The organism is Hydrogenophaga sp. BPS33 (assembly GCF_009859475.1).
Lineage (GTDB): Bacteria > Pseudomonadota > Gammaproteobacteria > Burkholderiales > Burkholderiaceae_C > Hydrogenophaga.
In genome coordinates, this window is the sequence record NZ_CP044549.1 from 2,384,542 (window position 1) to 2,441,808 (window position 57,267).

A 57,267-nucleotide genomic window follows, 5' to 3' on the forward strand; every position below is an offset into this window, starting at 1 on the left:
GGAACAGCGCTTCTCCACCATCCTGGACGTGGCCCAGGCCATCGTGCGGCGCCAGCGCCACTTCTTCGAATACGGCGCGATGGCCATGAAACCGCTGGGCTTGCGCGAAATCGCCGACGAGGTGGGCATCCACGAATCGACCGTCTCGCGTGTGACGAACAACAAATACATGGCCACGCCCAGCGGCGTCTTCGAGCTCAAGCACTTCTTCTCGCGGGCCATGGTGAGCGCCAACGGCAAGGCCTGCTCGGGGACGGCCATTCGCGGGCTGGTGCAGGACATCATCGAGGCCGAGTCGCCCGAGCAGCCCTTGTCGGACGCCGAGATCACGCGGCAACTGGCGCGCCAGGGCCTGACGGTGGCGCGGCGCACGGTCACCAAGTACCGCCAGATGCTCAAGATCGATGCCGTGGACCGGCGGCGACGCCACGGCCCGGCGCAGACGGCTCACTGAGCGGTGAGATCACCCGGGCGGGACGCCTCGAAGTCGGTGTGCACCGCAGCGAGCACTCGCACGAGTTCTTCGGGGCTGACGGGTTTGAGAATGTGGTGGTCAAAGCCGGCCTGCCGCGCGGCTTCGCGGTCGGCGGCCTGACCCCAACCGGTGATGGCCACCAGACAGATGCCTTGCGTGGCCGGGTCGGCCCGCAACTGGCGGGCGACCTGATAGCCATCGAGCTTGGGCATGCCGATGTCCAGCAGGGCGATGTCGGGGAGGTGCTCGCGCGCATGGTGCACGGCCGCGTCGCCATCGTGTTCCACGGACACCCGGTGGCCGCTGGCGCTCAGGATGGCGGCGAAGCTCTCCGCCAGGTCGACGTTGTCGTCGGCCACCAGGATGCGCAGCGAGCGCGTGGTGGGCTGGGAGGCCGGAGCCGCGAGCGCGGTGGGAGCGGACGCGAAGCCGAAGCCGCGCGCGCGAGGCAGGCGCACCGTGAAGCACGAGCCCTGGTTCAGGCCCGCGCTCTGCATGGACAGCGTGCCCTGGTGCAACTGGATGATCTGACGCGACAAGGTCAACCCCACGCCCAGGCCGGCATTGCCGCGCTGCAGCGTCTTGTCTGCCTGCTCGAACATCTCGAAGATGCGCTCCTGCATGCCCGGCGCCACGCCGATGCCGGTGTCGGCCACCGCGATGGCGATCTCATCGGCGTCCGCTTTCAGCTGGATGTCGACACGCCCGCCTTGCGGCGTGTAGCGGCAGGCGTTGCTCAGCAGATTGGCGAACACCTGCGTCAGGCGCACGGTGTCGCCATTCACGTACAGCGGTTCAGCCGCCGGGTGCAGGCTCAGGTGCAGGCCTTGCTGTCGGGCCAGGTCCTGCGCACCCAACACGGCAGCGCTCAGCAGTTCGCCAATGTCCACCGTCTCCAGGTTGAGCGAGAGCTTGCCGGTGGCCACGCGCGAGGCATCCAGCAGATCGTTGATCAGCCGCACCATGTGCTTGAGCTGGCGCTCGAGCACGCCCAGGGCCTTGTCCCTCGCCTCGGGGCTGGCCGCTGGCATCTGCAGCAGGGCCACCGCACTCGTCATGGGCGAGAGCGGGTTGCGCAGCTCGTGGGCCAGCGTGGCCAGGAATTCGTCCTTGTGCCGGTCGGCCTGGCGCAACTCGTGTTCGACGCTTCGGCGCGTGACCATCTCGCGCTCCAGTTCGCTCGTGCGCGTCTCGCATTCGGACAGCATGCGGTTGAAGGCATCGACGAGAACGCCCACGTCCTTGTAGTGCGTGGCCGGCGCGCGAAGCGCCCAGTTGTGGCTGCCGATCACATCGCGTGCCACCTCGGTCATCCTCTCCAGCGGGGCGGTGATGCGGCGCTGCAGGTGCACGAACAGGTAGAACGCCGTGGCCAGGCTCACCGCGCTGACCGCGAGCACGATCCACGCGAAGTCCGCGACGCGGTCCCAGACCCCATGTTCCGCCTTCAGGTACAGCATGCCGAGCCGCCGTCCATCGCGCTCGATGCCTTGGGTCATCTCCAGCGTCGACCCGCTGAAGCTCGGCCCCCAGGCGCGCGCATCGGGCGCGATGCGCGCGGGCACCTGGCCGGATGGGCCGGTGAGGGAGGCCAGCAGCGCGCCATCGGCGCCATACACGGCCGCCGCCTGGATGCGGGGCTGTTGCCAAAGCGTGTCGAGATTTTCCCGCACTGCCTCGGCGTTTCCGGTCTCCATGGCGGCCGCCGTGGAGCGGGCGATCAAGTCGGCCTGGGCCCGCATGTCGGCCACGCCCGCCTCGCGGTACAGCGTGAATTCGTAGGTCAGCAGCGCGCCGGCGCTCAGCAGGACTGCCAGAAACGTGGTGAGCAGCGCCGCGAGCGTGAGCTGCTGGCGCAGCGAGGTGGGCTTCGCGGCGCGCTTGCGATGGGCTTCTACCTCCGGCATGGTGGGCATCCTCTGGCGTTCCAACAGGGCGTGCGGGCCCGCCCGCCGTCTCGGGCCCGGACAGTCCGGCACAATGTGCCTCACCCCCACACACTACCGCATGCCGCATGGTCGAAGCATCTTCAGGGTCGGAGTTCTCTCGCGAGGGCAGCTCATTGCAATGGCCGCAGGCCGCGGCAACCGGCGTGCCCTATGAGACCTTGTTCATGGCGTCGCCGCTGGCGGCGAGCCTGACCAGGCTGTGCGATGGCCGTCTGCTGGCCGTCAACGATGCGTGGCAGGTGCTCACCGGCCTGCGGCGCGAAGCCGTGCTGGGCCGCACCACCGTCGATATCGGGCATTGGCCCGATGCCGGGGCCCGTGCGCGCTACCTGAGCGAGGGGCCGCCCCCCAGTGAGTTGCAGTATCTGCGGCTGCGCGATGGCGTGGAGTACCGGGTGCGCCTGCACGCCACGGTGCTGTCCATGGCCGGTGATCCGGCGGTCCTCATCTACATGACCGATGCCACCACGGAGTTCGAGGCCGAAGCCGCTCAGGTGCGCAGCGAGCAGGCCTTGCGCGAGGCCAATCGGCGCCTGGAGCAACAGGTGGAGTTGCACGCGGCGATCGAAAAGCTGGCCCATGTCGGCCACTGGATCAACGCGCAGGAGGACGCCTATGTGGATTGGTCACCCGGGCTGCACGAGATCACCGGCGTGCCGCCGGGCGAGCGCCTGCGGCGCGCGGATGCGCTTGACCCCATCCATCCCGAGGACCTCCCGGTCTGGCGCGAGGCCCGTGCGGCGCTGGATGGCCGCGAGGTCGAGTTCCGCTGGCTGCGCCCCGATGGCCAGACACGGCGGCTGCGCACCCGCATCGGGCAGACCACGGTGGGAAACAATCGGCACACCGCCTTCGGTGTGGTGCAGGACATTACCGCCGAGCGCGAAGCCAGCGAGCGCCTGGCAGAGCAGTACAAACTGCTGCAGAACATTGCCGCGCGCGTGCCGGGCATGATGTACGAAGCACGGCTCAAGCCCGATGGCACGAGCGTGATCAGCTACGTGAACGAGGTCGCGCACACCATGCTGGAAGTGGCGCCCAAGGACCTGGAGCAGAACGCCAGCGTGCTGTTCGACCGCGTGCACCCCGACGACCGGGCCGAAGTGATCGCATCGCTGAACGCCTCGGCGCGGCAGTTGAGTGCCTGGCGCCAGACCTACCGCGTCTGCCTGCCCACGGCGGGTGTGCGCTGGCAGCAGGTGGAAGCCATGCCGCAGCGCGAGGCCGATGGATCGGTGGTCTGGCACGGCTTCTCCACCGACGTGACCGCCGGGCGCCTGGCCGCGCAGAAACTCGAGCGCCAGCACCGCATGCTGGAGGCCGTGCGGGCGGCACAGACCGACTACATCGAAGCCGACGACAAGCGCAAGGCGTTCGAAGGGCTGCTGCAAGGCTTCCTGTCGGTCACCGGCAGCGAATTCGGTTTTGTGGGCGAGGTGCTCTACGACGACAACGGAAAACCGTACCTGCGCACCAGCGCCGTCACCAACATCGCATGGGACGAGGCTTCGCGCCTCATGTACCAGAGCCAGGCCGCCTCGGGCATGGCCTTTCGCAATCTCGACACCCTGTTTGGCCATGCGATGTTGACCGGCCAACCGGTCATTACCAACGACCCCACGCGACACCCGCGCGCCGGTGGCCTGCCGAGTGGACACCCTCCCATGAACGCCTTTCTCGGCGTGCCGCTGGCCGTGGGCGAGCGGATGGTGGCGATGGTGGGCCTGGCCAACCAGCCCGGGGGCTACAGCGAAGAAGACATCGAGTTTCTGCAGCCACTGCTGGGTGCGGTGCGCCAGTTGGTCATGGCATGGCGCGGCCACCTGGAGCGCCGGCGCACGCGCGAGCAACTGCAGATCACCAGCGAACTGCTGACCGAAAAAAGTCTGGATCTGCAGGCCACGCTGGACAGCATCGACCAAGGCCTGTGCCGCGTGGACGACCAGAACCGCGTGACCGCCTACAACCGCCGCCTGCTAGAGATGCTGGATCTGCCAGAGGCTCTGCTGCAAGGACAACCCACCACCGACCAGGTGCTGCGCTTCCAGACCGAGCGTGGCGATTTCGGTCCGGGGCTGTCCTGGGTCGATCCGGTCGCGCACAGCCATGTATTGCACGGCGTGTCGCACGTGCAGTCCCCGGATAAGTACTGGCGCAAGACGCAGGATGGGCGCATTCTGGAGATGCGCACCCGTACGCTGCCCGATGGCGGCCTTGTGCGCACCTTCTCCGACGTGAGCTCCTACGTGCAGGCGCAGGATGCCTTGCGCGAAGAGCGCCAGCGCCTGGCCTGGGTGCTGGAGGCCACGCGGCCGGGCGTCTGGGAGAACAACCTGGTCGACAACGCGCTGACGGTGAACGACCGGTGGGTCGAAATGCTGGGCTACACCGCGGACGAACTCAGGCCCATGCGGGCCGAGACCTGGGAGGCACTCGTGCATCCGGACGATCTGCGCCGCGCCGACGACATTCGCGACCAGCATCTGAGTGGCGCGTTGCCTTACTACGAATGCGACATCCGCATGCGGCACAAGTCCGGGCGCTGGATCTGGGTCAACACGCGAGGCCGCGTGCACAAGCGCGACGTCGACGGGCGTGGCCTGTTCATGTCAGGCACGCACATCGATATCACCGATCGCGTGGCCGCGCAGGAGCAGGTGAGGGCGCTCAACGCGAACCTGGAGCAGCGGGTGATCGCGCGCACCGCCGAGCTGGAACGCTCGATGCGCGACATGGAGGCCATTTCCTATTCCATCGCCCACGACTTGCGCTCGCCGTTGCGTTCGGTGAACGGCTTCGCGGCCATCGTGCTGGAAGAAGAGGCCGATCGCCTGAGCCCCAACGGGCGCGACATGTTCGAGCGCATCGCGCGCTCCTCGCGCAACATGGGTCAGATGATCACCGACATGCTCGAACTGTTGCGGGTGGTGCGCGTGGACCTGGAGGCCGTGCCGGTCGACATGGTGGCGCTCGCGCATTCGGTGGCAGATGCCTTGTCCGCCCAGTCCACGCACGCGCGCATCCGCATCGACACGATGCCCTTTGCCTTGGGCGACGCGACCTTGTTGCGCCAGGTGCTGGCCAACCTGATGGACAACGCGCTCAAGTACTCCATGCACGTGGAGCAGCCCGAGCTGGAGGTGGGTTACGACGCCGAACAGCGCGTTTACTTCGTGCGCGACAACGGGATCGGCTTCGACATGGCCCACGCCGACAAATTGTTCGGCCTGTTCCAGCGCCTGCACGCCGGCAGCAGCGTGCCGGGCATGGGGGTGGGGCTGGCCATCGTGGCGCGCATCGTGGAGCGCCACGGCGGGCGGGTCTGGGCCGAATCCAAGCCGGGCGAGGGCGCTACGTTCTGGTTGCGCCTGCCACAGGCGTGATAGAGCACACCCCCCTGCGCCGCTGACGCGGCTTCCCCCCTCTGTTGCGCGCCTTAGGCGCTTCGAGGGGGGACGGCATCTTGGGCCGGCGCAGCCGTCCCTCGATGCCCCTGGATGGAGGCACGCTCGCCGGAGAGGGCGTGGTATTTCGGGCCGGCGCAGCGCCCCTCGATGCCTCTGGATAGAGGCACGCGCGCCGGGTCAGGTTGTGGCGTCGTTGCTGGGTGCCGTCGTGTCGTCGGCGACGGGGGTGTCTTGCGGTGCGTCGGCCGGGGGCGTGCCACGGGCCCGTGCCTGGCGCACGGCTGCCTTGTCGCCTGCGCTGGCGAATTTGCTGTACTTGCCCGTCAGCCCCACGAGCTGGCCGTAGATCTTCGGGTTGGCGGCCAGGCATTCCTTCTGCTCCAGGAAGTCGGACTCGCCGGTGAAGTTGCCGATCAGGCCGCCCGCTTCGGTGACCAGCAGCGCGCCGGCAGCCACGTCCCAGGGCGAGAGGCCCATTTCGAAGAAACCGTCGGTGAAACCGGCGGCCACGTACGCGAGATCCAACGCGGCCGAGCCAGGGCGGCGCACACCGGCCACGCGCGGCATCACGTCGCCCAGCATCTGCATGTAGGTCTGGAACGCGTCGCCCGGGCGGAACGGGAAGCCGGTGGAGACCAGGCAGTCGCGCAGCGTGGTGCGCTTGGCCACGCGGATGCGGCGGTCGTTCAGGTAGGCGCCGCGTCCGCGCGTGGCGCAGAAGAGGTCGTTGCGAGAAGGGTCGTAGACGACGGCCTGCTCGATCCGGTTGCCCACCATGAGCGCGATGCTCACGCAGTAGACCGGGAAGCCGTGAATGAAGTTGGTGGTGCCGTCCAGCGGGTCGATGATCCAGGTGTGGTCAGCACCCCCGTGTTTGCCCGCTTGCCGGCCCGATTCCTCGGCCCAGATGGCGTGGTCGGGATAGGCCGTGAGCAGGGTGTCGATGATCGCCGCCTCGGCGGCCTGATCGACCTCGGTCACGAAATCGTTGGTCTGCTTGACCGAGACCCGGACCGACTCCACGTCCAGCGCAGCGCGGTTGATGATGGTTCCAGCGGTACGTGCGGCCTTGATGGCCACGTTGAGCATGGGGTGGAGTGTGGACGACATGAATTGTGAACCTCGGCGCGCTCCGGGGCGGTGCGCGCGACAGTGGATGAGCAGGGGATGCGAAACCCGGCAATGCGGGCGGCGACAATAGGCGGGATTTTACCGTCCCCACTTTTCTTTCTCGCATGCGCACCCGTTTTGTCCTGATCCAGACCAGCCACGCCGGCAATGTGGGCGGCGTCGCCCGTGCCATGAAAGTCATGGGCTTCGACGATCTGGTGCTGGTGCAGCCGCGCTGGGCCAACGTGCTGCGCCGCGAGGAGACCATCCAGCGCGCCAGTGGCGCCAACGACGTGCTGGCCCGGGCGCGCATCGTCGACACGCTCGACGAGGCGCTCGACGGCATAAGCCACCTCTGCGCCACCGCCATGACCCCGCGCGACTTCGGCCCGCCCACGCGTGCGCCGCGCGAGCACTTCGCCAGCCTGTTCGGCGGCCAGGAGCCGCCACCCACGGGTGTGGCCTTTCTGTTCGGCTCCGAGCGCTTCGGCATGCGCAACGAAGACGTGTACCGCTGCCACGTCGCGCTGAGCATCCCGACCGCGCCCAGCTTCGGCTCGCTCAATCTGGCGGCGGCGGTGCAACTGATCGCCTACGACTGGCGCCAGGCCTTGGGCGGCTTCGGCGTCGCGGCCTCGGTCGCCGAGAGGCCGCAGGCCGACGCGAAGGCCTTGTCCGGCATGCTCGAACACCTTGAGCGTGCGTTGGTCGCGGTGGATTTCCTGGATCCCGACGCGCCCAAGAAGCTCATGCCACGGCTCAACCAGCTTTTCAACCGCGCCGCGCCCAGCGACGAGGAAATCCACATTCTTCGAGGTGTTGCCAAGGCGATGCTGCAAACGGCCGACAAGGCAAGACGCTAGACTGCCCGCCTATGTTCGACCGCATCCGCTCCGACATCCAGTGCATCCTGGACCGCGATCCCGCCGCGCGCAGCACCTGGGAGGTCGTCACCTGCTATCCCGGCCTGCACGCCGTGTGGCTGCACCGGCCGGCCCATTGGTGCTGGACGCATGGCTTCAAGTGGCTGGGCCGTTTCATCTCGCACGTCTCGCGCTGGTTCACCGGCATCGAGATCCACCCGGGCGCCACGCTGGGCGAACGCGTGTTCTTCGACCACGCCATGGGTGTGGTGGTGGGTGAAACCGCCGAGATCGGTGACGGCTGCACCATCTACCAGGGCGTGACGCTGGGCGGTACCTCGCTCTACAAGGGCACCAAACGCCACCCCACGCTGGGCAAGGACGTGGTCGTGAGCGCGGGCGCCAAGGTCCTGGGCGGGTTCCTGGTGGGCGATGGCGCCAAGATCGGCAGCAACGCGGTGGTGATCAAGCCGGTGCCGGCGGGCGCGACCGCGGTGGGCATACCGGCGCGCATCATTCCCAGCAAGCAGGGCGAGAGTGCCGATGTGGCCGAGCAAGGCCAGAAGTTCAACGCTTATGGAGTGACCCAGGACGACGACCCACTGTCACAGGCCATGCGCGGCCTGATCGACAACGCCGCCGGACAGGAGCACCAGATCGCCTTGCTCTGGCAGGCGATCGAGACGCTGGCCGAAACCAAGAAGCAGGGCGACTGCGTGCCAGAGGACGCGGCGCGCAAAGAGTGCTTCGAGAAAGAGAAGCTCAACCAGCTGGTGGGGAAATAGGCCCCCGCGCGCGGGCTTTCAGTGGTGGTGGCCGTGTGCGCCGTGCGCGTGGCCGTGGGCGATTTCCTCGGCCGAGGCGGCCTTTACATCGGTCACGTTCAAGGTAAAGGTGATGTCCTGACCTGCCAGCGGGTGGTTGCCATCGAGCATCACGGTGTCGCCCTTGATCTTGGTCACGGTGAAGACCTGGTGGCGGCCCTGGTCGTCGTGGCCTTCGAGCTGTCCGCCCACCTTCACGCCGGGCGGAAAGTCCTTCTTCGAGATGGTGGTCACCAGGCTCTCGTCGCGTTCGCCAAAGGCCAATGAAGGTTGCAGCTTCACCGTGGTGTTGAAGCCCTTCTCTTGCCCCTCCAGCGCCAGCTCGACGCCGGGCAGGGTATTGCCATAGCCGCCGTGCAGGTAGGCGCGCGGGGTCTTGCCATCTTCCAGCACCTTGCCTTTGGCGTCGACGGCGCGGAAGGTGAGGGTGACGATGGTGTCTTTGGTGATCTTCATGTCGGGTCGCGTGAACAGGGTTAAACAGGGCGCACGGCGGACTTGGGGCGGAAGGCCTTGCAGACCGCGTCGTGCGTTTGGAGATACGGGCCGCCGATCAGGTCGATGCAATACGGCACGGCGGCAAAGATGCCGTTGACACGCTGCGTGCCATCGGCGTTCTTGAGTCCTTCGAGCGTTTCGGCAATCGCCTTGGGTTGGCCCGGCAGGTTGATGATGAGGCTCTTGTCGCGCACCACCGCCACCTGCCGGGACAGGATGGCGGTGGGCACGAAGGCCAGGCCGATCTGGCGCATCTGCTCGCCAAAGCCCGGCATTTCCTTGTGGGCCACGGCCAGCGTGGCCTCGGGGGTCACGTCGCGCAAGGCCGGGCCGGTGCCGCCGGTGGTGAGCACCAGCGAGCAGCCGGCGTCCACCAGTTCGATCAGCGTCGCGCTGATGTGCTCGGTCTCATCGGGGATCAGGCGCGGCTCGAAGCGGATCGGGTTCTGCAATGCGCGCGTGAGCCAGTCCTGCAGAGCGGGCAGGCCCTTGTCTTCGTACACGCCACTGCTGGCGCGGTCGCTGATCGACACGATGCCGATGCGCACCGGTTCTGCGGGTTGGGTCGTGGGTTCGCTCATGGCTGCTCGTCGTCCTCGGACGCGCCGTCGCCGGCCGTGTCCGCGTCCTGATTCAGCGCGGCCTTGACGGTCTGGAAAATCTCGCGGTAGGCCTTGCCGTGGCGCACGGCCTCGCCGGGGCGTTCCTTGACGGCCTGCGCATCCTTGCGCGCCTGGCGGATCAGGGCGCGCAGGTGCTGCACGTCGCTCTGTGGGTCCATCTGCATCCAGGCGGTCAGCGCGTCGTCTTCGTTGATCAGGCGGTCGCGCCATTGCTCGGCCATGTGCAGCGAGAGCGTGTCCTTGGCCGATCCCTTGCTCTGCTCTTCCAGCGCCGCTTCCACCGCCGCGACGGTGTCTTCGTCGAGCTTGCGCATGAGCTTGCCGATGAACTGCATCTGGCGGCGGCGGCCCTCGAAATTGGTGATGCGCCTGGCATCGGCAACGGCTTCGAGCAGCTTTTCCGACAGGTCGAGCTTGTCCAGCAGGTCCGCGCGCAGCGTGAGCAGACTCTCGCCCAGCGATTGCAGCCGGTCGCTTTCCTTCTTCAGGTCGGTCTTGCTCATTTCGGCGGAGCCCTTGAGCTCGCGTTTGAGTTCCTGGTCCAGCTCGCTGCCCAGGGCGACGAACTGGCCTCGGACGAAATAGCCTTTGGTGGGTTTGCGGGACATGAAGAATATTGAATGGGCTTGCGCGCGGGAGCGCAAGCCATGAAGAGCGGCAAGTATCATAGCCGTCGACATGAAAACTCCCTCCCAAGCCCCCGTGGCAAACCCCAACGCCCCCCTCTCCGGCTTCCAATACGCGCGCAGCCAGTTCGAAGAACTGGTCGATCTGGCGCTCTCCCATGCGAAGCAGCTGGGGGCGGTGGACGCGGCCGCTGAAGTGTCCGAAGGGGCCGGCTTGAGCGTCTCGGTGCGCAAGGGCGAGCTGGAAAACGTCGAGCGCAACCGCGACAAGTCCCTGGGCGTCACCGTGTACCTGGGGCAAAAGCGCGGCAACGCCTCCACCTCCGATTTCTCCGCCGCTGCCGTGCGCCAGACGGTGCAGGCCGCATACGACATTGCCCGCTTCACGGCGCAAGACCCTGTGGCCGGTTTGCCCGATGTGGGCGACGTGGCCGATACCTATCCCGATCTTGACCTGTTCCACCCCTGGTCGATCGACTCCGAGGAAGCCGCGCGCATCGCACTGGCCTGCGAGGCCGCCGCGTTGGCGACCAGCCGCAAGATCAGCAACAGCGAAGGCGCGGGCGTGTCGGCGCAGCAATCGCATTTCTTCACCGCGCACCTGCGCGGTGGCGAGCGCGGCAAGCCGGGCATCTTCAGCGGTGGCTACGCCAGTTCGCGCCACAGCCTGTCTGTGGCGCCCATTGCCGGCAAGGGCGCGAACATGCAGCGCGACTACTGGTACAGCTCCATGCGCTCGCCGAACGAACTGGCCACGCCCGAAGCCGTGGGCCGCTACGCGGCTGAGCGCACGCTGGCGCGCCTGAATGGCCGCAAGATCGCGACCACCGAATGCCCGGTGCTGTTCGAGTCACCCCTGGCCGCGGGTCTGCTGGGCAGTTACGTGCAGGCCACGAGCGGTGGTGCGCTCTACCGCAACACCACCTTCCTGCACGACAGCCTGGGCAAGCGCGTGATGGCCAAGCACCTGGACATTTTGGAAGACCCGCACCTGCGCAATGGCAAAGGCAGTTCGCCCTTCGACGACGAAGGCGTGCGCACCGCGAAGCGCAAGGTGCTGTCGGCAGGGCGTGTGCAGGGCTACTTTCTGTCCACCTACTCCGCGCGCAAGCTCGGCATGCGCACCACGGGCAATGCGGGTGGCTCGCACAACCTCACGCTCACCAGCCGGCTCACGCAGCCGGGCGACGACCTGCGCGCCATGCTCAAGAAGCTGGGCCGTGGCCTGTTCGTCACCGAGCTCATGGGCCAGGGCGTGAACTACGTGACCGGCGACTATTCGCGCGGTGCGTCGGGCTATTGGGTCGAGAACGGCGAGATCGCCTACCCGGTGCACGAGATCACCATCGCCGGCAACCTCAAGGACATGCTGCTGGGCATCGAGGCGGTGGGGGCCGATGCCTACAACTACGGCGCGAAAACCACCGGGTCCATCCTGGTCAACCGCATGAAGGTGGCCGGCAGCTGAACCGCTGCCGGTTCGCGGGAGGATTCAGCGCTTGCGCTGGACCTCCAGATTGCGGCGCGCGTCCTCGGGGTAGGCGAAGGTGATGAGGCCTTTTTGCACCTTGCCCATCACCAGCATGTTGTCGGTGACCGCATCCTTGTCGTCCACCGTGAACGGCCGCTCATAGGTCGCCACGACACCGTAGTAGGTGCGTGGGATGTTCTCCAGGGCGGCCTTCATCGCGGGTCCGCTGAACTTGCCGTCGCGGATGCCGAACATCGCATAGATCAGCAGGTACACCGTGTCATACCCTTGCGCGGCGGCCATGGGCACAGCCATCTTCTGGTTGAACTTGCGCGTGTAGCCCGAGATGAACGCGGCACGGCGTTCGTTGCTGGGTTCGGCGATGAAGGTTTGCGCCATGAGCGCGCCCTCGGCGGCCTGCGGGGCACCCGTGAGGAAAAAGGGGAAGGACAGGGGCCACCCGCCGACCAGGGGTACGTCCCAGTTCATCGCGCGCCGGCCATTGGCGATGGTCGCGTTCTCCGGGCCCACGGTGTAGGTGAAGATCACGTTGGCACCCGCGGCCTTGGCGGCGGCCAATTCGCTCGAGAGGTCTTTCACGCCCAGCGGAAACCGCCCGACGTAGGCCGGCTTGACGCCTTTCTGGTCCAAGGCGGCCAACACGTCCTTCATGCCGGCTTCGCCGTAGCCCGTGGTATCGGCAAAGATCGCCACCCGGTTCCAGCCGCGCTTGAGGATGTCATTGACCACGAAGGGTGCCTGGATCGCATCGCGCGGTGCGTTGCGGAAGACGTAGCTTTCTGCAGCCGGGTATTGGGCGGTGACGGGGGTGCCTGCGGAACACGGCACCAGCAAGGGCGATTGCGCCTTTTGGAACACGGGGATCGACTTCAAGGCGACGCCGGTGTTGCAAAAGCCCAGCGTGGCGATCACGCCGTCCTTCATCAGGGCCTGCGATTCCTGCAGGCCGACATCGGGATTGCCTTTGTCGTCTCTCACGACCAGTTCGATGTGTCGCCCCAGGTAACCCCCCACGCGGTTGATCTCGTCGACGGCCAGGCGCATGCCATTGAGCATGGGCAGGCCGAAATCCGACGAGGGGCCGCTGAAGGGGCCGATCGCGCCCACTTTGATGGGCGGGGCGCTGGCGGTCTGGGCCTGCGCGACCATGGGCAGCACCATGGCCAGTGCCAATCCGCCAAACGTGCGGTGCACAAGGGAAGGGGAAGTTCTGATCGAGATCATGCAAAAGGCTCCTGGGGTCTGAAGATCGTCTCAGACTAGAACCTTTGCATGCACTTTTGGGTATCCGTCCAACAGCCTGGGTGTTGGGGTTGGAGCCGGGTCCAATGGCTTGGATCAGCCCGCCAGCGCAGCCTTCACCGCAGCCGAAACCTGGGCCATGTCGGCCTTGCCCGCCAGACGGGCTTTCACGGCGCCCATGACCTTGCCCATGTCGCCAGGCCCCTTGGCACCCAGTTCGGCGACGATGGCCTTGACCTCGGTGGCCACTTCCTCGGCACTGAGGCGTGCGGGCAGATAGGCCTGCAGCACGACCATTTCGGCCTTTTCCTTGTCCACCAGGTCTTGCCGATCGGCCTTGGAGAAGGCCTCGATGCTGTCCTTGCGCTGCTTGACCAGCTTGTCGACGATGGCCACGACCATGGCATCGTCCAGTTCCACGCGCTCGTCCACTTCCTTTTGCTTCATGGCGGCGGTCAGCAGGCGGATGGTGCCCAGGCGCTCGCTGTCCTTGGCGCGCATGGCGGTTTTCATGTCTTCGGTGATCTGTTCTTTCAGGCTCATGGGAGGCTCCTCGCAGTGGTGAATCGGCAATAAAAAAAGCCCGCTTGAGCGTCCTCCAGCGGGCTTGTTCGCGACCGGGCAGGCCCGGTGGCTCGTGCTCAGTACAGCTTCTTGGGCAACTGCATCGAGCGCACACGCTTGTAGTGGCGCTTGACGGCAGCGGCTTTCTTGCGCTTGCGCTCGGCGGTCGGCTTTTCGTAGAACTCGCGAGCGCGCAGGTCGGTCAGCAGGCCGAGCTTTTCAATGGTGCGCTTGAAACGGCGCAGAGCGACGTCAAAGGGTTCGTTGTCTTTTACACGGATGGTCGTCATTGGCGAAAGATATCCAGATTGCGCAGAGAGAGGACGTTCGGGAAGATCGGGCCCGCGCGACATCACTGCAAAAGTCCCGTCATTAACTAGTATTGGCCGACGGGGTTTGCCAGCAAAGCCGGGGATTATAGCTCCCCCCGCCGCGCTGCGCGCGTCCCCCTCAGGGGGCGCTCCCTGGGACCGGCGGAGCCGGATCCTCGGTAGCCCTGGATCTGCGTCGCGCGCTCCGGAGATGGGCTGGGGAGAAGCGGTGGGGCCGGAACTCTGGATGGTGTCTCGCGCTCTGGGGGCGTGCGCGGCGCTATCGGGGTTTGGGGCGTCGCAGCGACTACAGCGCGTGCGCGCAGGCATGGGCGCTGGCCCAGGCCCATTGGAAGTTGTAGCCGCCCAGCCAGCCGGTCACGTCGACCACTTCGCCGATGAAGTACAGGCCGGCCTGCTTCGATTCCAGGGTCTGGGAGGACAGGTCGCGCGTGTCCACGCCGCCCAGCGTGACCTCGGCCTTGCGGTAGCCCTCGGAGCCGGTGGGCGTGAGCTCCCAGCGTGTGAGGCGCCCGGCCAGCCGCGCCAGGGCCTTGTCCGAGGTGTCGGCCACCGGGCGCTGCCAGTCGCTGTCCTGTTGCACCCAGGCTTCGGCCAGGCGACTGGGCACGAGCGTGGCCAGTTCGTTGGCCAGCAGCTTGCGCGAACTCGCCTTGGCGCGCGCCAGGGCGGCGGGCAGGTCGGTGTCGGGGGCCAGGTTCAGGCCGATCGGCGTGCCCTCGCGCCAGTAGCTGGAGATCTGCAGCACGGCCGGGCCGGACAGGCCGCGGTGGGTGAACAGCAGGTCTTCGTGGAAAGCCATGCGCCCTTTCTTTTCTCCGGTTTCGATGGACACCGGCAGCGACAGGCCGGAGAGCGAGGCGTAGGGTGCCCAGGCGCCACCGTCGAAGGTGAGCGGCACCAGGCCGGGTCGCCGCTCCACCAGCCGAAGCCCGAACTGGGTGGCGATGCGGTAGCCGAAGTCGCTTGCGCCGATCTTGGGGATGGACAGGCCGCCGGTGGCGACCACCACGGTGCGGCTTTGCACGGTGCCCTGGTCGGTGTCGAGTTCGTAGGCGCCATCGCCGTTCTGGCGCACCGCTTTCACGCCGCAGGGTTGCCGGCGTTGCACGCCGCCTGCATCGCATTCGCGCAGCAGCATCTGGATCAGGTCGTCGGCCGAGTGGTCGCAGAACAGCTGGCCCTTGTGCTTCTCATGGAATGCGATGCCGTGCCGCTGCACCAGGGCGATGAAGTCGGTGGGCGTGTAGCGCGAGAGCGCCGAGCGGCAGAAGTGCGGGTTGGCGCTCAGGAAGTGCTTGTGGGGTGCGTGCGGGTCGAGGTCGCGGTTGGTGAAATTGGCACGGCCACCGCCCGAGATGCGGATCTTCTCGGCGACCTTGTCGCTGTGGTCGAGCACCAGCACGCGCAGGCCGCGCTGACCCGCGATACCGGCGCAGAAAAGACCGGCCGCGCCGGCGCCGATGACGACGGCATCAAAGTGTTGCATGGTGTGCTGCGGTCTCAGCCTTTCCAGGTGAACGGGAACGCCTCCTGCTTCAGGAAGCCATTGGGCACGTAGTCGCCCAGCACGCCATAGCGTTCGGGCCACAGCTTGGGGCTGTTGACGGCAGTGCCGAAGAGGTGGTCCAGGAAGGCGTAGTGCGCGGCGTAGTTCTTGTCCAGCGCTTCCTGGTCCTGGCTGTGGTGCCAGTGGTGGAAATTGGGCGTGACGATGAGGTAGCGCAGCGGGCCCAGGCGCACGCTCACGTTGGCGTGGTTGAACACGGCCTGGAAGCCAACCACGATGATGTAGGCGTCGATCACTTCCTTGGAGAAGCCCAGCAGGAAGATCGGGCCGAGCACCAGCGTGCGCGTGATGACGGTTTCCAGGATGTGCTGGCGCGAGCCGGCCATCCAGTCCATGTGCTTGGTGCTGTGGTGCACGGCATGCAAACGCCACAGCAGGGGCACCTCGTGGTACGCGCGGTGGGTCCAGTATTGGGCCAGGTCGGCCACGAGAATGATCAGTGGCAGCGCGACCCAGAAGGGCAGCGTCGCGATCCAGCCGCGCACGCCGTCCACCGGCACCCAGCCAAACAAGTTGTGCACCAGCAGGTTGGTGGCCAGCAGCATGAAGCCGATCACCATGTGGTTGACGATGAAATGGTGGAAGTCGGTCTGCCACTCCGGCCGGAACACGGGCTGGTCCTTGCGCAAGGCGAACAGCTTCTCGATGAAGATGAAAATCAGCGCCGAGCCCAGCAGATCCAGGATGAACCAGTCCAGGCCGACGTAGGGGGTGTGGTCCGGGAAGTTGGGATCGACTTCGACCTGGTGCCCGCCGAGCAGGGCGCTGAGCACGACCAGTGCGAAGGCGAACGCCGAGAGCCAGCGCGCCCGGTTGAACAGCACGTTCACCAGGCTCAGACCACCGGCGATGGCCAGGGCCGCGAGCAGCAGCTGGCGCATCAGTGCCACGTCGTACTGCTTGCGCAGCTCGGGTGTGGTGAGGTACTGCGGAAAGTGGAAGGCCATCACGCCCAGGAAACACAGGATGGCCAGTGTGAGGGCGATCACGCCCGTGATCAGGCCCCCGCCGGGGCGCAGGGCGCCGTGGCTTTCGGTGAAGTGATTGAGTTTTTTGAGCATGCTTCGTCCCTCTCGTGCGCGGTGCGCGCGCGATGGGAGTGTAGCGATGTGCTCAGGCGGCGCGTGCTTGCGCTGTTGTGTGGGACACGGCAGCGGCCACACCGCTGATCACGTCGCCCACGACGATCACCGAGGGGCTGGCCAGCCCTTCGCGCGCCACCGTGGCGCCGAGTTCACCGAGCGTAGTGACGGCATGGCGTTGTTCGGGCAGGCTGGCGCGCTGCACCACGGCCACCGGCGTGGCCGCCGGCAGCCCTGTCAGCAGTTCGCGCTGGATGCGCTGCACACCGCTCACCCCCATGTAGATCACCAGCGTGAGTTTCGCGTCGCGCGCGGTGGCCGCCAGGGCTTGCCAGTCGGTGCCCTCGCAGCCGGGTTTGGCATGGCCGGTGACGAATACCACGCCGTGCGCATGTTCGCGGTGCGTGAGCGGCACGCCCAGCGAGGTGACCGCTGCCAGGCCCGAGGTGATGCCGTTGACCACCTGCACGCGGACGCCTTCGGCTTGCAAGTGCTCCACTTCTTCGCCACCCCGACCGAAGATGAAGGGGTCGCCGCCCTTGAGGCGCACCACCACTTCGCCTTCGCGCGCGGCCATCACCATGAGCTTTTCGATGAAGGCCTGCGGTGTGCTCTTGCAGCCGCCGCGCTTGCCCACGTGCACGATGCGCGCGCGGGCCGATGCGTGGGCAAGCACGTCTTCGCCGACGAGGTCGTCCACCAGCAGCACGGTGGCCGCGCCAATGGCTTTCACCGCCTTGATCGTGAGCAGATCCGGATCGCCGGGACCGGCGCCCACCAGGGTCACGGTGCCGGGCTGGAATTCAGATGGCGAGGGCGGGCGGGTTGGCGTGTTCATGGTGTTGTGCGGCTCGCAAGATGTGTTCCACCTGCAGCGCGATCGGGGTGGGGATGGGTTGCTCGCCGTCGAGCACGGCGCGGATGTAGGCCGCGGTGGCGGTGGCGTCCACGGCCGGCAAGGCGGGCAGCTTGGCCAGAGGCCCTTCCTGCTGCGCCTGCACTTCGGTGCGCGCGCCGTGGCGGAAGACTTCCATGCGCGGCGTGCGGCGCGCGTCGGCCACGGGTTCGCCTTCGGTGCCGCGCAGCAGCAAGGCGTGCGCGCCGGTGAGCGACCAGGTCGCGGCCATGGAGGTGGCGTATTCGGGGTGCGTGTAGCTGCCGACGATGAAGGCCGCGCCCGCGCACGGGTTCATGAGTTTCACCAGGCTGTGCGCCGGGTTGCGCAGGCCGACCGCGCGGCGCACGTCGAGCAGGCGTTTGAGGCCGGGGCTGAGCACCTCGGTGGGCACGAAGGCCAGTTCGCCCGCGCGCAGGCTGCTGGGGATTTCGTGCGAGATCGGTACGCCGAGTTCGGTGAACACGCTGGAGGCGAACACGCGCTTGTCCTCCGTGGCCGTGCCATGCACCAGCACCGCCGCGCCGCGCTGGGCGAGCAGCAGCGCCAGCAGCGGTGTGAGCACGGGCAGTTTGCGTGCCCCGTTGTAGCTGGGCAGCACCACGGTGGTCAGGCCGTTGTCGGGCAGTTTGCGCAGGCGCGCGTGCGCCGCGTCGAGGAAGCCGGCCATTTCTTCGGGCGTCTCGCCCTTGATGCGCATGGCCAGGCAGAAGCCGCCGACTTCCAGGTCGGTCACGGTGCCGTCGAGCACCTGGCCGAGCAGGTCGGAGGCCTGTTCGCGCGTGAGCGAACGGGCGCCGTCCTTGCCGCGGCCGATTTCCTTGATGTATTGGCTGATCCCCATGGCGCGCGATTGTCCGGGAAGTTTGATGACTTGACGTTATATGCACATGGTGTGCTCAGACCGCCTGCGGCGCGGGCGCGGTCTCGCGCACCAGCCGCTTGAGTTCGGGCACGCAGGAGCCGCAGTTCGTGCCGCACTTCAGGCCGGCCTGCAGCCTGGCCAGGCGCTGTGCGCCATCGCCGCCACAGGTTTTCAGCTCGGCGCGGATCGCGTCTTCGCCGACGTTGAAACAGGTGCACACCTGCCGTCCTTTGGCGGCGATGGCCACGGGGGCCTTGGCGCCAGGCATGAGCAGCAGGCGGCCGTAGGCCGCGGCGGGCAGTTCGTCTTGCAGCAGGGGCTTGATCCAGACCTCGGCGCGCGTGTCGCCGGCGAGCACGAAAGCCTCCAGCCGGGTGGATTCGCCCTGGCGCACCAGGCGCGCGGTGCGGCGCTGACCCAGGCGCTTGTCGGCGTAGCGCAGCGCGTCGGGGGTGGCCAGGCCCAGCAGTGCTTCGATGCGCTCGACCACATCGACCTCGGGCGCATCGTGTGCGGCGGCACGGAACAGCACGCCGTGGCGCTCGCGGCCCGGGGCTTCGGCCAGGGGCACGCCGTTGGAGAACGGCACGCAGGCCGCGAACGGAAATTGCGCCATCAGCGCGCGCAGGCCTTCCCGTGCGGCGAGGGCCTTCGTCTCGGGCAGCCAGCCCACCGCCAGCAGCGTCCAGGGCAGTTCGGCCTTGAGCACCTTCACCGCCGCGTGCTTGAGCTCGGGTTGTTTCGAGGTCGGGCAATAGGCCGAGGTGGTGAGCGCGTTCACGCCCGCCAGCGGCTCGCCGGCGCTGCTCAGGCCGCTCAGGTATTCCGCGCCCCAATGCATGGCGATGAAAGCCTGCGACAGGCCGACCTCGGCCGAGGCCTGCGCCGGCACCAGGATGGAGCCGCGTTTGCTGGTGACGTGGACCAGGTCGCCGTCTTTCAGGCCGCGGCGCTCCATGTCCTGCGGGTGCAGTTGCACCGCCGGTTCGGCGACATGGCCGAACAGGCGGCCGAGCGTGCCGGTGCGCGTCATGCCGTGCCATTGGTCGCGCAGGCGGCCGGTGGTGAGCGAGAACGGGTAGCGCGATTCGCGCGGCTCGGCCAGGGGCACGTAGGGCAGGGCGGCGAAGCGGGCCTTGCCGTCGGGCGTGGGGAAGATCCCGTCTTCGTACAGGCGCGCCTTGCCTTGCATCTCGCTGGCCTTGAGCGGCCATTGCTGCGGGCCTTGCTGTTGCAGCATGGCGTAGTCCAGGCCGGTGATGTCGAGGTCGCGTCCGCGCGTGGATTCGCGGTGTTCGTTCCAGATGGATTCGGCGTCGAGGTAGGGAAACAGCGTGGGCTGGCCAGGGCGCAGCCGCGCCTGGAGCCGCTGCGCGACATCGACCACGATGGCCCAGTCGTGCCGCGCCTGGCCGGGCGCGGGCACGGCCGGGCGCACGCGGCTGATGCGGCGCTCGCTGTTGGTGACGGTGCCGTCCTTCTCGCCCCAGGTGGTGGCGGGCAGCAGCAGATCGGCGTAGCCGCAGGTGGCGGCGCTGGCGTAGGCTTCCTGCACCACGACGAACTCGGCGCGCTGCAGCGCGCGGCGCACCGTGTTCTGGTCGGGCATGGACTGGGCCGGGTTGGTGCAGGCGATCCACAGCGCCTTGATCTCGCCATCGGCCGCGGCCTGGAACATCTCCACCGCGCTCTTGCCCGGTGTCTCGGGCACGGAAGGCACACCCCAGAGCGCGGCGACTTCGGCGCGGTGCTGCGGGTTGGCCAGGTCGCGGTGCGCACTCAGCAGGTTGGACAAACCGCCGACCTCGCGCCCGCCCATGGCGTTGGGCTGGCCGGTGAGGCTGAAGGGGCCGGCGCCGGGCTTGCCGATCTGGCCGGTGGCCAGGTGCAGGTTGATCAGCGTGGCGTTCTTCGCGGTGCCGCTGCTGCTCTGGTTCAGGCCCTGGCAGTAGAGGCTGAGGGTCGCGGGCGATTGCGCGAACCACTGTGCGGCGGTGAACAGGTCTTCTTTTTTCAAACCGCAGACCTGTGCCACGCGTTCGGGCGTGCAGTCGCGCACCAGGGCCTTGAGCGCGTCGAAGCCGGTGGTGTGCGCGGCGATGTACGCGGGGTCGACCCAGCCCTCCCACAGCATGATGTGCAGCAGGCCGTGGAACAACATCACGTCGCTGCCCGGTTGCAGCGGCAGGTAGAGGTCGGCGAAGCCTGCGGTATCGGTGCGCCTCGGGTCGGCCACGATCACCTTCATGGCCGGGTTGTTCTGCCGCGCTTCTTCGATGCGGCGGAACAGCACCGGGTGCGCGAAGGCCGCGTTGCTGCCGACGAAGAACAGGCACTGCGCGTGGTTCACGTCGTCGTAGCAGGTGGGCGGTGCGTCCGCGCCCAGCGTGAGCTTGTAGCCGGCCACCGCGCTGCTCATGCACAGGCGTGAGTTGGTGTCGATGTTGTTGGTGCCGATCAGGCCCTTGGCCAGTTTGTTGAAAACGTAGTAGTCCTCGGTGAGCAGCTGGCCGCTGATGTAGAAGCCAACCGCATCGGGGCCGTGTTCGGCGATGACGGACGCGAAGCGCTCGGTGGCGAGGTCCAGCGCGGCGTCCCAATTCATCGGCTGCGCAGGCGCGCCGCGTTGCAGGCGTTGCATGGGCTGCAGCAAGCGCGTCTGCTGGGCGAGGGCGGGCGTGGCGGTGAGGTGCAGCGTCTGGCCCTTGGTGCAGAGCTTGCCGAAGTTGGCCGGGTGTTGCGGGTCGCCGCGCACGGCGGTGATCTGGCTGCCCACGCTGTCGATCAGCACGCCGCAGCCCACGCCACAGTAGGGGCAGGTGGAGCGGGTGGTGACTTGTCTTCCTCCCTCTCCCGCTTGCGGGAGAGGGTTGGGGTGAGGGTTTTCGCCGGAGAAGAACATCACGGGGCGGCCCTCACCCTAGCCCTCTCCCGCGAGCGGGAGAGGGGACAAGGCACGGCGCGCCGGCCCGGCTACCGGGCGCGTCAGGTCGGTGGCGTGCGTGGTCAGTTCTCCCGCATCCAGGTGCACCATGCCATCCTCCACCTTCACCGCAAAGCGCGGCGTGCAGCCTTCGTCGGGCTCTTTCGCGCAGCCGCTGTCCAGGCCGATGGTCCAGTTGTGCATCGGGCATGCCACGCTGGTGCCGAAGACGATGCCCTGGCTCAGCGGGCCGCCTTTGTGCGGGCAGCGGTCGAGCAGGGCGAACACCTCGTTGTTGCCGTTGCGAAACACCGCCACGTCCAGCCCTCGTTCGCGCTGCACGCAGCGCGAGCCGAGCACGGGAATGTCGTCCACGCGGGCAATCGGGATCCAGGTCGTGCTCATTGTTGTTCCTTCGGCTTCGCCTGCGGTGCGAGCTTGCTTGGGGCGGCCCGGCGCTGCGCTCATGCCGCGCTCCCTTCCAGTGCCACGGCTTTGATCGGAATGAACTGCCGGGTGTCCACCGCCGCCTTCTGGTGTTCGAACCACGGGTCGGGCTCGCCGTCGAGCGCGAACTGCAACTGCGCCCACAGCGCCTTGCGGCCTTCGTGGTCGTCCAGGATTTTTTTCTTCACGTAGTCCAGGCCCACGCGGTTCACGTAGTGCACGGTGCGCTCCAGGTACCAGCCTTCGAGGCGGTAGAGCTGCATGAAAGCGCCGGTGTACTCCATCACTTCCTCGGCGGTCTTGAGCTTGGTGAAGAAGTGCGCCACCTCGGTCTTGATGCCGCCGTTGCCGGCAATCACCATCTCCCAGCCGCTGTCCACGCCGATGATGCCCACGTCCTTGATGCCGGCTTCCGCGCAGTTGCGCGGGCAACCGCTGACCGCGAACTTCACCTTGTGCGGCGCGTACATGCGCCACATCGCGCGCTCCAGGTCCTTGCCCATCTGCGTGCTGTCCTGCGTGCCCATGCGGCACCACTCGCTGCCCACGCAGGTCTTCACCGTGCGCAAGGCCTTGGCATAGGCGTGGCCACTGGGCATGCCGATGTCGTTCCACACCGCCTGCAGGTCTTCCTTCTTCACGCCCAGCAGGTCGATGCGCTGCCCGCCCGTCACCTTCACGGTCGGGATCTTGTACTTGTCCACCGCGTCGGCGATGCGGCGCAGCTCGTCGGCCGTGGTCTCGCCGCCCCACATGCGCGGGATCACGCTGTAGGTGCCGTCCTTCTGGATGTTGGCGTGCGCGCGCTCGTTGATGAAGCGGCTCTGCGGGTCGTCTTTCGCTTCTTTGGGCCAGGTGCTGATGAGGTAGTAGTTCACCGCCGGGCGGCAGGTGGCGCAGCCGTTGGGCGTGCGCCAGCCCAGGCCTTCGAACACCGCGCCGATGCTCAGCAGCTTGTTCTCCCGGATGGCATCGCGCACCGCCTGGTGGCCGTGGTCGGTGCAAGCGCACATGGCCTTGAGCTTCGGGGTGGCCGAATAGTCGCCGCCCGCGGTGAACATCAGGATCTGCTCGACCAGACCGGTGCACGAACCGCACGACGCGCTGGCCTTGGTGTGCTTGCGCACCTCGTCGAGCGTGAACAGACCTTTGTCCTTGATGGCCTTGCAGATGCTGCCCTTGGTGACGCCGTTGCAGCCGCACACCTCGTCGCTGTCGGCCATGGCCGCGGCCTTGCTGTGGCCTTCATGGCCCACGTCGCCGATGTTGGATTCACCGAACATCAGCTTGTCACGGATGTCGCTCAGGCTGCGACCTTCGCGCAGCAGCTTGAAGTACCAGCTGCCATCGACCGTATCGCCGTACAGGCAGGCCCCCACCAGCTTGTCGTCCTGGATCACCAGTTTCTTGTACACACCGCCCGCCGGGTCGCTCATCACGATCTCTTCGGTGTGCTCGCCGCCCATGAAGTTGCCGGCGCTGAAGAGATCGATGCCGGTGACCTTGAGCTTGGTCGAGGTGAGCGAGCCCACGTAGCGACCGATGCCGAACTCGGCCAGGTGCGTGGCCAGCACCTTGCCCTGTTCGAACAGCGGCGCCACCAGGCCGTAGGCGATGCCGCGGTGCGCCGCGCATTCGCCCACCGCATAAATGCGCGGGTCGGTCACGGTCTGCATCGTGTCGCTCACCACGATGCCCTTGTTCACGTGCAGGTGCATCGACTCGGCCAGCGCGGTGTTGGGGCGGATGCCCACGGCCATCACCACCAGGTCGGCGGGCACCTCGGTGCCGTCCTTGAAGCGGATCGCCCGGACCCGGCCTTTGGACGGGGCCCCTTCCCCATCCTCGCGCCCCGCCTCGTTGCCCACGAGCTCCTGCGTCTGCGCGCCGATCAGGAACTGCATGCCGCGTTGTTGCAGCGATTGCTGCAGCAGCTTGCCGGCCACGTCGTCGAGCTGGCGCTCCATGAGCCAGGGCGCGACGTGCACCACGCTCACCGTCATGCCGCGCTTCATCAGGCCGTTGGCCGCTTCCAGGCCGAGCAGGCCGCCACCGATGACCACCGCGTGCTTGTACTGCGTGGCCGCGTCGATCATGGCCTGCGTGTCGGCGATGTCGCGGTAGGCCAGCACGCCTTGCAGGTCCTTGCCCGGGATCGGCAGCATGAAAGGGTTGGAGCCGGTGGCCATGATGAGGCGGTCGTACGGCGCTTCGATCACGCCGCCGTTGCCGTCGCTGGCGCGCACCACGCGCTGGATGCGGTCCACCTCGGTCACGGTCTTGCCCGCGTGCAGGGTGATGCCGTTGTCTGTGTACCAAGCCCAGTCGTTGAGCACGATCTCCTCCAGCGTCTGCTCGCCCGCGAGCACCGGCGAGAGCAGGATGCGGTTGTAGTTGGGGTGGGGCTCCGCGCCGAACACCGTGATGTCGTAGAGATCGGGCGCGATCTTGAGCAGCTCTTCGAGCGTGCGCACACCGGCCATGCCGTTGCCCACCATCACCAGTCTTGACTTCTTCATCGTGGCTACTCCATCCAGTTTGTGATTCGCTTGATCTGATCGGACGCACACACCGCGCAGGGTCCCGGGGCGCACGCAGGCGCTCGTGGCGGGGCATGGAAACGGCGAGGGTGTGCAGGGGTGCCGGCCAGGGGCCGGGCAGTGGCGCGCCGCACGGCGGGCCCTTCAATCGCTGCGCACGTCGTTGTGCACAGCTCCCACGACGCTGCGGTCGGGGTCAGACGCTTCGTCACGTCTGCATGTGCCAATGCAAAACGTGTGCCATATCATCGAGACCCCCGCGAAGCTTGTGGTGTGGTGAGGCGTTCGCGTGGCACGTCCTGTGCTGCGGACAAGGCCTCGAAACGCCTCTCTTCCTCTCTCAAGTTCTTGATTCCTATGACATCCGCGCTGGTATTTCGCAGTGGCGCTGCGGCCGTGCTGCCGCTCGCGCAAGACCTCCAGGCCATCGGCATCGAGGTGCTCGCGCAGGAGGACGGCTGCAGCAAACTGGTGCAAGCGGCCGTGCGCCATGCACCAGATGTGGTGATTGGCGAGGTGTCCACGCCCGGCGATGGCTTGTTCAAGGCGACCCAGGCCCTGGCCGACACGGCGCCCTGTCCGGTGATCGTGTTCACCGCCGACATCGACGCAGGCCGCATCGAGCAAGCCGTGGGCGCAGGCATCCACGCCTACGTGGTCCAGGGCTATGGCGCGCAGCGCTTGCGCCCGCTCATCCATCTGGCGCAGGCGCGCTTTCGGCAAGAGCAGGCCCTGCAGGCGCAACTGCGCGACGTGTCCCAACGCTTCGAGGAACGCAAGTCGGTCGAGCGCGCCAAGGGCATCCTCATGCGCGCGCGGCAGCTCACCGACGACGAAGCCTTTCAGGTGTTGCGGACCGCCTCCATGCACAGCAACCAGCGGCTGGGGCAGGTGTCCGAGCACATCATCCAGTCGGCCCATTTCGCTGAAGGCGTGAACCGGGCCGGGCAGTTGCGCATGCTGTCGCAACGCGTGGTCAAGCTCTACCTGCTGCGCCTGGCCGAGGTGCAGGCCCGCACGCAGGACGCCTTGCTCGACGCTTCGATCCAGCGTGTCGACGCCAACATTGCCCAGCTCGACAAGACTTTGTCGGCCGCCACCTTTGGTGACCTGCTGGCCCAGGTGGTGGCCACCTGGCAGCGCCTCAAACCCGCGCTCAAGGGCAAGCCCGCGGCGGGGCAACTGGCCACGGTGGACGCGCTGGCCGAACGCCTGCTGCAGGAGGCCGAGCGCCTCACCTCGGGCCTGGAGAGCGCGGGTGCCGCGCCGCCGCTGAAAGTGCTCAACGTTGCTGGGCGCCAGCGCATGCTGTCGCAGCGCTTCGCCAAGGGCGCGCTGATGGCGCTGCTGGAGCCCGCCACACCCACCGGTGAAGCCGCCATGACGCTGGCGCAGCGCGAGTTCGAAGCCGGTCTGGCGCTGCTCCAGGGCCTGCCCTTGTCCACGCCTGAGATCCGCCAGACGCTCGACGCCGCGGCGCGCGAATGGGCGTTGCTGGTCGCTGGTGCCACGCACTTGCAGCGGCCCGCCGGGCGCGACCGGCTGCTGCGGCTGGAAGGCCTGGCCAGTGCCAGCGAGAACCTGCTCGAAGGGTTTGAGCAACTCTCGGCGCATTACGAGCGCAGCATGCAAATGCTGATGGGGTGATCGAGGGCCTGCACCAAGTTGGGCCCTTTTCTTGCTTGGGTTGGTGCATGGCTTTTGACATCGACATCGGCTTCGCCTGTCAGGCGGGGCGCAAGGACCACAACGAAGATTTCTGCGCGGCCATGCTGCCGCCCGGCGGGCAGGAAGACATGGGCTCGATCGTGGCCGTCGCCGATGGCGTGAGCACCGGCGGCATGGGGCGCGAGGCGGCGCAGACCACCGTCACCAGTCTGGTGCGCGACTACCACAGCACGCCCGAAACCTGGGACACCACCGTGGCGCTGGACCGCATCATTGGCGCGCAGAACGCGTGGCTGAGCGGGCTCAACCGCAGCCGCCAGCCGGCCATGGGCCTGACCACGCTCACCGCACTGGTGCTGCGCGGCCAGTCCTACACGCTGGCGCACGTGGGCGATTCGCGCTGCTACCTGCTGCGCGAAGGCCAGACGCTGCGGCTTACGCATGACCACGTGGTCCCCCACCCCGACATGCAGCACCAGCTGCTGCGCGCCGTGGGCCTGGAAGACCACCTCGTGGTCGACTACGTGCAAGGCGACTTGCAGGTGGGCGACACCTTCGTGTTGCTGACCGACGGTGTGCACGGCAAGTTGCTCGATCGCCATCTGGCGGTGTGCGCCGATTCCGCCGTGGCTGCGCAAGACGCCTGCGAGCGATTGGCCAGCGCCGCTCTGGCCGCTGGCAGCGACGACAACCTCACCGCCATGGTGGTGCGTGTGCGCGGCCTGCTGGCCCCCAATCTGGAAGACGCCAGCCGCGCGGCCGAGGTGCTGCCGATGGCGCCGCGCCTCAAGGTGGGCGAGCAGATCGACGGTTTCGTGGTGACCGCACCGGTGGCCGACAACGGCATCAACCTGCTCTACCAGGTGCGCGACCCGGCCACGCAGACGCTCTACGCGCTCAAGACGCTGCACCCCGCGCGCGCGCACGACCCGGGCGAGCGCGCCATGCTGGCGCACGAAGCCTGGTTGTCGCGGCGCATGCAGTCCTCGCGCGCGGCCGACAACCTCGTGGGCCTGCACCACAGCCTGCCCAATGGCCAGACGCGCAGCGCGTATTACCTGCTGTACGACTGGCACGGGGGCGAGACCCTGCAGCAACTGCTGGACCGCTCGCAACGCTTGGCGCCTGGCCAGGCGGTGCAGATTGCCATGCAGGCCTTGCGGGTGCTCGGCCGCATGCACCGCCAGGGCGTGATCCACCGTGACATCAAGCCCGCCAACCTGCACCAGGGCGACGATGGCGTGCTGCGCGTGCTCGACCTCGGCGTGGCCCTGAGCGGGCGCGAGCCCGAGAGCATGCGCCGCCTGCATGCCGGCACGCCGAGCTATGTGAACCCCGAGCAGTGGGGCTACAACAGCCGCGCGCCCTCGGGCAGCGCCGACGCCCACGCCCAGGCCTTGCCCGACGCCGGCAGCGACCTGTTCGCGCTGGGCGTCACGCTCTACCAGTTGCTCACCGGCCGCCTGCCGTACGGCGAGGTGCTGCCTTACCAGGTGGGGCGCTATTACCGCGACCCGACACCACCGAGCCGGCACAACCCCGAGGTGCCGATCTGGCTCGACCACGTGGTGCAGAAGGCGGTGGCGCGGGAGCGGTCGCAGCGCTTCGAAACCGCCGAGGAGTTTCTGCTGGCGCTGGAGCGCGGTGCATCGCGCCCGCTGACGGTGCCGCCGGCATCGGCGCTGTTGCAGCGCGACCCGACGATGGTGTGGAAGCTGTTGCTGGGGATCAGCGTGTTGTTCAATCTGTTGTTGATCTACTGGCTGTTGTTCCTGCCCACGTAAAGGTCACACGGCGCGTGCACGCCCCCCTTTTTAGTTACGGCACGCTGCGCTTAACTTTGCTGCGCAAAGTTAGCCTCCACTGAAAGTGAGGCACAACGCTGCGCGTTGCAACGGCTGCGCCGTTCACGCGCTGCGCGCGCGGCCTCCCTTTTCCGCCCAGGTCCGTGTCCAGCGCAACTGCATGAACCGCATCATCCCCAGCGCGCACAAAGCGAGCACTGCGAACAGCGCGAAACCCCAGAAGTAGGTGCCGGTGTATTGCCGCGACAGGCCCATCGCATTGGGCACCAGGCCACCGCCAAGGGCGCCGATCTCGCCGATCATGGAGCCCGCCACGGCCGTGGTGAGCGGCCAGCGCAAAGGCACCAGCTGGAACAGCGCGCCATTGCCCGCGCCCAGCGCGGCGAAGCACAGCATCATCAGCAAGGTGGTGACCACCAGTGAACCACCGGCCAGGCCGCAAGCCAGGAGCGTGACCGAGACGATCACGAGCACGGCCGTCAAGGTGTTGATGCCGCCCCAGTGGTCCGAAATCCAGCCACCGAAGATGCGCAGCGCCGCGCCCATGAAGGCCGCCAGCATGGTGAGCTGGCCGGCCTGCACCTTGCTCACGCCGAACTGGTCGTAGTAGTAGCTCGGCAAGAAGGTGGTGAGGCCGATGAAGCCGCCGAAGGTGATGGCGTAGATGGCGCTGAAGGCCCAGCCGTCTTTCTCGAACAGACAGGCCGCGTGCTCGCGCAAGCCAGCGTGCTTGTCCACGTCGTCGGGTTCGCGCGCGAACACGACCATGACCAGCACCGGCACCAGTAGACCGATGGCCGCCATGCCGTACACCGACTGCCAGCCATAGGCCTGCGCCAGCTGCGGTGCGAACAACGCCGACAGCGAAGTGCCGACATTGCCGGCGCCCACCAGACCCATGGCCAGCCCTTTGTAGCGCGCTGGAAAAGAACCCGAGCCGAGCGACAGCGCCACACCGAAACTCGCGCCTGCAATGCCCAGCAGCACGCCCATGGCCAGCAAGTCGTTGAACGTGTCGACGAAGAAGTAGCCGAACAGCAGCGCGATGGCGATGCCGCTCATTTCCACCAGTGTGGCGTTCTTGCGGCCAATGTATTGCGCGAGCACGCCGAGCGGAAAACGCATGAGCGCGCCAGCGAAGATCGGCACCGACAGCATGAGACCGAGCTGCGCCGGGCTCAGGCTGAGCGCGTCCTTGATGAAGGGCGCCATCGCGCCATTGGTCACCCACACGCCGCAGCAGTAGGTGAAGTAGATGAAGGACGCCAGCAGCGTGGGACTGTGACCGGCTTTCAGGAACGAACGGAATCCCGCCATGAGATGGACCTTGGAGAGTGGGGTGTGGGATGGGGCGCTCGCACGAACGCACCGATCCGGGCGGCCGGTGGGTGAGAGCGTGCACGGGCTGCCCCAGAAAAGGGCAGGTGCGCATGTGCGGCAAGGCCATCGTCAGCCTTGCCATCCCATTCGACGCAATATCCATGCCCAAACCGGATGTGCCGGCGGGCGTGTCCTTCGGGAGCCTGTGGGCAGAGAACGTGTGGCTCAGGCCTTCATCGCCACCGGTGTGTCGTGCGCCGAAGCGGGGGACGCTGCGCGGCTCGGCGCGATCAGCTCGATCTTGCGCTGCTTCTCGTAGAGGAAGGTCAGGATCTCCTGGCGGCAGTGGTTGTACGCCGGGTCTTCGGCCAAGGCGATGCGGTTGCGCGGCCGGGCCAGCGGCACGTCCAGGATCTGTCCGATCGTGGCCGCGGGCCCATTGGTCATCATCACCACGCGGTCCGACAGCAGCACCGCTTCGTCCACGTCGTGCGTGATCATCAACACCGTGTTGCCGAGTTCGCCCTGGATGCGGATCACCTCGTCCTGCAGGTGGGCGCGGGTGAGCGCGTCCAGCGCGCCAAAGGGCTCGTCCAGCAACAGCACCTTGGGCTCCATGGCCAAGGCGCGTGCGATGCCCACGCGCTGCTTCATGCCGCCGGAGATCTCCGAAGGCAGGCGGTGCAGCGCGTGCGACATGTTGACCATGTTCAGGTTGTGCAGGATCCACTCCTTGCGCTGCGCTGGCGTCTTGCTCTGGCGGAAGATCTTGTCCACCGCGAGTTCGACGTTCTGGTACACGGTGAGCCAGGGCAGCAGCGAATGGTTCTGGAACACCACCGCGCGGTCGGGTCCGGGTGCGTTGACTTCGCGCCCGTCGACGATGACGCCGCCGGTGGTGGCGCGCAGCAGGCCGGCCACGATGTTGAGCACCGTGGACTTGCCACAGCCCGAGTGACCGATGAGCGAGATGAATTCGCCGCGCCGGACCTGCAGGTCGATGTCCTTGAGCACCGGGTTGATGGCGCCGTTGTTGCCTTTGAAGGTCATGTCGACCTGGGAGATGCTGAGGTAACCGTGGGTCATGATGGGCTCCTGATGCGAAGGATGTTCAAGTGGCGGTGGTGCCTCGCGTGACCGCGCGGCCGATCCAGGCGACCACGCGGTCCAGCAGGAAGCCGATGAGGCCGACGTAGACGAGCGCCAGGATGATGTCGCTGATGCGCGAGGAGTTCCACGCGTCCCAGATGAAGAAGCCGATGCCCACGCCCCCGATCAGCATCTCTGCGGCGATGATGGCCAGCCAGGACAGCCCCACGCCGATGCGCAGGCCCGAGAAGATGAATGGCGCGGCTGCCGGCAGCATGATCTTCACGAAGTACTCGACCCCGTTGAGCTGGACCACCCGTGCAACGTTGCGGTAGTCCTCGGGTATGTTGCGGATGCCGATGGAGGTGTTGATGATGATCGGCCAGATCGAGGTGATGAAGATGACGAAGATGGCCGAGGGGTTGCCGTCCTGGAAGCCAGCCAGCGAGATCGGTAGCCAGGCCAGCGGCGGCACGGTGCGCAGCACCTGGAAGAGGGGGTCGAGGCCGCGCAACGCCCATGTGGACTGACCCACCAGCACCCCCAGGCTCACCCCCACGATCACCGCCAGCGAATAGCCGTACGCCACCCGCTGCAGACTGGCCAACAGTTGCCAGGCCACGCCAACGTCGTTGCCGCCGTTGTCGTAGAACGGATGCACGATCAATTCCCAGGTGTCCTTGACCACCTGGGTGGGCGGGGGAAGCGCGGCGCCGGGACGCGAGCCGACCAGCTCCCAGATCAGCAGCAGCACGCCGATGATCACCAGGGGCGGCAGCACATGCGAGCTGAAGACGTGAAGGGTGGACTTCAGCCACTGGGGGAACGAGGGCGGCGTCGATGCGCTCGCCTGCCGGATCGGTGTGATGGTCTCGGTGCTGCTGTTCATGCGGAACTCCGTCGGGGGGGCGTTTGGACGTGCGGACTGCGCTCAGGCGGCCTTGATGTACTTGATGGGCAGGCTGTCGAGGTACTTCTTCGGGTTGGCCGGGTCGAACACCTTGCCGTCGAAGAATTTCTCCACGCCGCGCGAGGTGGACGTGGGAATGTCCTTGGCGGCCACGCCCAGCTCCTTGGCGGCGGCGCGCCACAGGTCTTCGCGATTGACCTTGGCGATGAGGGCCTTGGTGTCCAGGGTCGTGGGCAGATAGCCCCAGCGCTGGTTCTCGGTCAGGAACCACAGGTCGTGGCTCTGGAACGGGTAGCTCGCCTGGTCCTTCCAGAAGCGCATCTGGAATTTGCTGTTGGCTTCGATGCGGCCGGTGCCGTAGTCGAAGTCGCCCTTGACGCGGTCGATCACGTCGGCCACGGGTGCGTTGATCCAGCGACGGCGCGAGCAGATCTCGGCCACCTCGGCGCGGTTGGCCGGGTCTTCGCACCACATCTGCGCTTCCATCACGGCCTTGAGCAGTGCCTTGGTGGCATTGGGGTTGGCCTGTACCCAGTCGGCGCGCATCGCGAACGCCTTCTCCGGGTGGTTCATCCACAGCTCGCTGGTGGTGATGGCCGTGTAGCCGATCTTCTGGTTGATCAGCTGGCGGTTCCAGGGCTCGCATACACAGAAGGTGTCCATGCTGCCGACCTTCATGTTGGCCACCATTTGCGCGGGAGGCACCACGATGGTGGTGATGTCCTTGTTCGGGTCGATGCCGCCAGCGGACATCCAGTAGCGGATCCACAGGTCGTGCGTGCCACCGGGGAAGGTCATGGCCGCATTCACCGGCTTGCCGGTCTTCACGCGCTTGGCGATCAGCGCCTTGCCGAACGCCTTGGTGTCGGCGCCCACCTTGAGATCGGCGTATTCCGAGCCTACGGAGATGCCCTGGCCGCCCAGGTTCAGGCGGGCCAGGATGTTCATCGGCACCGGCACGTTGTTGGCCGTTACCGCGCCGGTGGTGATGAGGTAGGGCATGGGCGTGAGGATGTGGCCGCCGTCGATGCCGCCCCTGGCCGACCCCAGCACCAGGTTGTCGCGCGTGGTACCCCAGGAGGATTGTTTGAGCACCTCGACCTCGGTCATGCCGTGCTTCTTGAAGAGCCCCTTTTCATCGGCGACGAACAGGGGTGCGGCGTCGGTCAAAGCGATGAAGCCGAGCTTGGCCGCCTTGGTTTCCAGCGCCGTCGAGGCCTGCACGCGGGTGCTCCACAGGCTGCCGGTCAGGGCGGCGGCGCCCAGCGCTGACGATTTCTGGAGCAAGGCGCGGCGGGACGTGTTGGCGTTGGCGGAAGCGTTTTTCATGGCAAGACTCCTATGGGGCGAGAAAGGACGAAACACAAAGACAGACAGAGCGCGAGTGCCGGACCCCAAAACAAAAACGGCGCCCATCGCATTCCGGGCCGAAACCAGGAGCGCAATGGACGCCGTTGTCCGTGTCTGGGGAGACGGCAGGCCCGACCGCCATTGGTCGGGCTTGCATGCCCATCCTTAAGCAGTTCGCGTGCCAGCCCGGCTCATGAAAACGCCGGCACTGGCAAGTGGTTGATTCCAAAAGAAAACACGTGCGCGGCCTGCGCGAAAGCCTGTGCTGCGGCGCGCATCCGGGAGCGGTTCAAACTGGTGCACGCGCAGGTGTCGGGCACACAATTTGTGCGGCGCAACATGGGTTGCTGGCCGGCGGGTTCATCGAGGGGGGAGAACTTCGGCCATGGAGAGCACCGCCTCGGCCACGTCGATCAGGCGCCGGTTCTGGTTCATGGCCATCTGGCGCATGGTCTTGTGCGCCGCTTCTTCGCTGAGCTGTCGGTGTGCCATCAAAAGTCCTTTGGCGCGTTCGATCACTTTGCGCTCGTTCAGGCGGGCGCGCACGGTATCGAGCTCCTCGCTCATGTTCTGCAGACGGCGTGCCTGCTCTTGCACCAACTCCAGGATCGAGCGCTCCAGTTGCAACCCGTATCCCTGGGGATTGGCGACATAGGCCGCCGGCGCGTTCGGGCCGAGTGCGGGCGCGTCCTCGAAGAAGGACATGGCGCCGGCGCCTGTGGCCGCTGGATGCAGCGACTCGTAGGACGACAGCTCATCCCGGGCCAGGGCGACCTTGTCCTCGCATGCGCGCAACAGATCCAACGCCAGGCGGTCCTCGACCGCCTTCATGCGATCGATGCGCTGGCTGCAGCAATCGAACCAGGCTTGGCTGAGCTGCGGGTCCAGCACCGCGCCGTGCGCCACGGTGCACAGCACGCGCCGCAGGCGCTCGAGCTCCGCCAGGGTGGCACTGTCCTGGCTGGCCTGCCAAAGATCGAAGTTGCGGGGCTGCGCGAATGCTCCGAACACCTCCAGGCATCGCTCCTGCGACTCGACCAGATGCAGCAGGCGATGTTGCTCGGCGTTGTCGGCCCGGCCCGAGGCAAAGAGCGCAGACCCCGCAGCGCGCTCCTGTCCCGCGAACTCCTTGCCCTGCATGAAGTTGAATCGCGCCACCAGCAGGCGCGAAATCTCGGGATCGCTTGCGCTGTCGGCGGCTTCGAAGACGACGGCGAGCAAACCCGAGATCAGGCGCACATAGGCGTCGGTTGACTGGCGTGTGGTCCATTGCAGCGACGCTACCCGTTCGCGCAAGCCGTCCAGCGCATCGAGGCCATGCAGCACATAGGCGATGCGGCTGAACAGGCGCGCGCCGTGGCCCACGCTTGCCGATGCCGTGTCGAGGTTGTCGAAACAGGCCCGCAGCTCCTTTTCCACTTCCCGGCATTCCTCGATTTGCTTCTGATGGGACGGCTGGAATTGGTGGCCATGGGAGCCGATCAGCAGGTTGGAGAGCCCGCGCTCTCGCTGCAGGCCGTGGATGAGACGACCGGTGACATTCACCAGCGCGCTGGTGAGTGCAAGCTGCTGCAACTCGTCGATTTCGCAACGCTTGGCGGCCAGGAGAAAGCTCAGTCCAGACTTCATGGTGGAGGGACAAGTGGCAAGTCCCCGTGGCGAGAGCAACAAGCATGCCGCCCGTACACTTCCCGCATGCTGATATTGGGAATCGAGTCGTCCTGCGACGAAACTGGCGTCGCCCTGGTCGACGCCAGCGGCAGCGCCACGCCGCGCCTGCTGGGGCATGCGTTGCACAGCCAGATCGAGATGCACCAGGCCTACGGCGGTGTGGTGCCCGAACTGGCCAGCCGCGACCACATTCGCCGCGTGCTGCCCTTGACCGATGCGGTGCTGGCGCAAGCCGGCCTGCCCCTCTCGGCGATCGACGCCGTGGCCTACACCCGTGGCCCGGGCCTGGCGGGGGCGCTGCTGGTCGGCTCTGGCGTGGCTTGCGCGCTGGGCTTCGCGCTCGGCAAGCCGGTGGTTGGCGTGCACCACCTCGAAGGCCATCTGCTCTCGCCCTTTCTGAGCGCCGACCCGCCCGAGTTCCCTTTCGTGGCCCTGCTGGTATCGGGCGGCCACAGCCAGCTCATGCAGGTGGACGGCGTGGGCCGCTACGAATTGCTGGGTGAGACCATCGACGACGCGGCCGGGGAAGCCTTCGACAAGTCGGCCAAGCTGCTCGGCCTGCCGTATCCCGGCGGCCCCGCGCTCTCGCGCCTGGCGCAGCAGGGTGATCCGCAGGCCTACAAGTTTCCGCGTCCGCTGCTGCACAGCGGCGATCTGGACTTTTCCTTTGCCGGCCTGAAGACCGCGGTGCTGACCCAGGTGAAGCGCCTGGCCCACGCCCAGCTCGACGGCCCGGCCACGCCACACCTGGCCGACCCGCTGAGCGCGCAGCAGAAAGCGGACGTGGCCGCCAGCGTGCAGGCCGCCATCGTCGAGTTGCTGGTGAAGAAGTCCATGGCGGCGCTGCGCCAGACCGGCCTGCGCCGGCTGGTGGTGGCCGGTGGCGTGGGCGCCAACGCCTTGCTGCGCGAGCAGCTGGGCGCTGCCTGCGCACACAAGGGCGTTCGGGTGCACTACCCGGAGCTGCATCTGTGCACCGACAACGGCGCCATGATCGCCCTGGCCGGCGGCATGCGGGTGCAAGCGGGGTTGGCCGACATCGCCTCCCCCGACGGCGAGGGCTACCGCTTTGACGTCAAGCCGCGCTGGCCATTGGCCGACCTGGGGGCATCACCCACTCCGAAATGACCCGCTGTGCGGTCGGCGGTGTTCCATAATTATGAATTAGACTGTCGCGCCGTGTCGCGGATGAGACATTGGTGGCGGGCCGCGACCCTGTGCTGGCCCGTGCTGTATCGACTCCTGGAGACCTCTTTTTTCATGAAATCCCTGTTCGATTCTCTGATGTCCCCGCGCCGCCGCCGGGTGTTGGCCGCGGCCCTGCTGGGCTCCCTGGGCGTTGCCGCCTGGGCCCAGGCGCCCACCGGCGCCCCCATCCGCATCGGCATGATCGAAGGCCTGTCCGGGCCGATCGCCAACACGGGCGACGCCGTCTTTCGCAACCTCGTCTGGGCCACCGAACGCGTGAACGCGCGCGGCGGCGTCAAGCTGCCCGGTGGCAACCGTCCGCTGGTGATCGAGCGTTTCGACAGCAAGGGCCAGAGCGACGAAGCCCTGTCGGCCCTGCGCTCGGCGATCGACAAAGGCATCACCATCGTCGCCCAGGGCAATTCGTCGGCCGCGGCCAGCGCGCTGATCGACGCCATCAACAAGCACAACGAACGCGACACCGCGCGCCAGGTGCTGTTCCTCAACTACTCGGCGGTCGATCCGGTGCTCACCAACGAGAAGTGCAGCTTCTGGCATTTCCGCTTCGACGCCCACGCCGACATGCGCATGAAGGCCCTCATGAGCGTGCTGCGCGACGACAAGGACGTGAAGAGCATCTACCTGATCGGGCAGGACTACAGCTTTGGCCAGGCCGTGCTGCGCGAGGCGCGCAACCAACTCACCACGTTGCGGCCCGATGTGAAGATCGTCGGCGACGAGCTGCACCCCATGGCCCGGGTGAAGGACTTCATGCCCTATGCCGCCAAGATCAAGGCCAGCGGCGCGCAGGCCGTGCTCACCGGCAACTGGGGCAACGACCTCACGTTGCTGGTGAAGGCCGCACGCGACAGCGGCTATGACGGCAGCTTCTATACCTTCTATGGCAATGCGCTGGGCGCGCCCGCCGCCATGGGCGATGCCGGCATCGGCAAGGTGATCGCCGTGGCCGACTGGTTCCCCAACGTGCCCACGCCCGAGTCCGAGGTCTTCTACAAATCGTTCCGCGAGCGCTTCCCTAGCCCCAGCGACGACTACGTGCACATGCGCATGCAACTGCTGATCGAAGCGCTGGCCCAGGCCATCGAGCGCGCGGGTGCGGCCGGCCCGGTCAACGCGGCGACCATCGCGGCCCAGCTGGAAAAGGCCGACGTCACCCTGGCCGGCCAACGTGCCCGCATGCGCAGTGCCGACCACCAGTTCCAGCAATCGCTGGCCGTGGCGGTGATGGACCGGCAAGGCGCATCGGGTGTGAAATTCGACGTGGAAGGCTCTGGGTATGGCTTTCGCGTGATCCGCAACCTGAACCCGCAGCAGGCCGAGTTGCCGCACAGCTGTACCATGCAGCGACCTTGAAATCGCGGGAGCGGATGGCAATGAGAACGGTGGTCGAACAACTGCAAGCCTCGCGCATCCGCGAAGTGGCCAACGAAGGCCTGGGGCGCGACGATGTGCTGAAGTTCTGGTTCGGCGAAAGCGACGAAGCCACCCCGGGCTTCATCCGCGAGGCGGCCATGGCTTCGTTGCAGGCGGGCGAAACCTTCTACGCGCACAACCTGGGCCTGCCCGCGTTGCGCGAGGCCATAGCCGCCTACACCGAAGGCCTGCACCCCGCGCATCCCGCGACCCACTGGCTGGGCCGCATCGCGGTGACCTCCGGTGGCGTCAACGGCCTCATGCTGGCCTCGCAGGCGCTGGTCGAGGCGGGCGACGACGTCGTGGTGGTCACGCCGGTCTGGCCCAACCTGGCGGCGCAGCCGGCGATTCTGGGCGCGCACGTCAGGCGCGTTGCGCTGCGCGTGCAGGCCGAAGGTCCACGCGCCGGCGCCTGGCAACTCGACATGGACGCCTTGCGCCGGGTCGTGACGCCGACCACGCGTCTGCTGATCGTCAATGCGCCCAACAACCCCACGGGCTGGACCTTGAGCGCGGCCGAACAGCGCGACATCCTCGCGCATTGCCGCCGCACCGGCACCTGGATCCTGGCCGACGAAGTCTATGAGCGCCTGTACTTTGCCGGCGACACCGCCAACGGTGCCGCGCCCAGCTTCCTGGACCTTTGTGAGCCGGACGACCGTGTCATCGTCGCCCACAGTTTTTCCAAAAGCTTCCTCATGACCGGCTGGCGCCTGGGATGGCTGGTGCTGCCGCCGGCGTTGATCGACGCCATCGCCAAGCTGATCGAATACAACACCTCGTGCGCGCCGGTGTTCGTGCAGCGCGCGGCCACCGTGGCGCTGCAGCGGGGCGATGAGGTCACGCCCGCGCTGGTGAGCCACCTGCGGCAGTGCCGCGACACGCTGGTGCCTTTGCTGCGCCAGTTGCCGGGTGTGTCCCTTGCCGAACCTCTTGGTGGCATGTACGCCTTTTTCCGCCTCCAGGGCCAAGACGACTGCCTGGCGCTGGCCAAGCGCCTGGTGCGCGAAGCCGGCCTGGGCCTGGCGCCGGGCAGCGCCTTCGGCCCCGAGGCGGCTGGCTGGCTGCGCTGGTGCTTTGCCAGCCGGGACACGGCGCGGCTGGTGCAGGGGGTGGAGCGCCTGAGCGGGTGGCTGCAGGCCCGGACGGCGGGCGGCCAAACGCGTCTATAATCGTCGGTTGCTGTCTTTTTAGACGGCAGTTCACGCCCGCTGCGGCAGGAAGCTCTTCCAATCGCTGCGACGGGACGCACGTAACGCCAGGCCACTGGCCAAGGAAAACCCATGATTGCTCAATCTGTCAAAGCCGAAGTGATTTCGGCCAACGCCCGCGCCGCCAACGACACCGGCAGCCCCGAGGTGCAAGTCGCCATCCTGACGGCTCGCATCAACGAACTCACCCCCCACTTCAAGACCCACGCCAAGGACCACCATGGCCGCCGCGGTCTGTTGCGCATGGTGAGCCGCCGCCGCAAGCTGCTCGACTACCTCAAGTCCAAGGACGCCGAGCGTTACCTCGCCCTGATCCAGAAACTGGGCCTGCGCAAGTAATTGGCACGGCTGTGACACACGAAACGCCTGAGTTGGTTCGCTGGCTCGGGCGTTTTTTGCTTTTTCGCAGCCCTATTTGATTCCGGAGCCCCGATTACAGAGCGAAGCTGTGTCATTCCAGATAGGTTGTGTGCCCACAGTCTTTCTGGAATGGCATCGTGTTCTGGGTTGAGTCTCCGGGTTTTGTGCAGCCCTGCTGCATGCTGAGCCACCCGCTTCGGGCGGGGGCGTTTAAAGGAGAAAAACCATGAGCCTGTTCAACAAAGCCACCAAGACCTTCCAATGGGGTCCTCATACCGTCACCATGGAAACGGGCGAAATCGCACGCCAGTCCAGCGGCGCCGTGTTGGTCAACATCGATGACACCGTGGTGCTGGCCACCGTGGTCGCCAAGTCCGAAGCCAAGGCGGGTCAAGACTTCTTCCCGCTGACCGTCGACTACACCGAGAAGACGTACGCTGCCGGCAAGATCCCCGGCAGTTTCTTCAAGCGCGAAGGCCGCCCGAGCGAACTCGAAACGCTGACCAGCCGCCTGATCGACCGCCCGATCCGACCCCTGTTCCCCGAAGGCTTCTTCAATGAAGTGCAGGTGATCGTGCACGTGGTGAGCCTGAACCCCGAAGTGCAGGCCGACATCGCCGCGCTGATCGCCACGTCCGCCGCGCTCGCGGTGAGCGGCATTCCCTTCAACGGCCCCATCGGCGCCGCGCGCGTGGGCTATGTCAACGGCGAGTACGTGCTCAACCCGGGCCAGACCCAGTTGAAGAACAGCCAGATGGACCTGGTCGTGGCCGGTACCGAAGCCGCTGTGCTGATGGTCGAGTCCGAAGCCGACCAACTGTCCGAAGAAGTGATGCTGGGTGCCGTGGTCTATGGCCACGACATGGGCAAGATCGCCATTGCCGCCATCAACGACCTCGTGCGCGAAGCCGGCAAGCCGGCTTGGAACTGGCAGCCGCCGGCCAAGAACGAGCCCTTGATCGCCAAGGTCGACGCACTGGCCAAGGCCAAGCTCGAAGCTGCCTACCAGATTCGCAACAAGCAGGCCCGCACCCAGGCTTGCCGCACCGCCTACGCCGATGTGATGGCCGGCCTGAAGGCCGATGGCGTGGAGTTCGACAGCGTGGCCGTCGAAGGCCTGCTGTTCGAGATCGAAGCGAAGATCGTGCGCGGTCAGATCCTGGCGGGCGAACCCCGCATCGACGGCCGCGACACGCGCACCGTGCGCGCCATCGAAATCCGCAACGGCCTGCTGCCGCGCACCCACGGCTCCGCCCTGTTCACGCGTGGCGAAACCCAGGCGCTGGTGGTGGCCACGCTCGGCACCGACCGCGACGCGCAGCGCATCGACGCGCTGGCCGGCGAGTTCGAAGACCGCTTCATGCTCCACTACAACATGCCTCCCTTCGCCACCGGTGAAGCCGGTCGCTTCGGCACGCCCAAGCGCCGCGAAATCGGCCACGGCCGCCTGGCCAAGCGCGCGCTGATCGCTGCGTTGCCGAGCAAGGAAGACTTCCCCTACACCATGCGCGTGGTGTCGGAAATCACCGAGTCCAACGGCTCCTCGTCGATGGCCTCCGTGTGCGGCGGCTGCCTGGCGCTGATGGACGCGGGCGTGCCCATGAAGGCGCACGTGGCCGGCATTGCCATGGGCCTGATCAAGGACGGCAACCGCTTCGCCGTGCTGACCGACATCCTGGGCGATGAAGATCACCTCGGCGACATGGACTTCAAGGTGGCCGGTACCGCCAACGGCATCTCCGCGCTGCAGATGGACATCAAGATCCAGGGCATCACGAAGGAAATCATGCAGGTCGCACTGGCGCAGGCCAAGGAAGCGCGCATGCACATCCTGGGCAAGATGCAGGACGCCATGGGCGAGGCCAAGACCGAAGTGTCCAACTTCGCGCCCAAGCTCTTCACCATGAAGATCAACCCCGAGAAGATCCGCGACGTGATCGGCAAGGGCGGCTCCGTCATCCGCGCGTTGACCGAAGAAACCGGCACGCAGATCAATATCGACGAAGACGGCACCATCACCATCGCGTCGACCGACTCGGCCAAGGCCGACGAAGCCAAGCGCCGCATTGAGCAGATCACCGCCGAAGTGGAAGTGGGCAAGGTCTACGAAGGCCCGGTCACCAAGATCCTGGACTTCGGCGCGCTGATCAACCTGCTCCCCGGCAAGGACGGCCTGCTGCACATCAGCCAGATCGCCCACGAGCGTGTCGAGAAAGTCACCGACTATTTGACCGAAGGCCAGGTCGTTCGCGTGAAGGTCCTCGAGACGGATGAAAAGGGTCGCGTCAAGCTGTCCATGAAGGCGCTGGCCGAACGCGCACCGGCCGAGCAGCCGCAGCAGCAACCCCAGGCCTGATGCCACCGGTGGTGCGGGTGATGCAAGCCATTGAAATCAGCGTTTTCGGTGCGCCCGAGGTCCTGCGCCTGGTCGAGCGGCCGACGCCGGTTGCCGGTGCGGGCGAGGTGCTGATCCGCGTGAGCGCATCGGGCGTGAACCGCCCCGACGTGCTGCAACGCAAAGGCCACTACCCCGTGCCGCCGGGCGCGTCCGACCTTCCCGGTCTCGAGCTGGCAGGTGTGATCGAGTCGGGCGACGCCGCGGCCATGGCCGCCGCAGGGTTGAAGGTGGGCGATCGCGTGTGCGCGCTGGTGGCGGGGGGTGGCTACGCGCAGTGGTGCGTGGCGCCTGCGGCGCAATGCCTGCCCGTGCCCGATGGGCTGGACGACATCGCAGCCGCCTCGTTGCCCGAGACCTTCTTCACCGTCTGGAGCAACGTGTTCGACCGTGGCCGTTTGCAGGCGGGTGAGACCTTGTTGGTGCAAGGCGGCACGAGCGGCATCGGCGTGACCGCGATTCAGATGGCCAAGGCCCTGGGTGCGCGCGTGATCGCCACCGCCGGCAGCGACGACAAGTGCGCCGCGTGCCTCAAGCTCGGTGCCGACCACGCCATCAATTACAAGACCCAGGACTTTGTCGCCGAAGTGGCCCGGCTCACGGACCAGAAGGGCGTCGACGTCATTCTGGATATGGTGGCCGGCTCCTACGCGGCGCGCGAGATCGAGTGCCTGGCCGAAGATGGCCGTCTGGTGATCATTGCGGTGCAAGGCGGGGTCAAGGCCGAATTCAATGCCGGCCTGGTGCTGCGGCGCCGGTTGACCATCACCGGTTCGACCTTGCGGCCGCGTCCCGTGGCGTTCAAGGGCGCGATTGCCGCGTCGCTGCGTGCCCAGGTTTGGCCGCTGCTGGCCGATGGCCGTATCAAGCCGGTGATCCACCAGGTGTTCCCGGCCGCGGAGGCCGCCGCGGCGCACACCTTGATGGAGTCCAACCAGCACATTGGCAAGCTCGTGTTGAGCTGGGCCTGATGAGCAGGCAGAAGAAAAAGCAACCATGAGAAAACTGATCGCAGGCAACTGGAAAATGAACGGCTCGCTGGTCGCCAACGAAGCCTTGGTCAAGGCCATGCTGGATGGCCTCGGTGGGCAGGCGCCCAGGGCCGATATGGCGTTGTGCGCTCCTGCGCCGTACCTCCCTCAGCTGGGTGCGCTGCTGCAAGGCAGCCCGATCACCTGGGGTGCGCAGGATGTGTCGAGCCAGGAGCACGGTGCGTACACCGGCGAGGTGTCGGCGGCCATGTTGCGCGACTTCGGTTGCCGCTATGCCATCGTCGGGCATTCCGAGCGCCGCCAGTACCACGGTGAAACCGATGCGCTGGTGGCCGAGAAGGCGAAGGCGGCATTGTCCAAGGGCATCACACCCATCGTTTGTGTGGGCGAAACATTGGCCGAACGCGAAGCCGGCCAGACGGAAGAAGTCGTCAAGCGCCAGCTGGCCGCCGTCATCCATCTCTGCGGCCACTGCATCACGGAGATCGTGGTGGCGTATGAACCCGTCTGGGCCATCGGCACCGGAAAGACCGCCACGCCCGAGCAGGCGCAGCAGGTGCATGCGGTGTTGCGCGCTCAAATCGCGGCAGCGACGCAGAACGCCGGGCGCGTTCACATCCTGTACGGTGGCAGCATGAACGCGGCCAATGCCGCGACCTTGCTGGCCCAGCCCGATATCGATGGCGGCCTGATCGGCGGTGCATCGCTCAAGGCGCCGGACTTCCTTCAGATCGTGGCTTCGGCCCCTTAAATTCCTCCTCGCATCCTGGTGATGCGAAGACCACCGATATCGATATCCCGGAGAAAAGTATGAACGTTTTGTTGACCATCCTGCAGGTCGTCCAGATCCTGACCGCGCTGGGCATGATCGGCCTGATCCTCATGCAGCACGGCAAGGGCGCCGACGCAGGCGCGGCCTTTGGTGGCGGCGCGGGTTCGGCCAGTCTGTTTGGTGCATCGGGTGGTGCGAACTTCCTGTCCCGTACCACGGCCGTGCTGGCGGCCATCTTCCTGGCCAGTACCTTGGGTCTGGCCTATTTCGGCAACTTGCGCACCGTCGCGCCCAGCGCTGGCAGCGTGCTGGAAGGTGCGGCCATGCCGGCGCAACCGGCGGGTGCTGCGCAACAGATTCCCGGTACGACGACGGTCCCTGTGCCGGCACCCGCCGCGGGCAATGCGGCACCCGCGGACTCCGGCGCTGGCCAGATACCGGCCAAGTAAAAGGCGGTTCACAAGGGCGTCGGTCAGCGAGAAATCGCGCGCCCTGCGGAGGGTTCATGCCGGGATTCATTCCGGCACATCTTCATCTGACCGATTGCTTTGGAAAAACAAAAGGGTGGCCCCGAAACCCGTTGTGTTTCAGGGTAAACTCTATGGGTTGTCAGCAAGGCTCGCACCATTCCTCGCGAGCCCATCCATGCAGACTTAGCCGACGTGGTGAAATTGGTAGACACGCTATCTTGAGGGGGTAGTGGCGAAAGCTGTGCGAGTTCGAGTCTCGCCGTCGGCACCAATCAATGGATAACACGGTTCCACGCCGTGTCAGCGGAATCTACCCACGATGAGTCTCGATCAATACCTCCCCGTCCTCTTGTTTATCTTGGTGGGTATTGCTGTAGGGATCATCCCGCAGGTTCTGGGCTACATCCTCGGCCCCAACCTGCCAGACGCCGAAAAGAATTCTCCCTACGAATGCGGATTCGAGGCATTCGAAGATGCCCGCATGAAGTTCGATGTGCGCTACTACCTGGTGGCCATTCTCTTCATCCTGTTCGACCTCGAAATCGCATTCCTCATTCCCTGGGCCGTGGCGTTCACCGACATTGGTGTCACCGGCTTCGTGGCGGGTGTGGTGTTTCTGGCCATCCTCACCGTGGGCTTTGCCTACGAGTGGAAAAAGGGCGCGCTGGACTGGGAGTGAGATCCACAAGGGCGTGCGTGCGCCGCACCGGAGTGCTACATGATTGAAGGCGTTTTCAAAGAAGGTTTCGTTACCACCAGCTACGACTCGGTGGTGAATTGGGCCAAAACCGGCTCGCTCTGGCCCATGACCTTCGGTCTGGCCTGTTGCGCGGTCGAGATGATGCACGCGGCCGCTGCGCGCTACGACATCGGCCGCTTCGGCTCCGAGGTGTTTCGTGCCAGTCCGCGCCAGTCCGATCTGATGATCGTGGCCGGCACCTTGTGCAACAAGATGGCGCCTGCCCTGCGCAAGGTGTACGACCAGATGGCCGAGCCGCGCTGGGTGCTCTCGATGGGCTCGTGCGCCAACGGCGGTGGCTACTACCACTACAGCTATTCCGTGGTGCGCGGTTGCGATCGCATCGTGCCGGTGGATGTGTACGTGCCCGGTTGCCCGCCCACGGCGGAGGCCTTGCTGTACGGAATCATTCAGCTGCAGCAGAAGATCCGCCGCACCCAGACCATCGCACGGGCCTGAGCGCAGCGCCTCATCGGCATTGCCCCCACGACATTGGCTCAGAAAGAAGAACCACGTTCATGACCGACACCGCCATGACTCCCTACGCCGTCGAGCCCGAGGCGTTGAAATCCGCGCTCGAAGCCTTGCTGGGTGACAAGGCCCAGTCGGTGCACGTGGTGCGCGAAGAGGTCACGCTGACCGTGAAGGCCGCCGACTACCTGGCCGTCATGCAAACCTTGCGCGACGCGCCGCAGACCCGTTTCGAACAACTCATCGATCTTTGCGGCATGGACTACCAGACTTATGGCGACGGTCGCTGGGAAGGCCAGCGTTTTGCTGCGGTGTCGCACCTGCTCTCGGTCACCCACAACCACCGTGTGCGCGTGCGCGTGTTCTGCGATGAAGACGACTTTCCTGTGCTGGCCTCGGTCACGTCCGTGTGGGCATCGGCCAACTGGTTCGAGCGCGAAGCGTTCGACCTCTACGGCATCGTGTTCGAAGGGCACGATGACCTGCGCCGCATCCTGACCGACTACGGCTTCATCGGCCATCCGTTCCGCAAGGACTTCCCGCTGTCCGGGCATGTCGAGATGCGTTACGACGCCGAGCGCCAGCGCGTGATCTACGAACCGGTGACCATCGAGCCGCGTGAAATCACGCCGCGCATCATCCGCGAAGACAACTACGGCGGTCTGCACTGAAATGGCTGAGATCAAGAACTACACCCTGAACTTCGGTCCGCAGCACCCGGCCGCGCACGGCGTGCTGCGCCTCGTGCTGGAGCTCGACGGCGAGGTCGTGCAACGCGCCGACCCGCACATCGGCCTGCTGCACCGCGCCACCGAAAAGCTGGCCGAGCACAAGACCTTCATCCAGTCGCTGCCCTATATGGACCGGCTGGACTATGTCTCGATGATGTGCAACGAGCACGCCTACTGCCTGGCCATCGAGAAGCTGCTGGGCATCGAGGTGCCGATCCGCGCGCAGTACATCCGCGTGATGTTCAGCGAGATCACCCGCCTGCTCAACCACCTGATGTGGCTGGGCTCGCATGGCAACGATTGCGGCAGCTCGACCATCCTGATCTATGCCTTCCGCGAGCGCGAAGACCTGTTCGACATGTACGAGGCCGTGTCGGGTGCTCGCATGCACGCCGCCTACTTCCGTCCGGGCGGCGTGTACCGCGACCTGCCCGACACCATGCCGCAATTCAAGGCCAGCAAGGTGCGCAATGCCCGCGCCATCGCCGGGCTGAACAGCAACCGCCAGGGCTCGCTGCTGGACTTCATCGACGACTTCACCAAGCGCTTTCCGACCTACCTGGCCGAATACCACACGCTGCTCACCGACAACCGCATCTGGAAACAGCGCACGGTGGGCATTGGCGTGGTCACGCCCGAGCGTGCGCTCAACTTGGGCATGACCGGCCCGATGCTGCGCGGCTCCGGCATTGCCTGGGATCTGCGCAAGAAGCAGCCCTACGACGTGTACGGCCAGATGGATTTCGACATTCCGGTGGGCAAGACCGGTGACTGCTACGACCGCTATCTCGTCCGCATGGAAGAGATGAAGCAGTCCAACCGCATCATTGAGCAGTGCGTGAAGTGGCTGCGCGCCAATCCCGGCCCGGTCATCACCGACAACCACAAGGTGGCGCCGCCCGCCCGCGAGGCCATGAAGGCCAACATGGAAGAGCTGATCCACCATTTCAAGCTCTTCACCGAAGGTTTCCACGTGCCCGAGGGCGAAGCCTACGCGGCGGTCGAGCACCCCAAGGGCGAGTTCGGCATCTACCTCGTGAGCGACGGTGCCAACAAACCGTACCGCCTGAAGATCCGTGCGCCTGGATTTGCGCACCTCGCCACCATGGACGAGATGGCGCGCGGCCACATGCTGGCCGACGCGGTGGCCATCATCGGCACCATGGACATTGTTTTCGGAGAGATCGACCGATGAGCACCGTCACGCCCGCGTCCTTCCCGGAGGCCACGATCCGGCGCTTCGACCGCGAGGTCGCGAAGTACCCCGACGAGCAACGCATCTCGGCCGTGATGGCCTGCTTGTCCATCATCCAGCAGGAGCAGGGCTTTGTGAGCCCCGAGGCCGAGGCCGCGCTGGCCGCGTACCTGCGTGTCGAGCCGATCGCGGTGCACGAGGTCACGACCTTCTACAACATGTACAACCAGCGGCCGGTGGGCAAATTCAAGCTCAACGTCTGCACCAACCTGCCGTGCCAATTGCGCGATGGCCAGAAGGCCTTGCACCACCTCGAAGGCAAGCTGGGCATTGCCATGGGCGAGACCACTGCCGATGGCATGTTCACGCTGCAGCAGAGCGAATGCCTGGGCGCTTGCGCCGATTCGCCGGTGATGCTGGTCAACGACCGCCACATGTGCAGTTTCATGAGCAACGAGAAACTCGACCAGCTGATCGACGGCTTGCGGGCTTCGGAAGGACAGTCATGAGCAGTGCCGAACAGATCCTCAGCCAGTTTCGCGCCACCGGCGTGCAAACCTGCTTCCACGGCCGCCACATCAGCCCGCAGATCTACGCCGATCTGAACGGCAGCAACTGGTCGATCAAGGATTACGAAGCGCGCGGCGGCTACCAGGCGCTGCGCAAGATACTGGCGCAAGATGGCGGCGAAGGCCTCACGCAGGACCAGGTGATTGCCACCGTGAAGGAATCGGCGCTGCGCGGCCGTGGCGGCGCGGGCTTTCCCAGTGGTTTGAAGTGGAGCTTCATGCCGCGCCAGTTCCCTGGCCAGAAGTACCTGGTGTGCAACTCCGACGAGGGCGAGCCCGGCACCTGCAAGGACCGCGACATCCTCATGTTCAACCCGCATATCGTCATCGAAGGCATGGCGATCGCGGCGTATGCCATGGGCATCTCGGTGGGCTACAACTACATCCACGGTGAGATCTTCGAGGTGTACGAACGCTTCGAGGCCGCGCTGGAAGAGGCGCGCGCCGCCGGCTATCTGGGCGACAACATCATGGGCTCGAACTACTCGTTCCAGCTGCATGGCCACCATGGTTTCGGTGCCTACATCTGCGGCGAGGAAACCGCGCTGCTCGAATCGCTCGAAGGCAAGAAGGGCCAGCCGCGCTTCAAGCCGCCGTTCCCGGCGAGCTTCGGCCTGTACGGCAAGCCCACCACCATCAACAACACCGAGACCTTCGCGGCGGTGCCTTGGATCATCCGCAACGGTGGCCAGGCGTACCTCGAATGCGGCAAGCCCAACAACGGCGGTACCAAGATCTTCTCGATCTCGGGCGACGTGGAACTGCCCGGTAACTACGAAATTCCGCTGGGCACGCCGTTCTCCAAGCTGCTCGAACTCGCGGGTGGCGTGCGCAAAGGGCGCCAGCTCAAGGCCGTGATCCCCGGTGGATCCTCGGCGCCTGTGCTGCCCGCGCACATCATGATGGAGTGCACGATGGACTACGATTCCATCGCCAAGGCCGGCTCCATGCTGGGCTCGGGCGCCGTCATCGTGATGGACGACTCGCGCGACATGGTCGAGTCGCTCAAGCGCCTGTCGTATTTCTACATGCACGAGTCCTGTGGCCAGTGCACGCCGTGCCGCGAAGGCACGGGCTGGCTCTGGCGCATGGTCGACCGCATCGACCGCGGCCTGGGCAAGCCGTCCGACATGGCGCTGCTCGACAACGTGGCCGAAAACATCATGGGCCGCACCATCTGCGCCCTGGGCGACGCGGCGGCCATGCCGGTGCGCGCCATGATCAAACACTTCCGGCATGAGTTCGAGGCCAAGATCGCGGCCGCTCAGTCGCCAGCCAAGGCTGCTTAAGGCCCAAGAGAAGAAACTCCCATGGTTGAAATCGAACTCGACGGCAAGAAGGTGGAAGTGCCCCCAGGCAGCATGGTGATGCATGCGGCCGAGAAGGCGGGCACCTACATTCCGCACTTCTGCTATCACAAGAAACTGTCCATCGCGGCCAACTGCCGCATGTGCCTGGTCGACGTGGAGAAGGCACCCAAGCCCATGCCGGCCTGCGCCACGCCCGTCACGCAGGGCATGATCGTGCGCACCAAGAGCGACAAGGCGATCAAGGCCCAGCAGTCGGTGATGGAGTTCCTGCTCATCAACCACCCGCTGGATTGCCCGATCTGCGACCAGGGCGGCGAATGCCAGCTGCAGGATCTGGCCGTGGGTTATGGCAGCTCGGGTTCGCGCTACGAAGAAGAAAAGCGCGTGGTCTTCCACAAGGACGTGGGTCCGCTGATCTCCATGGAAGAGATGAGCCGCTGCATCCACTGCACGCGCTGCGTGCGCTTCGGCCAGGAAGTGGCCGGCGTGATGGAGCTGGGCATGTCGCACCGTGGCGAACATGCCGAGATCGAGACCTTCCTGGGCGACACGGTGGACTCCGAACTCTCGGGCAACATGATCGACATCTGCCCGGTAGGCGCGCTTACCAGCAAGCCGTTCCGCTACAGCGCCCGTACCTGGGAACTCTCGCGCCGCAAGAGCGTGAGCCCGCACGATTCCACCGGTGCCAACCTGATCGTTCAGGTGAAGAACCACAAGGTCATGCGCGTCGTCCCGCTGGAGAACGAAGCCGTCAACGAATGCTGGATCGCCGACCGCGACCGCTTCTCGTACGAAGCCGTCAACAGCGAAGACCGCCTGACCGCGCCCATGCTCAAGCAGGGCGGTGAATGGCACACGGTCGACTGGCAGACCGCGCTCGAATACGTGGCCAATGGCTTGAAGCAGGTCAAGAACGAGAACGGCGCCGGTGCCATCGGCGTGCTCGCCAGCCCGCACAGCACGCTCGAAGAGCTGGCCCTGGCGGGGGCACTGGTGCGCGGCCTGGGCAGCCAGAACATCGACGCCCGCCTGCGCCACGCCGACTTTGCCAACGCAGCGCCCGCAGGCGCCGCGCGCTGGCTGGGCCGGTCGATCGCCTCGCTCTCCACGCTGCAGCGCGTGCTGGTCATCGGCTCGAACTTGCGCAAGGACCATCCCTTGTTCGCGCAGCGCATCCGCCAGGCGCAACGCAAGGGTGCGCAAGTCAACGCGCTCCATGCCGTGGCGCAAGACTGGGCCATGCCGGTGAAAAACACTGTGCTGGCCGACAGCGCTCACTGGGTCAGTGCCCTGGCCGGCATCGCCGCCGCCATCGGCGCCGAAACCGGTGCCGCAGCCCCTGTGGACGCAGAGGCCACCGACGCGCACCGCGCAGTCGCCAAGTCTCTGCTGGGTGGGGAGCACAAGGCCATCCTGCTCGGCAACGCCGCCGCCCATCACAGCAAGGGCTCGAGCCTGCTCGAGCTGGCGAACTGGATCGCGCAACAGACCGGCGCCAGCGTCGGCTACTTGAGCGAAGCCGCCAACACCGTGGGCGCGCAACTCGTGAATGCTGTGCCAGGGCAGGGCGGTCTGAACGCCGGCCAGATGCTGGGCGGCCAACTGCGCGCGGCCATCCTGCTGAACACCGAGCCCGCGCACGACAGCGCAGCGGGTGCGCAGGGCCTGACGTCTGCCGGCATGGTGGTCACGCTCAGCCCGTTCAAGACCAACCTGGACATCAGCGACGTGCTGCTGCCGATCGCTCCCTTCACCGAAACCTCGGGCTCCTTCGTCAATGCCGAAGGCCGTCTGCAAAGCTTCCACGCCGTCGTGCGTCCGCTGGGCGATACGCGCCCGGCCTGGAAGGTACTGCGCGTGCTGGGCAACCTGTTGAGCCTGCCCGGTTTCGATGCCGATTCGTCGCAAGCCGTGCTGTCGGCCGCGCTGCCCGGCTTGACCAACGGTGACGTGGTCGACGCCGCTCGCTTGTCCAACGCCAGCTCGGCCTCGATCGACATGGCTGCGGCCGAAGTGGCGCCCTGCGTGGCTTCGATCTACCAGCTCGATGGCCTGGTGCGCCGCTCGACGGCCTTGCAACTCACCGCCGATGCGCGTGCCGCGCAGGCAGCCGTGGAAGGAGCCACCGCGTGATCGATGCGATGTACAACGGCGGCCTGGGTCTGATCGCCGCTTCCTGGTGGACCACCGGCGCGTGGCCCGTGATCTGGAACCTGATCAAGATCGTGGCCGTGCTCGCGCCGCTGATGGGCCTGGTGGCCTACCTCACGCTGTGGGAGCGCAAGCTGCTGGGCTGGATCCAGGTGCGCCATGGCCCCAACCGCGTGGGCCCCATGGGCTTGCTGCAGCCGATCGCCGACGCGCTCAAGCTGCTGACCAAGGAACTGATCCGTCCGAGCGCGGCCAGCAATGGCTTGTTCCGTCTCGGTCCGGTCATGGCCATCATGCCGGCGTTGGCTGCGTGGGTCGCGATTCCGTTCGGCCCCGAGGCGATCATCGCCAACGTGAACGCCGGGTTGCTGGTGGTGCTGGCTATCACCTCGATCGAGGTCTACGGCGTGATCATCGCGGGCTGGGCTTCCAACTCCAAGTACGCCTTCCTGGGCGCGCTGCGCGCTTCGGCACAGATGGTGAGCTACGAAATCGCCATCGGCTTCTGTTTCCTCGTGGTCGTCATGACCGCCGGCAGCCTGCACCTGGGTGAGATCGTGGCCTCGCAATCGCGCGGCATGGGCGCCAACATGGGCCTGGACTTCCTGTCCTGGAACTGGCTGCCGCTGCTGCCGATCTTCTTCGTCTACCTGATCTCCGGCGTGGCCGAGACCAACCGCCACCCGTTCGACGTGGTGGAAGGCGAAGCGGAAATCGTGGCCGGCCACATGGTCGAGTACTCTGGCATGGGCTTCGCCATCTTCTTCCTGGCGGAGTACGCCAGCATGTGGCTGGTGTCGGTGCTGGCCGTGCTGTTGTTCCTGGGTGGCTGGCTCTCGCCATTTGCCGCGCTCGAGTTCATCCCCGGCTGGATCTGGCTGGGCATCAAGACCTGTGTCGTGGTGTCCATGTTCATCTGGATCCGCGCCACCTTCCCACGCTTCCGCTACGACCAGATCATGCGTCTGGGCTGGAAGATTTTCATTCCTGTCACCTTGATCTGGCTGGTTCTGGTGGGCGCGTTCATGCAGACCCCCTGGAACATCTGGAAATAAAGCAGGCGAGAAAAACATGTCCACGACCACGGCCGTTGCGCCTTTCTCCTTCCGCGACTTCTTCAACAGTTTCCTGCTGGTGGAGCTGTTCAAGGGCATGGCCCTGACGGGCCGCTACGCGTTCAAGCGCAAGATCACGGTGCAGTTCCCCGAGGAAAAAACGCCGCTGTCGCCGCGCTTTCGCGGCCTGCACGCCCTGCGCCGTTATGAAAACGGCGAAGAGCGCTGCATCGCCTGCAAGCTGTGCGAAGCCGTATGCCCCGCTGTGGCGATCACCATCGAGTCCGATGTGCGCGACGATGGCTCGCGCCGCACCACGCGTTACGACATCGACCTGACCAAGTGCATCTTCTGCGGCTTCTGCGAAGAAAGCTGCCCGGTCGACTCCATCGTGGAGACGCACGTCTTCGAATACCACGGCGAGAAGCGCGGGGACCTGTACTTCACCAAGGAAATGCTGCTGGCCGTGGGCGACCGCTACGAGTCCGAGATCGCTGCTGCCCGGGCCGCTGACGCCCCCTACCGCTGATCCACACCGCGCCACTTCTTTCGGCCTGAGCAGAAGACACAAGAACACAGACGCCATGGACTACCAGACCGGCTTTTTCTACCTATTCGCCGCGGTGCTGCTGTTTGCCGGCTACCGCGTGATCACTGCGCGCAACCCGGTGCACGCCGTGCTGTTCCTCATGCTAGCCTTCTCGCAGGCCGCCGCCCTGTGGCTGCTGCTCAAGGCCGAGTTCCTGGGCATCACGCTGGTGCTGGTGTACCTGGGCGCGGTGATGGTGCTGTTCCTGTTTGTCGTGATGATGCTGGACATCAACCTGGACACGGTGCGCAAGGGTTTCTGGCGGCATTTCCCGCTGGCCGCCGTGCTGGGTGGCTTGGTGGCTGCCGAACTCATTGCTGTGCTCTGGGCCGGTTTCCCGTCGATCTCGGCCGCGCCGGAAGTGGCGGCTCAGGCCGCCAACTATTCCAACACCCGTGAACTCGGCGTGCTGCTGTACACCGAGTACCTCTATCCCATTCAAGTGGCTGGCGTGATCCTGCTGGTGGCGATGATCACCGCCATCGCGCTGACCCTGCGCCAGCGCAAGGACAGCAAGGCCATCAACCCCAACCTGCAGGTGCACGTGCGCGCCAAGGACCGCTTGGTGGTGCTGCCCATGAGCGCCACGCAGAAAGCCGCACCCGCCGTCGAAGCCGCCGCTGCCCCGGAGGGCCAGAAACCATGAACCTGACCCTGGGCCATTTCCTCGCCGTCGGCGCGATCCTGTTCGCGATCTCGGTCGTGGGCATCTTTCTCAACCGCAAGAACCTCATCGTGTTGCTGATGGCCATCGAGCTGATGCTGCTGGCCGTCAACATGAACTTCGTGGCGTTCTCGCACTATCTGGGCGACCTGCACGGCCAGATCTTCGTGTTTTTCATCCTGACCGTGGCCGCCGCCGAATCGGCGATCGGTCTGGCCATTCTGGTGCTGCTGTTCCGCAACAAGTCGTCGATCAGCGTCGAAGAGCTCAACACCCTCAAGGGTTGAGGCCAGGGCCACCCACACGAGAACTCAGGCAAGAACCCCATGAGCACCACCCTCTCTGCAAGCACACTGCTCGCCGTTCCGCTGGCTCCCCTGGTGGGCTCGGCGATCGCCGGCATTCTGGGCACCACCTTCGGCGGCAACCTGATCGGCCGCCGCGCCTCGCACACCTTCACCATCCTCGGTGTGTTGATCGCCTTCATCCTCTCGGCCATGACGCTCAAGAGTGTGGCCGTGGATGGCGCGCGTTTCAACGAGACCCTCTACACCTGGATGGTGGTGGGCGGCCTGAAGATGGAGATCGGCTTCCTGGTCGACGGCCTCACCGCCATGATGATGGTGGTGGTCACCTTCGTCTCGCTCATGGTGCACCTCTACACCATCGGCTACATGGAAGAAGACGCCGGCTACAACCGCTTCTTCGCCTATATCTCGCTGTTTACCTTCTCCATGCTCATGCTGGTCATGAGCAACAACCTGCTGCAGCTCTTCTTCGGCTGGGAGGCGGTGGGTCTGGTGTCGTATCTGCTGATCGGTTTCTGGTTCAACAAGCCCACGGCGATCTTCGCCAACATGAAGGCCTTCCTGGTCAACCGCGTGGGTGACTTCGGCTTCATCCTGGGCATCGGTCTGATCGTGGCCTATGCCGGGACCATGAACTACACCGAGGTGTTCGCCAAGGCGCCCGAACTCGGCAAACTCGGCTTCCCCGGCACCGACTGGCTGCTGATCACCGTGATCTGCATCTGCCTGTTCATTGGCGCCATGGGCAAGAGCGCGCAGTTCCCGCTGCACGTCTGGCTGCCCGACTCCATGGAAGGCCCCACGCCGATCTCCGCGCTGATCCACGCCGCCACCATGGTGACGGCCGGCATCTTCATGGTCGCGCGCATGTCGCCGCTGTTTGAACTTTCGGACACCGCGCTCAACTTCATCCTCATCATCGGCGCCATCACCGCGCTGTTCATGGGCTTCCTGGGCATCATCCAGAACGACATCAAGCGCGTCGTCGCGTACTCCACGCTCTCGCAGCTCGGCTACATGACGGTGGCGCTGGGCGCCTCGGCCTACTCGGTGGCGGTGTTCCACCTCATGACCCACGCCTTCTTCAAGGCCTTGCTGTTCCTCGCGGCAGGCTCGGTCATCATGGGTCTGCACCACAACCAGGACATCCGCTGGATGGGCGCTGTGCGCAAGTACATGCCCATCACCTGGATCACCTCGTTGCTGGGCACGCTGGCGCTGATCGGCACGCCGCTGTTCTCCGGCTTCTATTCCAAGGACAGCATCATCGAGGCGGTGCATTTCAGCAACCTGCCGGCCGCGGGCTTCGCGCACTTCGCGGTGTTGGCCGGCGTGTTCGTGACCTCGTTCTACTCGTTCCGCCTCTACTTCCTGGTGTTCCATGGCAAGGAGCGCTACGACCAGAACCCGGACGCGCACCACGACCATCACGATGACCATGGCCACGACGACCACGGCCATGGCGACGGCAAACCGCACGAGTCACCCTGGGTGGTGACGGTGCCGCTGCTCTTGCTGGCGGTGCCTTCGGTGGTGATCGGCTTCATGACCATCCAGCCGATGGTGTTCGGCGACTTCTTCAAGGATGCGATCACCATCGACACGGCGCTCCACCCGGCCATGGCCCGGTTTGCCGAAGAGTTTCACGGTCCGCTGGCCATGGCGTTACACGCGCTGAAGACCGCACCGCTGTACCTCGCCCTGGCCGGCGCGGTGCTCGCCTGGTACATGTACCTGATCAACCCGGCGGTGCCTGCCGCCATCGGCCGCGCGCTGCGCCCGATCGTGGTGATCCTGGAGAACAAGTACTACATGGACTGGTTCAACGAGAACGTGCTCGCTCGGGGCGCGCGCGCCCTCGGCGTGGGCCTGTGGAAGGGTGGCGACCGCGGCGTGATCGAAGGCGGTGTGGTCAACGCCAGCTGGAAGATCGTGGGCGCGGTGTCGTCGGTGGTGCGCCGGGCGCAGACCGGCTACCTGTACCACTACGCGCTCATGATGATCGTGGGCGTGCTGCTGTTCATGACGTATTTCGTCTGGCTCGCCAAATAAGAAGAGGGATAACAAGATGGGTTTGCTGAGCCTTGCAATCTGGACGCCGATCTTCTTCGGCGTCGTGCTGCTGGCCCTGGGCCGCGACGATCAGGCCCACGTGGTGCGCTGGATCGCGCTGGTCGGTGCCATCGCCGGCCTGGCCGTCACGGTGCCGCTGTACACCGGCTTCGAACTCGGCACGGCTGCGATGCAGTTCGTCGAGAAGAGCGTCTGGATCGAACGCTTCAACGTGCACTACCACCTCGGCGTGGACGGCATCTCGCTCTGGCTGGTGCTGCTGACCGCCTTCATCAACGTGGTGGTGATCATCGCCAGCTGGCAGTCGATCACCTCGCGCGTGAACCAGTACATGGCCGCGTTCCTGATCCTCTCCGGGCTCATGATCGGTGTGTTCAGCGCGCAGGACGCGATGCTGTTCTACGTGTTCTTCGAAGCCACGTTGATCCCGATGTACCTCATCATCGGTATCTGGGGTGGCCCGAACAAGATCTACGCGGCCTTCAAGTTCTTCCTGTACACGCTGCTGGGCTCGCTGCTCATGCTGGTGGCGCTGATCTACCTGTACACGCAATCCGGCGGCAGCTTCGCCCTGGCCGACTGGTACAAGTTGCCGCTGGACGGCACCGCGCAGACGCTGTTGTTCTTCGCCTTCTTCGCCGCCTTCGCGGTGAAGGTGCCGATGTGGCCGGTGCACACGTGGTTGCCCGACGTGCACGTGGAAGCGCCGACCGGTGGTTCGGCCGTACTGGCAGCCATCATGCTCAAGCTGGGGGCCTACGGCTTCCTGCGTTTCTCGCTGCCGATCCTGCCCGACGCAGCCCATGAATGGGCCTGGCTGATGATCGCGCTGTCGCTCATCGCCGTGGTCTACGTCGGCCTCGTGGCCATGGTCCAGAAGGACATGAAGAAGCTGGTGGCCTATTCGTCGGTGGCGCACATGGGCTTCGTCACGCTCGGCTTCTTCGTCTTCAGCGACCTCGGCGTGTCCGGTGGCATCGTGCAGATGATCGCGCACGGTTTCGTCTCGGCCGCCATGTTCCTGTGCATCGGCGTGTTGTACGACCGGGTGCACTCGCGCGAAATCGCCGACTACGGCGGCGTGGTCAACACCATGCCGAATTTTGCGGCCTTCGCCTTGCTGTTCACCATGGCCAACTGCGGCTTGCCCGCCACCGCCGGTTTCGTGGGCGAGTGGATGGTGATCATCGCCTCGGTCAAGGCCAACTTCTGGCTCGGCCTGCTCGCCGCCTCGGCCCTGATCTTCGGCGCCGCGTATTCGCTGTGGATGTACAAGCGGGTCTACCTGGGTCCGGTGGGCAATGACAACGTCAAGGCGCTCACCGACATCAACGCGCGCGAGTTCCTCGTGCTGGGCGTGCTGGCGCTGGCCGTGCTCATCATGGGTGTCTATCCCAAGCCCTTTACCGATGTGATGGACGCGTCCGTGGCCGAGCTGCTGCGCCACGTCGCCGTCTCCAAACTGAACTGAGCCTGCGCGCACCAACACAAGAGAACGCTCACATGATTGACAAGCTCAGCTGGGTTGCGGCCTACCCAGAAATCCTTCTGTTGACGATGGCCTGCCTGATCGCGCTGGTGGACCTCGGCGTGAAGTCGCCGCTTCGCGGTGCCACCTACGGCCTGACGCTGCTCACGCTCGCGGTCATCGCGGTGCTGCAAGGCATGGCGGCGGCGTCGGGCAGCACCGTGGTGGGCTTTGGCGGCATGATCGTCAGCGACCCCATGGGCAACTGGCTCAAGTGCTTCGCGTCGATCGCCATGATGGTCACACTGGTCTATGGCCGTGGCTACGCCGGCCAGCGCGACATGTTGCGCGGCGGCGAGCTGTTCACCCTGGGCATGTTCGCGCTGCTGGGTATGTTCGTCATGATCTCGGGCCACAACTTCCTGGTGATCTACCTCGGCCTTGAACTGCTCACGCTCTCCAGCTACGCGCTGGTGGCGCTGCGCCGCGACAACGCGCAGGCCACCGAAGCGGCCATGAAGTACTTCGTGCTGGGCGCGCTGGCCAGCGGCTTTCTGCTCTATGGCCTGTCCATGGTGTATGGCGCCACCGGTTCGCTGGACGTGACCGAGGTGCTCAAGGCCATCGCCGGTGGCGAGGCCACGCTCAAGGGTTCGCCCCAGGTGCTCACGCTCGGCCTGGTGTTCGTGGTCGCCGGCCTCGCGTTCAAGCTGGGTGTCGTGCCGTTCCACATGTGGGTGCCTGACGTGTACCACGGCGCGCCCACGGCCATCACGCTGGTCATCGGCGGCGCGCCCAAGCTGGCGGCCTTCGCCATCGTGATCCGCCTGCTGGTGGAAGGTCTGCAGCCGCTCGCCGTGGACTGGCAGCAGATGCTGGCGGTCTTGGCGGTCATGTCGCTGCTGATCGGCAACCTCGCGGCCATTGCGCAGAGCAACCTCAAGCGCATGCTCGCGTTCTCCACCATCTCGCAAATGGG

General features: G+C 66.0%; 49 protein-coding genes and 1 tRNA gene (2 of these 50 cut by a window edge). 30 read left to right on the forward strand and 20 right to left on the reverse strand.

Features of this window, described 5'->3' with window-relative positions; genetic code table 11:
* On the forward strand, positions 1-454 hold the 3' portion of the coding sequence (gene rpoN / locus F9K07_RS11110) for an RNA polymerase factor sigma-54 (RefSeq protein ID WP_159592877.1). Its footprint begins 1,037 nt before the window's first position; the window shows 454 of its 1,491 coding nt (coding positions 1,038-1,491); its start codon lies off the left edge, out of view; it ends in the stop codon at positions 452-454.
* Here rpoN and F9K07_RS11115 read toward each other — a convergent pair.
* A complete protein-coding gene (locus F9K07_RS11115) occupies positions 448-2,382 on the reverse strand; it encodes a hybrid sensor histidine kinase/response regulator (RefSeq protein WP_159592880.1) in 1,935 nt (644 codons plus the stop codon). The genes rpoN and F9K07_RS11115 overlap by 7 nt on opposite strands.
* A gap of 107 nt (positions 2,383-2,489) precedes the next feature.
* On the opposite strand from F9K07_RS11115, the gene F9K07_RS11120 reads away from it, so the two are divergent.
* The gene (locus F9K07_RS11120; protein ID WP_159592883.1) at positions 2,490-5,807 is read left to right on the forward strand and encodes a PAS domain-containing protein; all 3,318 of its coding nucleotides are present in this window, start codon (positions 2,490-2,492) and stop codon (positions 5,805-5,807) included.
* 201 nt (positions 5,808-6,008) lie between these two features.
* On the opposite strand, the gene F9K07_RS11125 is transcribed toward F9K07_RS11120, so the two are convergent.
* Complete coding sequence (locus tag F9K07_RS11125; RefSeq protein ID WP_159592886.1) at positions 6,009-6,941, reverse strand: inositol monophosphatase family protein; 933 nt, start codon at positions 6,939-6,941, stop codon at positions 6,009-6,011.
* 125 nt (positions 6,942-7,066) lie between these two features.
* Here F9K07_RS11125 and F9K07_RS11130 point away from each other — a divergent pair, with 125 nt between their 5' ends.
* Both F9K07_RS11130 and cysE read left to right on the forward strand, forming a co-directional pair.
* The gene (locus F9K07_RS11130; RefSeq protein WP_159592889.1) at positions 7,067-7,804 is read left to right on the forward strand and encodes an RNA methyltransferase; all 738 of its coding nucleotides are present in this window, start codon (positions 7,067-7,069) and stop codon (positions 7,802-7,804) included.
* 11 nt (positions 7,805-7,815) lie between these two features.
* Complete coding sequence (gene cysE, locus F9K07_RS11135) at positions 7,816-8,589, forward strand: serine O-acetyltransferase (RefSeq protein WP_159592892.1); 774 nt, start codon at positions 7,816-7,818, stop codon at positions 8,587-8,589.
* A gap of 18 nt (positions 8,590-8,607) precedes the next feature.
* Here cysE and F9K07_RS11140 read toward each other — a convergent pair whose 3' ends face one another.
* Genes F9K07_RS11140 through yjgA form a run of 3 tightly spaced genes read right to left on the reverse strand, consistent with a single transcriptional unit; the run spans position 8,608 to position 10,357 of the window.
* Positions 8,608-9,084 (reverse strand): FKBP-type peptidyl-prolyl cis-trans isomerase, encoded by a 477-nt coding sequence (locus tag F9K07_RS11140; protein WP_159592895.1) that lies wholly within the window; start codon positions 9,082-9,084, stop codon positions 8,608-8,610.
* A 20-nt stretch (positions 9,085-9,104) separates the two neighbouring features.
* Positions 9,105-9,707 (reverse strand): molybdopterin adenylyltransferase, encoded by a 603-nt coding sequence (gene mog / locus F9K07_RS11145; protein ID WP_159592898.1) that lies wholly within the window; start codon positions 9,705-9,707, stop codon positions 9,105-9,107.
* A complete protein-coding gene (yjgA, locus tag F9K07_RS11150) occupies positions 9,704-10,357 on the reverse strand; it encodes a ribosome biogenesis factor YjgA (RefSeq protein WP_159592901.1) in 654 nt (217 codons plus the stop codon). The genes mog and yjgA overlap by 4 nt, the downstream gene beginning before the upstream one ends.
* Positions 10,358-10,427: 70 nt before the next feature.
* Here yjgA and pmbA point away from each other — a divergent pair, with 70 nt between their 5' ends.
* Positions 10,428-11,843, forward strand: coding sequence for a metalloprotease PmbA (pmbA, locus tag F9K07_RS11155; RefSeq protein ID WP_159592904.1), 1,416 nt, complete (start codon positions 10,428-10,430; stop codon positions 11,841-11,843).
* A 24-nt stretch (positions 11,844-11,867) separates the two neighbouring features.
* Here the strand turns inward: pmbA and F9K07_RS11160 are convergent, their stop codons facing one another.
* The 10 genes from F9K07_RS11160 to nirB form a co-directional block, all read right to left on the reverse strand.
* Positions 11,868-13,028: an ABC transporter substrate-binding protein gene (locus F9K07_RS11160; protein ID WP_159596896.1), complete on the reverse strand. Its 1,161-nt coding sequence runs from the start codon at positions 13,026-13,028 to the stop codon at positions 11,868-11,870.
* Positions 13,029-13,205: 177 nt separating this feature from the next.
* Positions 13,206-13,652, reverse strand: a complete 447-nt coding sequence (locus F9K07_RS11165) for a GatB/YqeY domain-containing protein (RefSeq protein WP_159592907.1) — start codon at positions 13,650-13,652, stop codon at positions 13,206-13,208.
* A gap of 98 nt (positions 13,653-13,750) precedes the next feature.
* Positions 13,751-13,963: a 30S ribosomal protein S21 gene (gene rpsU, locus F9K07_RS11170; protein WP_056273869.1), complete on the reverse strand. Its 213-nt coding sequence runs from the start codon at positions 13,961-13,963 to the stop codon at positions 13,751-13,753.
* Between the two features lie 328 nt (positions 13,964-14,291).
* The gene (locus tag F9K07_RS11175; RefSeq protein ID WP_159592910.1) at positions 14,292-15,494 is read right to left on the reverse strand and encodes an NAD(P)/FAD-dependent oxidoreductase; all 1,203 of its coding nucleotides are present in this window, start codon (positions 15,492-15,494) and stop codon (positions 14,292-14,294) included.
* A 14-nt stretch (positions 15,495-15,508) separates the two neighbouring features.
* The gene (locus F9K07_RS11180) at positions 15,509-16,636 is read right to left on the reverse strand and encodes a sterol desaturase family protein (protein ID WP_159592913.1); all 1,128 of its coding nucleotides are present in this window, start codon (positions 16,634-16,636) and stop codon (positions 15,509-15,511) included.
* A gap of 52 nt (positions 16,637-16,688) precedes the next feature.
* A complete protein-coding gene (cobA, locus tag F9K07_RS11185; protein ID WP_159592916.1) occupies positions 16,689-17,495 on the reverse strand; it encodes a uroporphyrinogen-III C-methyltransferase in 807 nt (268 codons plus the stop codon).
* A complete protein-coding gene (gene ybiB, locus F9K07_RS11190; protein WP_159592919.1) occupies positions 17,461-18,396 on the reverse strand; it encodes a DNA-binding protein YbiB in 936 nt (311 codons plus the stop codon). Before ybiB ends, cobA begins: the two co-directional genes overlap by 35 nt.
* 55 nt (positions 18,397-18,451) lie before the next feature.
* Entirely contained in the window at positions 18,452-21,319 is a 2,868-nt protein-coding gene (locus F9K07_RS11195; RefSeq protein ID WP_159596897.1) for a nitrate reductase, read from the reverse strand.
* 18 nt (positions 21,320-21,337) lie between these two features.
* Positions 21,338-21,745: a nitrite reductase small subunit NirD gene (gene nirD / locus F9K07_RS11200; protein WP_159592922.1), complete on the reverse strand. Its 408-nt coding sequence runs from the start codon at positions 21,743-21,745 to the stop codon at positions 21,338-21,340.
* A gap of 59 nt (positions 21,746-21,804) precedes the next feature.
* A complete protein-coding gene (nirB, locus tag F9K07_RS11205; protein WP_159592925.1) occupies positions 21,805-24,306 on the reverse strand; it encodes a nitrite reductase large subunit NirB in 2,502 nt (833 codons plus the stop codon).
* Positions 24,307-24,684: 378 nt separating this feature from the next.
* Between nirB and F9K07_RS11210 the strand changes: the two genes are divergently transcribed.
* Positions 24,685-25,974 carry a type IV pili methyl-accepting chemotaxis transducer N-terminal domain-containing protein gene (locus F9K07_RS11210; RefSeq protein ID WP_159592928.1) on the forward strand — a complete coding sequence of 430 codons (1,290 nt, stop codon included), beginning with the start codon at positions 24,685-24,687 and terminating at the stop codon, positions 25,972-25,974.
* A gap of 47 nt (positions 25,975-26,021) precedes the next feature.
* A complete protein-coding gene (locus tag F9K07_RS11215) occupies positions 26,022-27,779 on the forward strand; it encodes a bifunctional protein-serine/threonine kinase/phosphatase (RefSeq protein ID WP_159592931.1) in 1,758 nt (585 codons plus the stop codon).
* A 123-nt stretch (positions 27,780-27,902) separates the two neighbouring features.
* Here the strand turns inward: F9K07_RS11215 and F9K07_RS11220 are convergent, their stop codons facing one another.
* The 5 genes from F9K07_RS11220 to F9K07_RS11240 all read right to left on the reverse strand — a co-directional run bounded on the left by F9K07_RS11220 (position 27,903) and on the right by F9K07_RS11240 (position 34,098).
* Positions 27,903-29,117, reverse strand: coding sequence for an MFS transporter (locus tag F9K07_RS11220; protein WP_159592934.1), 1,215 nt, complete (start codon positions 29,115-29,117; stop codon positions 27,903-27,905).
* A 228-nt stretch (positions 29,118-29,345) separates the two neighbouring features.
* On the reverse strand, positions 29,346-30,206 hold the full coding sequence (locus F9K07_RS11225) for an ABC transporter ATP-binding protein (RefSeq protein ID WP_159592937.1): 861 nt from the start codon (positions 30,204-30,206) through the stop codon (positions 29,346-29,348).
* Between the two features lie 25 nt (positions 30,207-30,231).
* Entirely contained in the window at positions 30,232-31,098 is an 867-nt protein-coding gene (gene ntrB / locus F9K07_RS11230) for a nitrate ABC transporter permease (protein WP_159592940.1), read from the reverse strand.
* A gap of 42 nt (positions 31,099-31,140) precedes the next feature.
* Positions 31,141-32,448 (reverse strand): CmpA/NrtA family ABC transporter substrate-binding protein, encoded by a 1,308-nt coding sequence (locus F9K07_RS11235; protein ID WP_159592943.1) that lies wholly within the window; start codon positions 32,446-32,448, stop codon positions 31,141-31,143.
* A gap of 381 nt (positions 32,449-32,829) precedes the next feature.
* Positions 32,830-34,098 carry a nitrate regulatory protein gene (locus F9K07_RS11240; protein WP_159592946.1) on the reverse strand — a complete coding sequence of 423 codons (1,269 nt, stop codon included), beginning with the start codon at positions 34,096-34,098 and terminating at the stop codon, positions 32,830-32,832.
* A 66-nt stretch (positions 34,099-34,164) separates the two neighbouring features.
* On the opposite strand from F9K07_RS11240, the gene tsaD reads away from it, so the two are divergent.
* The 23 genes from tsaD to nuoN all read left to right on the forward strand — a co-directional run.
* Positions 34,165-35,268, forward strand: a complete 1,104-nt coding sequence (gene tsaD / locus F9K07_RS11245; protein WP_159592949.1) for a tRNA (adenosine(37)-N6)-threonylcarbamoyltransferase complex transferase subunit TsaD — start codon at positions 34,165-34,167, stop codon at positions 35,266-35,268.
* 156 nt (positions 35,269-35,424) lie between these two features.
* On the forward strand, positions 35,425-36,702 hold the full coding sequence (locus F9K07_RS11250) for a branched-chain amino acid ABC transporter substrate-binding protein (RefSeq protein WP_201451576.1): 1,278 nt from the start codon (positions 35,425-35,427) through the stop codon (positions 36,700-36,702).
* The gene (locus tag F9K07_RS11255; protein ID WP_268894755.1) at positions 36,699-37,934 is read left to right on the forward strand and encodes a pyridoxal phosphate-dependent aminotransferase; all 1,236 of its coding nucleotides are present in this window, start codon (positions 36,699-36,701) and stop codon (positions 37,932-37,934) included. The genes F9K07_RS11250 and F9K07_RS11255 overlap by 4 nt, the downstream gene beginning before the upstream one ends.
* A gap of 111 nt (positions 37,935-38,045) precedes the next feature.
* Positions 38,046-38,312, forward strand: coding sequence for a 30S ribosomal protein S15 (rpsO, locus tag F9K07_RS11260; RefSeq protein WP_159592959.1), 267 nt, complete (start codon positions 38,046-38,048; stop codon positions 38,310-38,312).
* Between the two features lie 247 nt (positions 38,313-38,559).
* Positions 38,560-40,689, forward strand: coding sequence for a polyribonucleotide nucleotidyltransferase (gene pnp / locus F9K07_RS11265; protein ID WP_159592962.1), 2,130 nt, complete (start codon positions 38,560-38,562; stop codon positions 40,687-40,689).
* 20 nt (positions 40,690-40,709) lie between these two features.
* Positions 40,710-41,699, forward strand: coding sequence for an NAD(P)H-quinone oxidoreductase (locus F9K07_RS11270; RefSeq protein ID WP_159592965.1), 990 nt, complete (start codon positions 40,710-40,712; stop codon positions 41,697-41,699).
* A gap of 25 nt (positions 41,700-41,724) precedes the next feature.
* Positions 41,725-42,471 (forward strand): triose-phosphate isomerase, encoded by a 747-nt coding sequence (tpiA, locus tag F9K07_RS11275; RefSeq protein WP_159592968.1) that lies wholly within the window; start codon positions 41,725-41,727, stop codon positions 42,469-42,471.
* 59 nt (positions 42,472-42,530) lie between these two features.
* Entirely contained in the window at positions 42,531-42,941 is a 411-nt protein-coding gene (gene secG / locus F9K07_RS11280; protein ID WP_159592971.1) for a preprotein translocase subunit SecG, read from the forward strand.
* A 207-nt stretch (positions 42,942-43,148) separates the two neighbouring features.
* Positions 43,149-43,233 (forward strand) — tRNA-Leu (locus F9K07_RS11285).
* Positions 43,234-43,281: 48 nt separating this feature from the next.
* On the forward strand, positions 43,282-43,641 hold the full coding sequence (locus F9K07_RS11290) for an NADH-quinone oxidoreductase subunit A (RefSeq protein ID WP_159592974.1): 360 nt from the start codon (positions 43,282-43,284) through the stop codon (positions 43,639-43,641).
* 39 nt (positions 43,642-43,680) lie between these two features.
* Positions 43,681-44,160 carry a NuoB/complex I 20 kDa subunit family protein gene (locus tag F9K07_RS11295; protein WP_056273769.1) on the forward strand — a complete coding sequence of 160 codons (480 nt, stop codon included), beginning with the start codon at positions 43,681-43,683 and terminating at the stop codon, positions 44,158-44,160.
* Positions 44,161-44,234: 74 nt separating this feature from the next.
* A complete protein-coding gene (locus F9K07_RS11300) occupies positions 44,235-44,843 on the forward strand; it encodes an NADH-quinone oxidoreductase subunit C (protein ID WP_159596898.1) in 609 nt (202 codons plus the stop codon).
* A 1-nt stretch (position 44,844) separates the two neighbouring features.
* A complete protein-coding gene (locus F9K07_RS11305) occupies positions 44,845-46,098 on the forward strand; it encodes an NADH-quinone oxidoreductase subunit D (protein ID WP_159592977.1) in 1,254 nt (417 codons plus the stop codon).
* The gene (nuoE, locus tag F9K07_RS11310) at positions 46,095-46,607 is read left to right on the forward strand and encodes an NADH-quinone oxidoreductase subunit NuoE (protein WP_159592980.1); all 513 of its coding nucleotides are present in this window, start codon (positions 46,095-46,097) and stop codon (positions 46,605-46,607) included. The genes F9K07_RS11305 and nuoE overlap by 4 nt, the downstream gene beginning before the upstream one ends.
* Positions 46,604-47,956, forward strand: coding sequence for an NADH-quinone oxidoreductase subunit NuoF (gene nuoF, locus F9K07_RS11315; protein ID WP_159592983.1), 1,353 nt, complete (start codon positions 46,604-46,606; stop codon positions 47,954-47,956). The genes nuoE and nuoF overlap by 4 nt, the downstream gene beginning before the upstream one ends.
* A gap of 21 nt (positions 47,957-47,977) precedes the next feature.
* Positions 47,978-50,113, forward strand: coding sequence for an NADH-quinone oxidoreductase subunit NuoG (nuoG, locus tag F9K07_RS11320; protein WP_159592986.1), 2,136 nt, complete (start codon positions 47,978-47,980; stop codon positions 50,111-50,113).
* Positions 50,110-51,186 (forward strand): NADH-quinone oxidoreductase subunit NuoH, encoded by a 1,077-nt coding sequence (nuoH, locus tag F9K07_RS11325; protein ID WP_159592989.1) that lies wholly within the window; start codon positions 50,110-50,112, stop codon positions 51,184-51,186. The genes nuoG and nuoH overlap by 4 nt, the downstream gene beginning before the upstream one ends.
* 16 nt (positions 51,187-51,202) lie before the next feature.
* The gene (nuoI, locus tag F9K07_RS11330) at positions 51,203-51,715 is read left to right on the forward strand and encodes an NADH-quinone oxidoreductase subunit NuoI (RefSeq protein ID WP_159592992.1); all 513 of its coding nucleotides are present in this window, start codon (positions 51,203-51,205) and stop codon (positions 51,713-51,715) included.
* Positions 51,716-51,770: 55 nt separating this feature from the next.
* A complete protein-coding gene (locus F9K07_RS11335; RefSeq protein ID WP_159592995.1) occupies positions 51,771-52,421 on the forward strand; it encodes an NADH-quinone oxidoreductase subunit J in 651 nt (216 codons plus the stop codon).
* Complete coding sequence (nuoK, locus tag F9K07_RS11340) at positions 52,418-52,726, forward strand: NADH-quinone oxidoreductase subunit NuoK (RefSeq protein ID WP_159592998.1); 309 nt, start codon at positions 52,418-52,420, stop codon at positions 52,724-52,726. Before F9K07_RS11335 ends, nuoK begins: the two co-directional genes overlap by 4 nt.
* 39 nt (positions 52,727-52,765) lie before the next feature.
* Positions 52,766-54,799 carry an NADH-quinone oxidoreductase subunit L gene (nuoL, locus tag F9K07_RS11345; protein ID WP_159593001.1) on the forward strand — a complete coding sequence of 678 codons (2,034 nt, stop codon included), beginning with the start codon at positions 52,766-52,768 and terminating at the stop codon, positions 54,797-54,799.
* 16 nt (positions 54,800-54,815) lie between these two features.
* Entirely contained in the window at positions 54,816-56,291 is a 1,476-nt protein-coding gene (locus F9K07_RS11350) for an NADH-quinone oxidoreductase subunit M (protein WP_159593004.1), read from the forward strand.
* A 32-nt stretch (positions 56,292-56,323) separates the two neighbouring features.
* On the forward strand, positions 56,324-57,267 hold the 5' portion of the coding sequence (nuoN, locus tag F9K07_RS11355; protein WP_159593007.1) for an NADH-quinone oxidoreductase subunit NuoN. 565 nt of this gene lie beyond the right edge of the window; the window shows 944 of its 1,509 coding nt (coding positions 1-944); the start codon lies at positions 56,324-56,326; the stop codon falls past the right edge of the window.

Excerpts from the sequence above, each read along its gene's own strand:
- pmbA (WP_159592904.1), top strand. The coding sequence starts at position 10,428 with ATGAAAACTCCCTCCCAAGCCCCCGTGGCAAACCCCAACGCCCCCCTC.
- cobA (WP_159592916.1), bottom strand. The coding sequence starts at position 17,495 with ATGAACACGCCAACCCGCCCGCCCTCGCCATCTGAATTCCAGCCCGGC.
- tsaD (WP_159592949.1), top strand. The coding sequence starts at position 34,165 with ATGCTGATATTGGGAATCGAGTCGTCCTGCGACGAAACTGGCGTCGCC.
- yjgA (WP_159592901.1), bottom strand. The coding sequence starts at position 10,357 with ATGTCCCGCAAACCCACCAAAGGCTATTTCGTCCGAGGCCAGTTCGTC.
- mog (WP_159592898.1), bottom strand. The coding sequence starts at position 9,707 with ATGAGCGAACCCACGACCCAACCCGCAGAACCGGTGCGCATCGGCATC.
- F9K07_RS11305 (WP_159592977.1), top strand. The coding sequence starts at position 44,845 with ATGGCTGAGATCAAGAACTACACCCTGAACTTCGGTCCGCAGCACCCG.
- nuoL (WP_159593001.1), top strand. The coding sequence starts at position 52,766 with ATGAGCACCACCCTCTCTGCAAGCACACTGCTCGCCGTTCCGCTGGCT.
- F9K07_RS11235 (WP_159592943.1), bottom strand. The coding sequence starts at position 32,448 with ATGAAAAACGCTTCCGCCAACGCCAACACGTCCCGCCGCGCCTTGCTC.
- F9K07_RS11125 (WP_159592886.1), bottom strand. The coding sequence starts at position 6,941 with ATGTCGTCCACACTCCACCCCATGCTCAACGTGGCCATCAAGGCCGCA.
- secG (WP_159592971.1), top strand. The coding sequence starts at position 42,531 with ATGAACGTTTTGTTGACCATCCTGCAGGTCGTCCAGATCCTGACCGCG.
- F9K07_RS11300 (WP_159596898.1), top strand. The coding sequence starts at position 44,235 with ATGACTCCCTACGCCGTCGAGCCCGAGGCGTTGAAATCCGCGCTCGAA.
- F9K07_RS11210 (WP_159592928.1), top strand. The coding sequence starts at position 24,685 with ATGACATCCGCGCTGGTATTTCGCAGTGGCGCTGCGGCCGTGCTGCCG.
- F9K07_RS11335 (WP_159592995.1), top strand. The coding sequence starts at position 51,771 with ATGGACTACCAGACCGGCTTTTTCTACCTATTCGCCGCGGTGCTGCTG.
- F9K07_RS11160 (WP_159596896.1), bottom strand. The coding sequence starts at position 13,028 with ATGGTGCTGCCCATGGTCGCGCAGGCCCAGACCGCCAGCGCCCCGCCC.
- nuoG (WP_159592986.1), top strand. The coding sequence starts at position 47,978 with ATGGTTGAAATCGAACTCGACGGCAAGAAGGTGGAAGTGCCCCCAGGC.
- pnp (WP_159592962.1), top strand. The coding sequence starts at position 38,560 with ATGAGCCTGTTCAACAAAGCCACCAAGACCTTCCAATGGGGTCCTCAT.
- rpsU (WP_056273869.1), bottom strand. The coding sequence starts at position 13,963 with ATGACGACCATCCGTGTAAAAGACAACGAACCCTTTGACGTCGCTCTG.
- F9K07_RS11220 (WP_159592934.1), bottom strand. The coding sequence starts at position 29,117 with ATGGCGGGATTCCGTTCGTTCCTGAAAGCCGGTCACAGTCCCACGCTG.
- F9K07_RS11195 (WP_159596897.1), bottom strand. The coding sequence starts at position 21,319 with ATGTTCTTCTCCGGCGAAAACCCTCACCCCAACCCTCTCCCGCAAGCG.
- nuoK (WP_159592998.1), top strand. The coding sequence starts at position 52,418 with ATGAACCTGACCCTGGGCCATTTCCTCGCCGTCGGCGCGATCCTGTTC.
- F9K07_RS11350 (WP_159593004.1), top strand. The coding sequence starts at position 54,816 with ATGGGTTTGCTGAGCCTTGCAATCTGGACGCCGATCTTCTTCGGCGTC.
- F9K07_RS11120 (WP_159592883.1), top strand. The coding sequence starts at position 2,490 with ATGGTCGAAGCATCTTCAGGGTCGGAGTTCTCTCGCGAGGGCAGCTCA.
- F9K07_RS11130 (WP_159592889.1), top strand. The coding sequence starts at position 7,067 with ATGCGCACCCGTTTTGTCCTGATCCAGACCAGCCACGCCGGCAATGTG.
- F9K07_RS11215 (WP_159592931.1), top strand. The coding sequence starts at position 26,022 with ATGGCTTTTGACATCGACATCGGCTTCGCCTGTCAGGCGGGGCGCAAG.
- nuoF (WP_159592983.1), top strand. The coding sequence starts at position 46,604 with ATGAGCAGTGCCGAACAGATCCTCAGCCAGTTTCGCGCCACCGGCGTG.
- F9K07_RS11225 (WP_159592937.1), bottom strand. The coding sequence starts at position 30,206 with ATGACCCACGGTTACCTCAGCATCTCCCAGGTCGACATGACCTTCAAA.
- nirD (WP_159592922.1), bottom strand. The coding sequence starts at position 21,745 with ATGAGCACGACCTGGATCCCGATTGCCCGCGTGGACGACATTCCCGTG.
- nirB (WP_159592925.1), bottom strand. The coding sequence starts at position 24,306 with ATGAAGAAGTCAAGACTGGTGATGGTGGGCAACGGCATGGCCGGTGTG.
- F9K07_RS11295 (WP_056273769.1), top strand. The coding sequence starts at position 43,681 with ATGATTGAAGGCGTTTTCAAAGAAGGTTTCGTTACCACCAGCTACGAC.
- ntrB (WP_159592940.1), bottom strand. The coding sequence starts at position 31,098 with ATGAACAGCAGCACCGAGACCATCACACCGATCCGGCAGGCGAGCGCA.
- cysE (WP_159592892.1), top strand. The coding sequence starts at position 7,816 with ATGTTCGACCGCATCCGCTCCGACATCCAGTGCATCCTGGACCGCGAT.
- F9K07_RS11250 (WP_201451576.1), top strand. The coding sequence starts at position 35,425 with ATGTCCCCGCGCCGCCGCCGGGTGTTGGCCGCGGCCCTGCTGGGCTCC.
- F9K07_RS11290 (WP_159592974.1), top strand. The coding sequence starts at position 43,282 with ATGAGTCTCGATCAATACCTCCCCGTCCTCTTGTTTATCTTGGTGGGT.
- F9K07_RS11180 (WP_159592913.1), bottom strand. The coding sequence starts at position 16,636 with ATGCTCAAAAAACTCAATCACTTCACCGAAAGCCACGGCGCCCTGCGC.
- F9K07_RS11240 (WP_159592946.1), bottom strand. The coding sequence starts at position 34,098 with ATGAAGTCTGGACTGAGCTTTCTCCTGGCCGCCAAGCGTTGCGAAATC.
- ybiB (WP_159592919.1), bottom strand. The coding sequence starts at position 18,396 with ATGGGGATCAGCCAATACATCAAGGAAATCGGCCGCGGCAAGGACGGC.
- F9K07_RS11140 (WP_159592895.1), bottom strand. The coding sequence starts at position 9,084 with ATGAAGATCACCAAAGACACCATCGTCACCCTCACCTTCCGCGCCGTC.
- F9K07_RS11175 (WP_159592910.1), bottom strand. The coding sequence starts at position 15,494 with ATGCAACACTTTGATGCCGTCGTCATCGGCGCCGGCGCGGCCGGTCTT.
- tpiA (WP_159592968.1), top strand. The coding sequence starts at position 41,725 with ATGAGAAAACTGATCGCAGGCAACTGGAAAATGAACGGCTCGCTGGTC.
- F9K07_RS11270 (WP_159592965.1), top strand. The coding sequence starts at position 40,710 with ATGCAAGCCATTGAAATCAGCGTTTTCGGTGCGCCCGAGGTCCTGCGC.
- nuoI (WP_159592992.1), top strand. The coding sequence starts at position 51,203 with ATGTCCACGACCACGGCCGTTGCGCCTTTCTCCTTCCGCGACTTCTTC.
- F9K07_RS11115 (WP_159592880.1), bottom strand. The coding sequence starts at position 2,382 with ATGCCGGAGGTAGAAGCCCATCGCAAGCGCGCCGCGAAGCCCACCTCG.
- F9K07_RS11165 (WP_159592907.1), bottom strand. The coding sequence starts at position 13,652 with ATGAGCCTGAAAGAACAGATCACCGAAGACATGAAAACCGCCATGCGC.
- nuoE (WP_159592980.1), top strand. The coding sequence starts at position 46,095 with ATGAGCACCGTCACGCCCGCGTCCTTCCCGGAGGCCACGATCCGGCGC.
- rpsO (WP_159592959.1), top strand. The coding sequence starts at position 38,046 with ATGATTGCTCAATCTGTCAAAGCCGAAGTGATTTCGGCCAACGCCCGC.